At 65.0% G+C, this 55765-nt stretch carries 55 protein-coding genes and 1 riboswitch (2 of these 56 only partly in view); of the genes, 16 read left to right on the plus strand and 39 right to left on the minus strand.

Going from position 1 to position 55765, the window contains the following annotated elements:
* Window positions 1–1973 carry the 3' portion of a xanthine dehydrogenase family protein molybdopterin-binding subunit gene (locus tag ACTXGA_RS00290; RefSeq protein WP_443391087.1) on the plus strand. Its footprint begins 265 nt before the window's first position, so only the last 1973 of its 2238 coding nucleotides appear in the window; its start codon lies off the left edge, out of view; it ends in the stop codon at window positions 1971–1973.
* A 231-nt stretch (window positions 1974–2204) separates the two neighbouring features.
* Here ACTXGA_RS00290 and ACTXGA_RS00295 read toward each other — a convergent pair whose 3' ends face one another.
* Together ACTXGA_RS00295 and ACTXGA_RS00300 are read right to left on the minus strand one after the other, a co-directional pair.
* Window positions 2205–2981: a gamma-glutamyl-gamma-aminobutyrate hydrolase family protein gene (locus tag ACTXGA_RS00295; protein WP_443391088.1), complete on the minus strand. Its 777-nt coding sequence runs from the start codon at window positions 2979–2981 to the stop codon at window positions 2205–2207.
* Window positions 2982–3171: 190 nt separating this feature from the next.
* Window positions 3172–5319, minus strand: a complete 2148-nt coding sequence (locus ACTXGA_RS00300; RefSeq protein ID WP_443391089.1) for a malate synthase G — start codon at window positions 5317–5319, stop codon at window positions 3172–3174.
* A 130-nt stretch (window positions 5320–5449) separates the two neighbouring features.
* Here ACTXGA_RS00300 and ACTXGA_RS00305 point away from each other — a divergent pair, with 130 nt between their 5' ends.
* On the plus strand, window positions 5450–6094 hold the full coding sequence (locus ACTXGA_RS00305) for a CatA-like O-acetyltransferase (RefSeq protein WP_443391090.1): 645 nt from the start codon (window positions 5450–5452) through the stop codon (window positions 6092–6094).
* A gap of 8 nt (window positions 6095–6102) precedes the next feature.
* Here the strand turns inward: ACTXGA_RS00305 and ACTXGA_RS00310 are convergent, their stop codons facing one another.
* Window positions 6103–7920, minus strand: a complete 1818-nt coding sequence (locus ACTXGA_RS00310; RefSeq protein WP_443391091.1) for an ABCB family ABC transporter ATP-binding protein/permease — start codon at window positions 7918–7920, stop codon at window positions 6103–6105.
* A gap of 152 nt (window positions 7921–8072) precedes the next feature.
* Window positions 8073–10286: a LysM peptidoglycan-binding domain-containing protein gene (locus ACTXGA_RS00315; protein WP_443391092.1), complete on the minus strand. Its 2214-nt coding sequence runs from the start codon at window positions 10284–10286 to the stop codon at window positions 8073–8075.
* A gap of 129 nt (window positions 10287–10415) precedes the next feature.
* Here ACTXGA_RS00315 and ACTXGA_RS00320 point away from each other — a divergent pair, with 129 nt between their 5' ends.
* Window positions 10416–10967, plus strand: coding sequence for an LOG family protein (locus ACTXGA_RS00320; RefSeq protein ID WP_443391093.1), 552 nt, complete (start codon window positions 10416–10418; stop codon window positions 10965–10967).
* Here ACTXGA_RS00320 and rarD read toward each other — a convergent pair.
* Entirely contained in the window at window positions 10910–11824 is a 915-nt protein-coding gene (rarD, locus tag ACTXGA_RS00325; RefSeq protein ID WP_443391094.1) for an EamA family transporter RarD, read from the minus strand. The two genes, ACTXGA_RS00320 and rarD, sit on opposite strands and share 58 nt — an antisense overlap.
* Before the next feature lie 223 nt (window positions 11825–12047).
* Here rarD and ACTXGA_RS00330 point away from each other — a divergent pair, with 223 nt between their 5' ends.
* A complete protein-coding gene (locus ACTXGA_RS00330; RefSeq protein WP_443391095.1) occupies window positions 12048–12437 on the plus strand; it encodes a hypothetical protein in 390 nt (129 codons plus the stop codon).
* 124 nt (window positions 12438–12561) lie between these two features.
* A complete protein-coding gene (locus tag ACTXGA_RS00335; RefSeq protein ID WP_443391096.1) occupies window positions 12562–13611 on the plus strand; it encodes a Gfo/Idh/MocA family protein in 1050 nt (349 codons plus the stop codon).
* A gap of 123 nt (window positions 13612–13734) precedes the next feature.
* On the opposite strand, the gene ACTXGA_RS00340 is transcribed toward ACTXGA_RS00335, so the two are convergent.
* From ACTXGA_RS00340 to ACTXGA_RS00375, 8 genes are all read right to left on the minus strand, one after another.
* Entirely contained in the window at window positions 13735–14334 is a 600-nt protein-coding gene (locus ACTXGA_RS00340; RefSeq protein ID WP_443391097.1) for a superoxide dismutase, read from the minus strand.
* A gap of 98 nt (window positions 14335–14432) precedes the next feature.
* Window positions 14433–14843 (minus strand): hypothetical protein, encoded by a 411-nt coding sequence (locus tag ACTXGA_RS00345; protein WP_443391098.1) that lies wholly within the window; start codon window positions 14841–14843, stop codon window positions 14433–14435.
* Between the two features lie 71 nt (window positions 14844–14914).
* Window positions 14915–15487 (minus strand): sarcosine oxidase subunit gamma, encoded by a 573-nt coding sequence (locus ACTXGA_RS00350; protein ID WP_443391099.1) that lies wholly within the window; start codon window positions 15485–15487, stop codon window positions 14915–14917.
* The gene (locus ACTXGA_RS00355; protein WP_443391100.1) at window positions 15480–18500 is read right to left on the minus strand and encodes a sarcosine oxidase subunit alpha family protein; all 3021 of its coding nucleotides are present in this window, start codon (window positions 18498–18500) and stop codon (window positions 15480–15482) included. The genes ACTXGA_RS00350 and ACTXGA_RS00355 overlap by 8 nt, the downstream gene beginning before the upstream one ends.
* Window positions 18501–18562: 62 nt before the next feature.
* Window positions 18563–18892 (minus strand): sarcosine oxidase subunit delta, encoded by a 330-nt coding sequence (locus ACTXGA_RS00360; RefSeq protein ID WP_443391101.1) that lies wholly within the window; start codon window positions 18890–18892, stop codon window positions 18563–18565.
* A 39-nt stretch (window positions 18893–18931) separates the two neighbouring features.
* Window positions 18932–19327: a hypothetical protein gene (locus ACTXGA_RS00365; RefSeq protein ID WP_443391102.1), complete on the minus strand. Its 396-nt coding sequence runs from the start codon at window positions 19325–19327 to the stop codon at window positions 18932–18934.
* 114 nt (window positions 19328–19441) lie between these two features.
* Complete coding sequence (locus tag ACTXGA_RS00370) at window positions 19442–19684, minus strand: hypothetical protein (protein ID WP_443391103.1); 243 nt, start codon at window positions 19682–19684, stop codon at window positions 19442–19444.
* A 118-nt stretch (window positions 19685–19802) separates the two neighbouring features.
* On the minus strand, window positions 19803–21047 hold the full coding sequence (locus tag ACTXGA_RS00375) for a sarcosine oxidase subunit beta family protein (protein ID WP_443391105.1): 1245 nt from the start codon (window positions 21045–21047) through the stop codon (window positions 19803–19805).
* A 172-nt stretch (window positions 21048–21219) separates the two neighbouring features.
* Between ACTXGA_RS00375 and ccmI the strand changes: the two genes are divergently transcribed.
* The 3 genes from ccmI (at window position 21220) to ACTXGA_RS00390 (ending at window position 23348) form a co-directional block, all read left to right on the plus strand.
* Window positions 21220–22458 carry a c-type cytochrome biogenesis protein CcmI gene (ccmI, locus tag ACTXGA_RS00380; RefSeq protein ID WP_443391106.1) on the plus strand — a complete coding sequence of 413 codons (1239 nt, stop codon included), beginning with the start codon at window positions 21220–21222 and terminating at the stop codon, window positions 22456–22458.
* 153 nt (window positions 22459–22611) lie between these two features.
* Window positions 22612–23109 carry a Holliday junction resolvase RuvX gene (ruvX, locus tag ACTXGA_RS00385; protein WP_443391107.1) on the plus strand — a complete coding sequence of 166 codons (498 nt, stop codon included), beginning with the start codon at window positions 22612–22614 and terminating at the stop codon, window positions 23107–23109.
* Between the two features lie 5 nt (window positions 23110–23114).
* The gene (locus ACTXGA_RS00390; RefSeq protein ID WP_443391108.1) at window positions 23115–23348 is read left to right on the plus strand and encodes a DUF1289 domain-containing protein; all 234 of its coding nucleotides are present in this window, start codon (window positions 23115–23117) and stop codon (window positions 23346–23348) included.
* A 7-nt stretch (window positions 23349–23355) separates the two neighbouring features.
* Here the strand turns inward: ACTXGA_RS00390 and ACTXGA_RS00395 are convergent, their stop codons facing one another.
* The 14 genes from ACTXGA_RS00395 to ACTXGA_RS00460 form a co-directional block, all read right to left on the minus strand.
* The gene (locus ACTXGA_RS00395; RefSeq protein ID WP_443391109.1) at window positions 23356–24804 is read right to left on the minus strand and encodes a calcium-binding protein; all 1449 of its coding nucleotides are present in this window, start codon (window positions 24802–24804) and stop codon (window positions 23356–23358) included.
* Between the two features lie 150 nt (window positions 24805–24954).
* Entirely contained in the window at window positions 24955–25677 is a 723-nt protein-coding gene (locus ACTXGA_RS00400) for a phytanoyl-CoA dioxygenase family protein (RefSeq protein ID WP_443391110.1), read from the minus strand.
* A gap of 50 nt (window positions 25678–25727) precedes the next feature.
* A complete protein-coding gene (locus ACTXGA_RS00405; protein ID WP_443391111.1) occupies window positions 25728–26543 on the minus strand; it encodes a sulfite exporter TauE/SafE family protein in 816 nt (271 codons plus the stop codon).
* A gap of 4 nt (window positions 26544–26547) precedes the next feature.
* Window positions 26548–27537, minus strand: coding sequence for a tRNA dihydrouridine(20/20a) synthase DusA (dusA, locus tag ACTXGA_RS00410; protein ID WP_443391113.1), 990 nt, complete (start codon window positions 27535–27537; stop codon window positions 26548–26550).
* Window positions 27538–27764: 227 nt separating this feature from the next.
* Window positions 27765–28802, minus strand: a complete 1038-nt coding sequence (locus ACTXGA_RS00415) for an extracellular solute-binding protein (RefSeq protein ID WP_443391114.1) — start codon at window positions 28800–28802, stop codon at window positions 27765–27767.
* Window positions 28803–28839: 37 nt separating this feature from the next.
* Window positions 28840–29649, minus strand: a complete 810-nt coding sequence (locus ACTXGA_RS00420) for an ABC transporter permease (RefSeq protein ID WP_443391115.1) — start codon at window positions 29647–29649, stop codon at window positions 28840–28842.
* Window positions 29649–30569 (minus strand): ABC transporter permease, encoded by a 921-nt coding sequence (locus ACTXGA_RS00425; RefSeq protein ID WP_443391116.1) that lies wholly within the window; start codon window positions 30567–30569, stop codon window positions 29649–29651. Before ACTXGA_RS00425 ends, ACTXGA_RS00420 begins: the two co-directional genes overlap by 1 nt.
* Window positions 30569–31660, minus strand: coding sequence for an ABC transporter ATP-binding protein (locus ACTXGA_RS00430; protein ID WP_443391117.1), 1092 nt, complete (start codon window positions 31658–31660; stop codon window positions 30569–30571). Before ACTXGA_RS00430 ends, ACTXGA_RS00425 begins: the two co-directional genes overlap by 1 nt.
* Before the next feature lie 143 nt (window positions 31661–31803).
* Window positions 31804–32688 carry an N-carbamoylputrescine amidase gene (gene aguB / locus ACTXGA_RS00435; RefSeq protein ID WP_443391118.1) on the minus strand — a complete coding sequence of 295 codons (885 nt, stop codon included), beginning with the start codon at window positions 32686–32688 and terminating at the stop codon, window positions 31804–31806.
* Between the two features lie 24 nt (window positions 32689–32712).
* Window positions 32713–34782, minus strand: coding sequence for an oxidoreductase (locus ACTXGA_RS00440; protein WP_443391119.1), 2070 nt, complete (start codon window positions 34780–34782; stop codon window positions 32713–32715).
* 106 nt (window positions 34783–34888) lie between these two features.
* Window positions 34889–35824 carry a LysR family transcriptional regulator gene (locus ACTXGA_RS00445; RefSeq protein ID WP_443391120.1) on the minus strand — a complete coding sequence of 312 codons (936 nt, stop codon included), beginning with the start codon at window positions 35822–35824 and terminating at the stop codon, window positions 34889–34891.
* A gap of 132 nt (window positions 35825–35956) precedes the next feature.
* On the minus strand, window positions 35957–36631 hold the full coding sequence (locus tag ACTXGA_RS00450) for a DUF1028 domain-containing protein (RefSeq protein ID WP_443391121.1): 675 nt from the start codon (window positions 36629–36631) through the stop codon (window positions 35957–35959).
* 49 nt (window positions 36632–36680) lie between these two features.
* Entirely contained in the window at window positions 36681–37097 is a 417-nt protein-coding gene (locus ACTXGA_RS00455) for a RidA family protein (protein WP_443391122.1), read from the minus strand.
* A 1-nt stretch (window position 37098) separates the two neighbouring features.
* Entirely contained in the window at window positions 37099–38244 is a 1146-nt protein-coding gene (locus tag ACTXGA_RS00460) for an aromatic ring-hydroxylating oxygenase subunit alpha (protein ID WP_443391123.1), read from the minus strand.
* A gap of 217 nt (window positions 38245–38461) precedes the next feature.
* Between ACTXGA_RS00460 and ACTXGA_RS00465 the strand changes: the two genes are divergently transcribed.
* Window positions 38462–39730, plus strand: a complete 1269-nt coding sequence (locus ACTXGA_RS00465; protein ID WP_443391124.1) for a flavin-containing monooxygenase — start codon at window positions 38462–38464, stop codon at window positions 39728–39730.
* A gap of 3 nt (window positions 39731–39733) precedes the next feature.
* A complete protein-coding gene (locus tag ACTXGA_RS00470; protein ID WP_443391125.1) occupies window positions 39734–40510 on the plus strand; it encodes a carbon-nitrogen hydrolase family protein in 777 nt (258 codons plus the stop codon).
* Here the strand turns inward: ACTXGA_RS00470 and ACTXGA_RS00475 are convergent.
* Complete coding sequence (locus ACTXGA_RS00475; RefSeq protein ID WP_443391126.1) at window positions 40501–41505, minus strand: aldo/keto reductase; 1005 nt, start codon at window positions 41503–41505, stop codon at window positions 40501–40503. The two genes, ACTXGA_RS00470 and ACTXGA_RS00475, sit on opposite strands and share 10 nt — an antisense overlap.
* A gap of 132 nt (window positions 41506–41637) precedes the next feature.
* Window positions 41638–41841: riboswitch (cobalamin riboswitch) on the plus strand.
* Window positions 41842–41999: 158 nt separating this feature from the next.
* On the opposite strand from ACTXGA_RS00475, the gene ACTXGA_RS00480 reads away from it, so the two are divergent.
* From ACTXGA_RS00480 to ACTXGA_RS00500, 5 genes are read left to right on the plus strand one after another with little or no spacing between them, the layout of a single operon-like run.
* The gene (locus tag ACTXGA_RS00480; protein WP_443391573.1) at window positions 42000–42794 is read left to right on the plus strand and encodes a DUF4198 domain-containing protein; all 795 of its coding nucleotides are present in this window, start codon (window positions 42000–42002) and stop codon (window positions 42792–42794) included.
* Window positions 42795–42803: 9 nt separating this feature from the next.
* Window positions 42804–43421, plus strand: coding sequence for a cobalt transporter CbiM (gene cbiM, locus ACTXGA_RS00485; RefSeq protein ID WP_443391127.1), 618 nt, complete (start codon window positions 42804–42806; stop codon window positions 43419–43421).
* Window positions 43418–43990, plus strand: coding sequence for a NikL family nickel/cobalt ECF transporter subunit (locus tag ACTXGA_RS00490; RefSeq protein WP_443391128.1), 573 nt, complete (start codon window positions 43418–43420; stop codon window positions 43988–43990). Before cbiM ends, ACTXGA_RS00490 begins: the two co-directional genes overlap by 4 nt.
* Before the next feature lie 7 nt (window positions 43991–43997).
* Entirely contained in the window at window positions 43998–44786 is a 789-nt protein-coding gene (gene cbiQ / locus ACTXGA_RS00495) for a cobalt ECF transporter T component CbiQ (protein WP_443391129.1), read from the plus strand.
* Window positions 44783–45427: an energy-coupling factor ABC transporter ATP-binding protein gene (locus ACTXGA_RS00500; RefSeq protein WP_443391131.1), complete on the plus strand. Its 645-nt coding sequence runs from the start codon at window positions 44783–44785 to the stop codon at window positions 45425–45427. Before cbiQ ends, ACTXGA_RS00500 begins: the two co-directional genes overlap by 4 nt.
* A gap of 20 nt (window positions 45428–45447) precedes the next feature.
* Here ACTXGA_RS00500 and ACTXGA_RS00505 read toward each other — a convergent pair whose 3' ends face one another.
* The 7 genes from ACTXGA_RS00505 to cbiE form a co-directional block, all read right to left on the minus strand.
* On the minus strand, window positions 45448–47013 hold the full coding sequence (locus ACTXGA_RS00505) for a trypsin-like peptidase domain-containing protein (protein WP_443391132.1): 1566 nt from the start codon (window positions 47011–47013) through the stop codon (window positions 45448–45450).
* 175 nt (window positions 47014–47188) lie between these two features.
* Window positions 47189–47917: a precorrin-6A synthase (deacetylating) gene (gene cobF / locus ACTXGA_RS00510; protein ID WP_443391134.1), complete on the minus strand. Its 729-nt coding sequence runs from the start codon at window positions 47915–47917 to the stop codon at window positions 47189–47191.
* Complete coding sequence (gene cobA, locus ACTXGA_RS00515; RefSeq protein WP_443391135.1) at window positions 47910–48644, minus strand: uroporphyrinogen-III C-methyltransferase; 735 nt, start codon at window positions 48642–48644, stop codon at window positions 47910–47912. The genes cobF and cobA overlap by 8 nt, the downstream gene beginning before the upstream one ends.
* Entirely contained in the window at window positions 48641–49954 is a 1314-nt protein-coding gene (locus tag ACTXGA_RS00520; RefSeq protein ID WP_443391574.1) for a cobyrinic acid a,c-diamide synthase CobB, read from the minus strand. The genes cobA and ACTXGA_RS00520 overlap by 4 nt, the downstream gene beginning before the upstream one ends.
* On the minus strand, window positions 49947–50741 hold the full coding sequence (gene cobM / locus ACTXGA_RS00525; protein ID WP_443391136.1) for a precorrin-4 C(11)-methyltransferase: 795 nt from the start codon (window positions 50739–50741) through the stop codon (window positions 49947–49949). The genes ACTXGA_RS00520 and cobM overlap by 8 nt, the downstream gene beginning before the upstream one ends.
* Window positions 50738–51106, minus strand: coding sequence for a cobalamin biosynthesis protein (locus ACTXGA_RS00530; RefSeq protein WP_443391137.1), 369 nt, complete (start codon window positions 51104–51106; stop codon window positions 50738–50740). Before ACTXGA_RS00530 ends, cobM begins: the two co-directional genes overlap by 4 nt.
* Complete coding sequence (cbiE, locus tag ACTXGA_RS00535; RefSeq protein WP_443391138.1) at window positions 51103–52302, minus strand: precorrin-6y C5,15-methyltransferase (decarboxylating) subunit CbiE; 1200 nt, start codon at window positions 52300–52302, stop codon at window positions 51103–51105. Before cbiE ends, ACTXGA_RS00530 begins: the two co-directional genes overlap by 4 nt.
* On the opposite strand from cbiE, the gene ACTXGA_RS00540 reads away from it, so the two are divergent.
* Window positions 52301–53056, plus strand: a complete 756-nt coding sequence (locus ACTXGA_RS00540) for a cobalt-precorrin-6A reductase (RefSeq protein ID WP_443391139.1) — start codon at window positions 52301–52303, stop codon at window positions 53054–53056. The two genes, cbiE and ACTXGA_RS00540, sit on opposite strands and share 2 nt — an antisense overlap.
* Here ACTXGA_RS00540 and cobJ read toward each other — a convergent pair.
* The 4 genes in view from cobJ to ACTXGA_RS00560 are tightly spaced (at most 6 nt apart) and all read right to left on the minus strand, a layout consistent with a single transcriptional unit that may run on beyond the window.
* Window positions 53029–53784: a precorrin-3B C(17)-methyltransferase gene (gene cobJ, locus ACTXGA_RS00545; RefSeq protein WP_443391140.1), complete on the minus strand. Its 756-nt coding sequence runs from the start codon at window positions 53782–53784 to the stop codon at window positions 53029–53031. The genes ACTXGA_RS00540 and cobJ overlap by 28 nt on opposite strands.
* Window positions 53781–54512, minus strand: coding sequence for a precorrin-2 C(20)-methyltransferase (locus ACTXGA_RS00550; RefSeq protein WP_443391141.1), 732 nt, complete (start codon window positions 54510–54512; stop codon window positions 53781–53783). The genes cobJ and ACTXGA_RS00550 overlap by 4 nt, the downstream gene beginning before the upstream one ends.
* On the minus strand, window positions 54509–55138 hold the full coding sequence (locus tag ACTXGA_RS00555) for a precorrin-8X methylmutase (protein WP_443391142.1): 630 nt from the start codon (window positions 55136–55138) through the stop codon (window positions 54509–54511). The genes ACTXGA_RS00550 and ACTXGA_RS00555 overlap by 4 nt, the downstream gene beginning before the upstream one ends.
* Before the next feature lie 6 nt (window positions 55139–55144).
* Window positions 55145–55765 carry the 3' portion of a ferredoxin-like domain-containing protein gene (locus ACTXGA_RS00560; protein WP_443391143.1) on the minus strand. Its footprint extends 528 nt past the window's final position, so the window shows 621 of its 1149 coding nt (coding positions 529–1149); its start codon lies off the right edge, out of view; the stop codon is at window positions 55145–55147.

Below are 55765 nucleotides of genomic sequence, written 5' to 3' on the forward strand. Positions count from 1 at the left end.
ACGTGCGGATCATCCACGGCCCGCCCGCGCAGGCCTATTACAATAGCGCGCTGATGGGCGAAGGTCAGGCGCACAAGGGCTATGACGCCTCGTCGTTCCAGCATTCGCTGGGTGAAATGATGGGCGTACTGGGCAAGGTCCTGTCGATGCAGGTCACCGGCGGCTCGACCGCAATGAAGGACGGCTATGAGCGGATGCGCGTCACCGGTGCCGCCGCGCGCGAGATGCTGAAGGCCGCGGCGGCAGAGCGTCTGGGCGTCGATGCGAAGGATCTGAAGACCGAGAACGGCGCCGTGATCGCCCCCGATGGCACGGCCCTGCCCTATACGGAGCTGGCCGAGGCCGCCGCGCAGATGGAGGTCCCCAAGGTCGAATTGCGCGACCGCCGCGACTGGAAACTGCTGGGCACCTCGCTGCCGCGTCCGGATGTTCCGGGCAAATCCACCGGCACCGCGCAGTTCAGCATCGACACGCGCCTGCCGGGGATGCGGTTTGCCGCTGTCCGCATGTCGCCCTACCGCGCCGGCATGACCTCTTACGATGCATTTGATGCAAGCCGCATGCCCGGTGTCGAAAAGGTCGTGGACCTTGGCGACGGGCTGGCGGTGATCGCCACCAATACGTGGCTGGCGCAACAGGCCGTGGACGCCATCGAGGTGGACTGGGCCCCGGCCACGCATCCCGCCACCACGGCGGAGATGTTCACGGCGCTGGAACAGGCCTTTGACGCCGAGCCGGACTCGGTCCTACGCGACGACGGCAAGGCCGACCGCCTGCCGCGCGGGGCTCAGGCCATCGAAGCTGAGTATCGCGTGCCGATGCTGGCCCATGCCACGATGGAGCCGATGAACGCCACCGCGTGGTTCGACGGCACGCACCTGCGGCTGTGGTGCGGCAACCAGGGGCCGACCTTCCTGCGCGACGCCTGCGCCGATGTGGCTGGAATCGCGCCCGAGGAGGTCGAGGTCAATGTCACGCTCATGGGCGGCGGCTTTGGCCGGCGCGGAGAATTCGACTACGCGGTGATCGCCACCAAAGTTGCCAAGGCGATGCCCGGAACGCCGGTCAATGTCACATGGTCCCGCGAAGAGGACATGACGCATGACTTCTACCGCCCCCCCGCCATCGCGCGGGTCAAGGGCGCGGTGGCAAAGGGGACGGCGGTCCAGATGGATGCGCAGGTCTCTTCGCCTGCCATCGCCGAGCAAGCCCTGAACCGCTGGGTCGGCTTTGCGCCGGGCGGTCCTGCCAAGGAAATCGTCGACGGGCTCTATAATCAGCCCTACGGGATCCGGAACTACCGCGTGCGTGGCTACAAGGCGCCGATCGCCCCGCCGCTGGGCTTCTGGCGCTCTGTCGGGGCGAGCTTCAACGGCTTCTTCCACGAAAGCTTTGTCGATGAGATGGCCCATGCGGCCGGGACCGATCCGCTGGAATTTCGCCTGCAATTGACGCGCGACGAATGGCTGCCCGCCTTCTACGCGCTGGAGGCGGTGCGCGACATGTCCGGCTGGACCGGCAAGACCGAGGATGGCGTCGGGCGTGGTGTCGCGCTGGTCTACAGTTTCGGCACGCCGACCGCGATGGTCATCGAGGTGCGCGAAACCGATGGCATGGTGCGCCTGACCGAGGCTTGGATCGCCGCGGACCCCGGCGTGGCGCTGGATCCGTCGATCATCGAGGCGCAGCTGAGCGGGGCCATGGTCTATGGCCTCTCTGCCGCGATTGGTGAGGAAATCACCTTTGCCGAGGGCCGTGTGGAACAGATGAATTTCCCCGACTACGACCCCCTGCGCATGCCGCAGATGCCAAAGGTTTCTGTCACCGTTCTGGAGAATCAGGAGCGCCTGAACGGTATCGGAGAGGTCGGCACGCCGCCCGCCGCCCCGGCGCTGGCCAACGCGCTGTTCGACCTGACGGGCAAGCGGGCGCGGGAGTTGCCGTTGCGAAAGTCCTTTGACTTTTTCGTCTGACCGGCGGTCAATCGCCTTGGCGCTGCGCGGCCCGGCAAGAAAAATCGCCGGGCCCCGCATCAATCCGCAGGAAGATGTTGCTTAATTGCCCGCGATACACGAAAGTATAAATATGACCCCTTACGGGGGTGTTCCTTGGCACGCTGTTCGCAGCTTCGGCCCCTGCTTTCCCGGCAGGGGCCGTTTGCATTTGCACTGAAGTGATTTTTGGCGCGCCAACCGCGAGGCTGGTCAGCCCGCCGCGCGCAGGCGCCCCGCGCCGGTCTGCGCCCAGTCATGCACTGCCTTGCCAAAAGCGCGGAACAGCGGGCGCGACACCGGGTCATTGGCGGCATTCCATTCGGGATGCCATTGGACGGACAGGGTGAAACCGGGCGCGTCCTTGACGTGGATCGCCTCTGGCGTGCCGTCGGGCGCGTGCCCCTCAACCACCACACCCGCGCCGGGGGTCTTGATCCCCTGCCCGTGCAGCGTATTGGTCAGCACCTCGGTCGCGCCGAACAGCCGGTGAAAGACACCGCCCTCAGTCAGCGTCACCTTGTGGCGCAGTTCGAATTTCTCTTCCAGCGTGCCGTCGGGCGGCATCCGGTGATTCATCCGCCCCGGCAGGTCGCGAATCTCCGGGTAGAGCGATCCGCCCATGGCGACATTGACCTCCTGGAACCCGCGGCAGATGCCCAGAAAGGGCTGCCCCCGCGCCACGCAGGCGCGCACCAGCGGCAGGGTGATCGCATCGCGCGCCCGGTCATGATCGCCATGCGCCTCGGTCCAGTCCTCGCCGTATTCCTCGGGATGGACATTGGGGCGCCCGCCGGTGAGCAGGAAACCGTCGCAAACCTCCAACAGTTCCTCGACCGAGACAAACCGCGGATCGGCCGGGATCACCATGGGAATGCAGTCCGAGACATCGGCGACCGCCTCGGAATTCATCTGCCCGCCCGCATGGGTCGGATACTGATCGTTGATCAGGTAGGAATTGCCGATGATGCCAACGATGGGGCGCGCCATGTGCCAATGCTCCTTTGAACATCGCATATGTAGACCACGGACGCCTTGACGAAAAGTGTCCGCCCGCACAGCGCGCTCTGCGGTCGCACACAGCCCGGGGTTTTGCCTGTCTGGCAGGCGTCGGCGCGGTGATGCGCCTCTGCCCCCTTTTGTCAGTGCCGCGCCGCCCGCGCCCCGGTCAGGACGTGTCTCAGCCCGCCGCCTTCAGTTCCAGCCGCCGACGGTGCAGCACCGGTTCGGTATAGCCCGAGGGCTGCACCCGGCCGTCGAAAACCAGATCGCAGGCCGCCTGAAAGGCGATGCCGTCAAAGCCGGGCGCCATCGGCACATAGGACGGGTCGCCCGCGTTCTGACGGTCCACCACCTCGGCCATGCGTTTCATGATCTCCATCACCTCATCCTTGCCGATCACCCCGTGATGCAGCCAGTTGGCGATGTGCTGCGAGGAGATGCGGCAGGTGGCGCGGTCTTCCATCAGGCCCACGTCGTTGATGTCCGGCACCTTGGAACAGCCGACCCCGGCATCGATCCAGCGCACAACGTAGCCAAGGATGCCCTGCGCGTTGTTTTCGACCTCGCGGGTGACCTGTTCGGGCCGCCACTTGCGGAACGAGGCCAGCGGAATGTCCAGCACCGCGTCCACATGGGCGCGACGCCCGCCCTTGCGCAGCTTGTCCTGTACGGCCATCACATCGACCTTGTGATAATGCAGCGCGTGCAGGGTGGCGGCGGTCGGCGATGGCACCCAGGCGGTGTTCGCCCCGGATTTCGGGTGTTCGATCTTGGCCTCCAGCATGGCGGCCATCTGGTCGGGCATGGCCCACATGCCCTTGCCGATCTGCGCCTTGCCGGACAGCCCGCATTCCAGACCGATGTCGACGTTGCGCGCCTCATAGGCGCCGATCCAGCCCTTGCGCTTGATGAAATCCTTGCGGCTGAACGGACCCGCCTCCATCGAGGTGTGGATCTCGTCCCCGGTCCGGTCGAGGAAGCCGGTGTTGATGAAGGCGACGCGATGTTTGGCGGCGCGGATGCATTCCTTGAGGTTGACCGATGTGCGGCGTTCCTCGTCCATGATGCCCAGCTTGACGGTATATTGCGGCAGGTCCAGCGCCTGTTCGACAAAGGAAAAGACCTCATCGGCGAAGGCGACTTCCTCCGGTCCGTGCATCTTGGGTTTGACCACATAGACGGAGCCCGCGTGACTGTTGCGCAGGCCATTGGTCTTGGTCAGGTCATGGCGGGCAATCAGGACCGTCGCCATGGCGTCCATCAGCCCCTCATAGATTTCCGACCCGTCGCGCAGCAGGATTGCCGGGTTGGTCATCAGATGGCCGACATTGCGCACCAGCATCAGCGCGCGGCCCTTGATCCGGAAGGCGGTGCCGTCGGGCCCCAGGAATTCGGGATCCGGGTTCAGCTTGCGGGTGACCTCTTGGCCGCCCTTTTCAAACGTGTCGGTGAGGTCGCCACGCATCAGGCCCAGCCAGTTGGCATAGGCCAGCGCCTTGTCCTCGCCATCGACGCAGGCCACCGAATCCTCGCAATCCATGATGGCCGAGACGGCGCTTTCCAGACGCACATCTGCCAGCCCGGCCTGATCGCGCGCGCCGATGTAATGCGTGCGGTCAAAGACCAGTTCCACATGCAGGCCGTGGTTGCACAGCAGCACGGCATCGGGCGCCTTGGGATGACCGCGATAGCCGCGGAATTTCGACGGATCCACCAAGGGCTGATCGTCCACCAAGAGCGTGCCGCTCTTGATATGGTAGCGGCGGGCGTCAGCATGGCTGACACCTTCAACTGGGAAGGCCTCATCCAGAAACACCCGCGCGCGGGCGATCACGCGTGCGCCGCGCCCCTTGTCATAGCCGCCTTTCGGCGGGACCGAGCCCATGGCATCGGTGCCGTAAAGGCTGTCGTACAGGCTGCCCCAGCGGGCATTGGCCGCGTTCAGCGCGTAGCGGGCATTGGTGATCGGCACCACCAGCTGCGGGCCCGGCACGCTGCTGAATTCCGGGTCGGTGTTGGCGGTGTCGATCTCGAAATCATCACCCTCGGGCAGAAGGTAGCCGATCTCTGTCAGGAACGCCTTGTAGGCCTCGTGGTCGTGGGGCTGGTTGGCGCGGGCCTTGTGCCAGTCATCAATCCGGGCCTGCAGGTCTTCGCGTTTCTCCAGCAGCGCCTTGTTGCGCGGCCCGAAGTCATGTGCCAGCGTCGAGAGCGCCGCCCAGAAATCATCCGCGGCGATGCCGGACCCCGGGATTGCCTGCCCTTCGAGAAAGGCCGCAAGACGTGTGTCCACCTGCAGCCCTGCGCGTTCAACCCGGTCGACCATGGTATACCTCCCCATTTGAGTTGAGCCGGAGGGTAGCATCAAGTTTCCGATAGGCAACAAGGGGGAGTGATATTATTCCCGGTGAAAGCCGGAATGCAGTTTCAGGTGGAATTTGAAAGCGGAGGGCCACATGGCCGAGCATCTTGTGGATCTGGAGACATGGCCGAGAACGCAGCAATTCCGCTGGTTTCGCGGATTCCAGCGGCCGCATTACGCGGTCACGACCCGGATGGATGCGACCGTATTGATGGCCCGGCGCAAGCCGCGTGGCGTGTCCCCGTTCCGGGCCTGCCTGCATGCCATCGGCTGCGGTCTGCACGCGGTGCCGGAATTGAACATGCGGTTTCGGGGCGACACGGTGGTGCGCCATGACCGGGTCACCATGTCGATGCCGGTGCCGTCCGACAAGGGCGGGTTCAATTTCGGCTATGTGGATTTCGACCCGGATTTCGCGGTCTTCGAACCACGCGCCAAGGCGCAGATCGATGAGGCGCGGCGACGGGACAGCCTTGCCCCCAATGAAAGTGCCACCGACGCGGTGGCCTATATGTCCTGCCTGCCCTGGCTGGATTTCACCTCGATCGACAATGCGATGCCCAATGCAGAGGACTGCATTCCCCGCGTCGCATGGGGCAAGATCGTGCCCGAGGGCGAGCGCTGGCGCATGGCGATGAGCATTCAGGTGCATCACGCGCTGGTCGATGGTGTCCATCTGGGCGGCTATTTCGCCGCCGTGCAAGAGGCGTTGGATGCCGATGGAGGCGCGGCGGGGTAAACCCCGCCCTACGCGGCCTCCTCCTCGTCCGCCTGCTGGCGCGCCCAGAGGGCCGCGTAACGGCCCTGACGGGCCAGCAGCGCGTCATGCGTGCCTTGCTCGACCACCTCACCGTCCTGCAGGACAACGATCCGGTCCGCATCGGCGATGGTCGACAGGCGGTGTGCGATGGTGATGACGGTGCGTCCCTCACCGGCGCGGCGCAGTGCCTCCTGGATGGAGGCCTCTGTCTCGGTGTCCAGCGCGCTGGTCGCCTCGTCCAGCAGCAGGATCGGCGGATCCTTGAGCAGGGTGCGGGCGATGCCGACACGCTGCTTTTCGCCGCCCGACAGTTTCAACCCGCGTTCGCCGACCTGCGTTTCGTAACCTTCGGGCAGGCTGGAGATGAATTCATGGATCTGGGCGGCGCGGGCGGCGGCGACGATATCCGCTTCGGTCGCGCCGTCGCGGCCATAGGCGATGTTGTAGCGGATGGTGTCGTTGAACAGTACGGTGTCCTGCGGCACGACTCCGATGGCGGCGTGCAGGCTGTCTTGTGTCACGTCGCGAATATCCTGCCCGTCAATGCGCACGGCGCCGCCGTCCACGTCATAGAACCGGAACAGCAGCCGCCCGATGGTGGATTTGCCGGACCCGGAGGGGCCGACCAGCGCCACGCTTTCGCCCGCACCCACGGTCACGTCGATGCCCTTGAGGATCGGGCGGGTGGGATCGTAGCCGAACTTGACCCCGTCGAAGCTGACAGTCCCGCCGTTGACGGCCAGCCCGGGCGCACCGGGTTTGTCCGAAACCTCGCGGGGTTGTTCGAGCAGGTCGAACATCTCTCCCATGTCGACCAGCGCCTGCCGGATTTCGCGGTAGACCGTGCCGAGAAAGTTCAGTGGCATGGTGATCTGGATCATGTAGGCGTTGACCATGACGAAATCGCCCACGGTCAGTGCGCCGTTCTGCACCCCCACGGCGGCCATGACCATGACCGCAACCAAACCGGAGGTGATGATCAGTGACTGTCCGGCGTTCAGCATCGCCAGAGAGGTTGCCGTCTTGATCGCGGCCTTTTCATAGCCCTGCATGGCCACGTCATAGCGCGCAGCCTCACGCGCCTCGGCCCCGAAATACTTGACCGTTTCGAAGTTCAGCAGGCTGTCGATCGCTTTCTGGTTGGCGTCGGTGTCCTGCTTGTTCATCTCGCGCCGCAGTTTCACCCGCCATTCGGTGACCTTGAAGGTGAAGGCGACGTAAAGCGCGATGACCCCAACGACGACGACCAGATACCAGACGTCGAAGAGGAAAAAGAGGACCGCCGCGACAAGGATCAGTTCCAGCATCAGGGGCCCGATGCTGAACAGAAGGAAGCGCAGCAGGAATTCGACGCCTTTCACCCCGCGTTCGATGATCCGGCTGAGGCCGCCGGTCTTGCGCGTGATGTGGTATCGCATCGACAGGCGGTGAATATGGGTAAAGGTCTGCAGCGCGAGGGTCCGCAGGGCGCGCTGGCCGACCTTGGCAAAGATCGCGTCGCGCAACTGCTGAAAGCCCACGGTCATCAGGCGCGCCATGCCATAGGCGATGGTCAGCCCCACGGCGCCCAGCATCAGGTCCGATACCTCTCCGGACAGGCTGTCGACCGCGCCCTTGTAGAGGATCGGGGTGCCAACGGCGATAAGCTTGGCCAGCACGAGGAACCCGAGCGCAATCACCACGCGGCGTTTTGCCCATGTCTGCCCCTCGGGCCAGAGATAGGGGCCGACACGGCGAATGGTGCGCCAGCCGGAGCGGCGTTCTTCGGCAGCGATTTGGGCGTCGGAAGAGGATGCGGGGGGCATGAAGGGCCTTTCGTTGACCCGCTTCACCTAGGCCGACTGTCCCCGGCCTGCAAGCCGCGTGCGGCGGAAAGCCTGCAAGGGGGCGCTGCCCCCTCGGCCTGCGGCCTCAGCCCCGGCGGTATTTTCAAAGAGAAGAAACCGCAGGCGGCCTTTCAGTTCGAGGCGGCGTCAGGGATGTCGAAAATCTGGCCGGGGTAGATCAGGTCGGGATCGCGGATGCGATCGCGGTTGGCCTCGAAGATGCGGACATATTGCATGCCGTCGCCGTAGCGTTTGGTCGAGATGCCCCAGAGTGTATTCCCCGGCTGGATCGTGACCGAGCGCACCGGACCGCTGCCACCCTGCCCCACGGCGCGTTCCAGGACCGCCGCGCTTTCGCGCAGGAACGGGCTCTCGACGCGGGCAATCACCTGTCCCGCCGCGTCGATCTGGTCGACACGCAGCGTGTAGGTTCCGGTATCGATTTCCGGCAGTTGCACGCGCCAGCGACCGTCCTCCTGAATGCGCGAGGTGGTGATGGGCGCGTTGTCGAGATAGATTCGTACCGAGGCGGTGGTCCTGCCCCGCCCCGAGATCAGGACGTCCCCGGCATCGTCATAGCTGATGGAATCGAGCGCCACGTCACCGGGCGCGATGGGCGCGGTTGACAGCGCCTCGACCCCGCGCGGTGTCGCCAGAAGGACGGTGGGCAGACGCGGCGACGCGGGCGGCGTGGTCACGTCCGGTTCCGCCCGCGCGGTGATGACGGGATCCGCCGGCGCCGCCGGTGCGGTGGTCTTCAGGTCGCCGGGTGCCGGGACCGCCAGCTGGGTGGCGGGGGCCGCCGTCCCTGCCCCGACCGTCGCGTCGGGGTCCTTGGTGTCAAAGGGCGCCTGTGTTCCGGCCACGCCGCCAAGGCGCTGCGGGTTGGCGGCCGGGGCCGGTGCGGGCTGGACGCCGGGGATCGGGCCGCGATGCGGCGCGCCGCTCCATTTAGGATTGCCAAGCGGCGCCGGGCCATCGCCCGGCCCGGTGCCGGGATCGGGATCCGCGCTGGAGATCACATCCGGTTCTGGGCCGGTTTCCGGCGGTTCCGTCGTGACCTGCGTCGCGTCAGCTGTTCCGTCCGGGCCGGTGGACGGGCCGGGCACCGGGGTTACGGTCATGCCGCCGGGCGCGGGTGTCACGCCGGGCACGGCCAATGCGACCTCATCGCCGCTGAGCGGCTTGGCTCCCGGAAGGGGATCGACCTCAGGGCGCGGTTTGGCCTGCGTGTCGGGCTGGGTTTCCAGCAGCGGGCCGGACGCTGCGGTCTGGCCGGGCTGTCGAGCGGGCGGCGGGGTGACAGCGGCCAATTGTTCGGTCGGCGCGACGATCACGTCCCCTTCGGAGGCTACGATGGTTTCGTCGATCGTTTGGCGCAGGCTGATCACCGACGCCTGATCCGGCGCGAGATTGAGGAAGACGGTGAACTTGCCATCCGTGCCGATTTCCAGCGACTCGACCGGTTCTCCATTCACGATCACGTCCAGTTGCGCGCCCGGCTCCCCCCCACCGGCGACCAGTGAAAAACCATCCTGTTCCGCGCGCACCACGTCAAAGCTGGGCCGGATGACGGTGGTGTCACCATCAAGCAGCGGTTCCGCGATGGTGGTGCCGGCATTCGGATCCAGCAGCGGCAAGAGGGGCGCGATGCCGGGGGCCGGTTCCGTCGGTTCCGGGGCGGTTGCGGTCTGGTCGGGATCGGGGGCCACCTCTGCCGGTTCGCCCGTACCCGGAACGGGCCGCGCGACGGTTTCGACAGGCGCGGGAGCCACGGGCTGCGGTGCGGCGGGTGTCAGCCCCGGTTTGGGCTGCACGGTGGCGACGCCAGTGGCAGAGGGCGTCCGGGCGGTTTCCACTGGCGGGGTGATCGGTTCGGGCGCTTTTGCGGTTTCGACTGGGGTTGTCGGTTCGGGGGATTTGGCCGTCTTGACTGGCTCTGCCGGAACAACCGGATCAGCAGTTATGGCCGTTTCCGCTGGGCTGGCCGGATCGGGCGACTTCGCTGTCTTAATGGGTTCAGGAGCCTTGGCGGTTTCGACCGGGTCCGGCACCTTTGCCGGTGCGACCGGGTCCGCCGGTTCAGGGCTTTGTGCGGGTTCGATTGGCGCGACAGGATCAGGCGTCTTGGCAATCTCCACCGGCTCGACAGCCACAAGCGGCGCATCGGGGTCCGTGTTGTCGGGCGCGACGGGCGCCTTGGGGGCATTGGCCGTCACCTGTGGACCCGGCGCATCCGGTGCCTTGCGGCCCGGCATGTCGATCATGCCGGTCATGACCATGACGGTCACCGCCCCCGCTGTGCCCGCCGAGGCGAGGGCCAAATAGGTTACGATCTTGCTCATGGCAGCCTTTCGAATTCCAGCGTCCGAGGCCACAGTCCCCCACCAAGGCCATCAGGACGGTTGAGAGAATATAAACCACAGGCTACCAAGCGTCAAAAGTCGTTTTTTCCAGAGGCCTTGAGGCGCGCGATGTCGAAACTGTCCATCTGTGTCTACTGTGGTTCCCGCGTTGGCGGCGATCCGGAATACGCCGCCCAGGCGACGGCTCTTGGCCGTGCCATCGCCGCCGAGGGCTGGCGGCTGGTCTATGGTGCGGGGGATGTAGGCCTGATGGGCACGGTCGCGCGGGCGGCGCAGGATGGCGGCGGAGAGACCTTTGGCGTGATCCCCACCCACCTGTTGCAGATGGAGGTGGGCAAGACCGATCTGACCAGTTTCGTCATCACCGAGACTATGCATGAGCGCAAGAAGGTCATGCTGATGAACGCGGACGCGGTGGTGGTCATGCCCGGCGGAGCGGGGTCACTGGACGAGTTCTTTGAAGTGCTGACATGGCGCCAGCTTGGCCTGCATACCAAGCCGGTCCTGCTGATGGATGTGAACGGCTACTGGGGGCCGCTGAAGGCCCTGTTGCACCATGTGGTCGACAGCGGGTTTGCCGATGCGTCCCTGCTGGATTTCGTTCAGAGCGGCGCTTCGGCGGATGAGGTCATGGCGCTTTTGCGGCGCGCCCTTTCCTGAGCGAGGCTGGACCCGGAATATAGCGCCAGCGCGATCCAGATCAGCACGAAGGCCGTGATGTGCCAAGGTGTCAGCGGCTCGCCAAAGAGTACCACGGCGCAGAAGAACTGCAGCGTCGGGTTGACGTATTGCAGCAGGCCCAGCGTGCTCATGCTGACCCGCTGCGCGGCGGCGGAAAACAGGATCAGCGGCAGCGCGGTGAGAAAGCCGGAAAAGATCAAGAGTGCGGATGTGTAGAGGTCATCGCCAAAGACCGCCTTGTCCTGCGCCTCCAGGGTGACCAGCCAGAGCAGGCCCAGGGGCGCAAGCAGCAGAACCTCGGCCGTGACTGTCACCACCGCCCCGGCGGAAAGGCGTTTTTTGACAAGGCCGTAGATCCCGAAGGTCACCGCAAGGATCAGGGCGATCCACGGGGCAGTGCCCAGCCCCCAGGTCAGTTGCGCCACCGCCAGTGCCGCCAGCCCGACGGCGACCCATTGCAAAGCCGACAGCCGTTCGCGCAACACGACCACGCCCAAGAGAACCGCGACCAGCGGGACAGTGTAGTAGCCCAGAGAGGTCTCACGCACCTGTCCGATCTGCACCGAGAGGATGAACAGAAACCAGTTTGCGGTGACCATCAGTGCGGCAATTGCGGTGATGACAAGAGGCCGGATGCGCCCCACCACGCCCCGCAACTGCCCCAGCCTGCCCTGCACTGCCAGAAGCCCTGCGAAGACCACGAAAGACCACACCGTGCGATGCGCCAGCAGTTCCAGCGGCGGCACGTGGACGAGCAGCTTGTAATAGATCGGCGACAAGCCCCAGATCGTGCAGGCGCCGATCATCAGCAGGATGCCTTTGGTGGTCGGGGACATGGATGGCTCCGTCAGACGTCTCTGCCCTACAGAGCGGCGCGTCGGGCTGCAAGCGGCGGGCGTCCGGGAGACTTGACAGGGCGAAAGGCTCTGGTCACAAATTCCGGTATTCAATCACAGACAAATCGCGTGTGATCGTTTGCCGGACGGCGCTTTTTGCCCCGGCGTGAAATTCGTAGATTCATTGGCGCGCTCGGAAACGGTGTGCGCGGAAACGGGAAAAATGAAATATTCAATTATTGCGGGCGTGGCCTCGATCACGCTTGCTCTGTCCGCGCCGGTCGTGTCGGCGCAGGAGATGCTGGTTGCGGAATACCTAATGCAGGCCGACACCCACGACATGTACAATTCCAATGGCGTTCGGTTGAACAGCTTCTGCCAGATCGTTCAGCAGGACCGCGCGAACTTTCACCGTTTCGGCAAGCCCGGGCCGATGGATCAGTACGATTCGGTGTTTCACGATGCCAACAACCGCATGCGCATTCCGCAGACCTGCGTCGTCGTCGGACAGGGCCAAAGAGGCGTGAACAACGTCATGAGCGGTCAGCCTGACGTCTTCAGCGTCAAGGTCTATGTGCAGGGCGGGGTCATCTCGACCGTTCTGATTGAATGAACCTGCAGGACCGTGCGGGTGCCGGGGCGCCCGCGCTGCCCGCCAGCGACCAAATGCAATGGCCCGGCACGTCCAACGACGGCGCGTTTCTTGATTGCTTGCAACACATCAGCGGGAGCGGAAGATGAGCCAATCGGCCCGGCCACAGCCTCTCGGCGTCGCATTGATCGGTGCCGGGATGATCGCCAAGACCCATGTGGCGGCGCTCTCTGCGGCGCGCCGCTCTGTGCGGCTCGGGGCGGTGGTCTCTCGTCGTCCCGAGCGCGCCGAATATCTGGCTGAGCACTACCTCGGCGACGCGCCCCTCTTTACCTCAGACCTGAGCCGGGTCACGGACGATCCGTCGATCCAGATGGCCATCGTTGCCACCCCGCCAAGCGTGCGGTCGGACCTGATCGGCGCACTTGCCCGGGCAGGCAAGCACATCCTTCTGGAAAAGCCGGTGGGGCGCAGCGTGGCCGAGGCACAGGAGGTTGTTGATATCTGTGATCGCGCGGGTGTGACGCTTGGCGTGGTGTTTCAGCATCGGACCCGCGCGCCGTCGATCGCGGCAGCAAGGCTTGTTGCCGAAGGTAACCTTGGCAAGCTGGGTCTTGTCGAAATCGCCATACCACTCTGGCGGCCGCAGTCCTATTACGATGAGCTGGGGCGCGGCACCTATGCCCGCGACGGCGGCGGTGTGATGATCACCAATGCGATCCACTCCATCGACCTTGCGTTGAGCCTGACCGGCCCGGTGACATCCGTTCAGGCGATGACCGCGACGACGCCCCTGCACCAGATGGAGGCCGAGGATTTCGCCGTTGCGGGCCTGCGCTTTGCCTGCGGGGCGGTGGGGTCCTTCGTGGCCAGCACGGCGATGTTCCCCCATCGAACCGAAAGCATCACGCTGCACTTCGAGAACGCCTCTCTGCGGATCGACAAGGATGCCCTGATCGTCAATTGGCGCGACGGGCGCTGCGAAACCAACGGTCAGACCGCCACGGCACCGGCGGTCCCGCTGTCGGGCGGCAAGCATGAATGGCATCAAGCCGTGATCGAGGATTTTGCCGATGCCATCCGCGCCAAACGCCCGCCGATGGTCACGGGTCGGCAGGCGCTGACCTCTCAACGCCTGATCGAGGCGATTGAAACCTCTTCGAGGACAGGCCGCCCGGTCGACGTTACGCCCTGATCGAGCGGCAGGATCGGACGCCCCGGTCCTGCCACGCAACAAAAAACGCCCCCGCAATCGTTTGCGGGGGCGTCTGGATTTCAAAGGCAAGGCTTTTGGCCCGCCCACAGACGAATCCGGGACTTACAGGCGCGAGGCCACGTTTTCCCAGTTCACGAGGTTGTCGAGGAAGTTGGCGAGATACGCCGGACGCTTGTTGCGGAAGTCGATGTAGTAGGAATGCTCCCACACGTCGCAGCCCAGAAGCGCAGTCTGACCAAAGCACAGCGGGTTCACGCCGTTTTCGGTCTTGGTGACCTTCAGGCCGCCGTCGGCGTCCTTGACCAGCCACGCCCAGCCCGAACCGAACTGGCCGGCACCGGCTGCGGAGAACTGCGACTTGAACTCATCGATGGTGCCAAAGCTGTCCTTGAGCGCCGCCTCAAGCTCGGACGGCATGGCGTTCGGGCCGGGGCCCATCATTTCCCAGAACTGGGTGTGGTTCCAGTGCTGCGAAGCGTTGTTGAAGATACCCGACTGCGCAACCGCATTCGCGTCATAGGTACCCTTGACGATATCCTCGACGGATTTGCCTTCCCACTCGGTCCCGGCAATCAGCTTGTTGCCGTTGTCGACATAGGCCTTGTGGTGGATGTCGTGGTGGTATTCCATCGTCTCCTGGCTCATGCCCTGGCTGGCCAGTGCATCGTGCGCATAGGGAAGATCGGGAAGTTCGAAAGCCATGGGTCACCCCTCCGTGATGTGGCGGTTATTCTCGCAATAGGTGTCTCTGCCGCGCTGGAAGGTCAACCCTGCCGCAGCAGCTAATGTTCCATTTGCCACTAAAGTTTGCTGACCTTGCAAGTGCCCATCCGGTTGAACATGCCCTCATAGCCGCGTGGCTGGGCGGTGATGTTCATCTTGCCCGAGGATTTGAGGTAGGTCGCCCGATAGGACATTTTCACACGCTGGTTCGCCGCAGATCGCATCTCGACGATCCACGAAAAGGTCGTGCGTGCAGCGTTGTCCTTGACCAGCTTGCCTTCGACCGGCACGCCGCCATTGAATCCAAGGATCGCCGCATCGGACACGACGACGCGATCCGTTTCGCTGTCCCGCGCGATGAAGATCACCGGCTGGATCCATTCGCGCTCGGACGCGCCCTTGACCGTGCAGTGATAGCCCGTCTTCTGGGCAAAGGCCGCGCCGCTCAGGGCGGCCCAGCTCAACAGGGTCAGGATCGCAAGGCGCATGACGGCTCCGGTTCTGTCTGGTGACCGGGCCAGTATCGGGACTGCGCGCCGGGATGGCAACCGCGCAACGATCATTTGGCGTGATAGCCCACCGCGCTGTTGGGATGCGCCACCGTCTTGAGCAGGCTGAACATGTATTCCGCCACCGAGCGAAAGCAGAAAACCTGCGCGGTGCCCGGATCGGTCAGCCAGACGCCAGCTGCGGCCTGCGCGAAACGGGTGCGGCGCAATTCGCCGACCGGCAGCGCCTCTGTCGAGGCGTCGATGGGCGCAACCTTGGCCAGCACGTCGCGCAGCTGCGAACCGCGCAGGCGAAACAGCGCGCGGGCGTCCGACACGTTGACCGCCATCATGTGCTGCCCCGCCAGCGCCTTTTCCAGCCGCGACACCGCCTGCCCGGCCTGCCGGTACGGCGTCAGGATCAGCAGTTCATCCGGCGACATCCACAGCAAACCGCTGTCGCCCAACGTGTTCGCGCCGCGCTGCCCCGGCATCGCAACACCGGTCAGATCGGTCACCGCAGCCTGCAGATCGGGTGAGGACAGGTCACCGCGCAGGGTCACCATGCCCTGCGGGCCGATCTCCTGAATGTCGATCAACCCTTCGAAATGGGCGCCGCCAAGCGGCTGAACCGGTTCAGACATTCTGCTTTTCTCCTTCCGGATCAAAGAACACGGGGCTGACGATCCGCGCGGTCATCGTGGTTTCGCCGTCTTCCATCACAAAGGTGATCTCTTCGCCCATGCGGTCCGGCCCGTGTTTCACAAGCCCCATGGCGATCCCCTTGCCCAACGTGGGCGAGTGGTAGGACGAGGTCACGCGCCCCTGCGTGTTGCCCTGACCGTTGGAGTTGCTGCCCGGCGCCACCGCATAGGCGCCATCGGGCAACACGCCGCCATCGACGGTTTCCAGCCCGACAAGCTGCCAGCGATCCGGGTCCGTCATGTAGCTGCGCTGTTGCGCACGCTTGCCCAGATAGTCCTCTTTCTTTTTCGAAATCGCCCAGTTCAGGCCAAGGTCCTGCGGGATGATCGTACCGTCGGTTTCATCGCCGATCATGATAAAGCCCTTCTCGGCCCGCATGATGTGCAGCGCCTCGGTGCCGTAGGGCGTGGCGTTCCATTCCCTGCCGGCCTCCAGCAACCGGTCCCAAAAAGCGCGGCCCAGATGCGCGGGCACTGCGATCTCATAGCTGAGTTCACCAGAGAAGGAGATGCGATAGGCGCGCACCGGGAACCCGCCCAGCGTGCCGTCCTTCCATTCCATGAAAGCCAGCGCCTCTTTCGAAACATCCATGCCGCCGAGTTTTTCCAGCAGGTTCCGGGCGTTGGGGCCGACAACGGCGATCTGCGCGTATTGCTCGGTCACGTTGGCAGTGAAGACTTTCCAGTCCCACCATTCGGTCTGCAGCCATTCCTCCATGTGGGCGTGAATGCGATCCGCCCCGCCGGTGGTGGTGTGGCAGAGGAAAGTCTCCTCATCGATGCGCGCCACGACCCCGTCGTCGGTGAGGAACCCGTTTTCCGTGCACATCAGGCCATAACGGCATTTGCCGACCTTCAGCGTGCTCATCATGTTGGTATAGAGCATGTCGAGGAATTTGCCCGCATCCGGTCCCTTGACGATGATCTTGCCGAGGGTCGAGGCATCCAGCAGGCCAAGGCTGTTTCGCGTCGCCAGCACCTCACGGGTGACGGCGTCATGCACGCTTTCACCGTCCTGACGATAGCAATAGGGCCGCCGCCACGCGCCGACCGGCTCCCAATGGGCACCGTTGTCCTCATGCCATTGGTGGATGGGCGTCTTGCGCAGCGGTTGGAACACTTCGCCACGCGCCTCGCCGCCGATGGCGCCCATGCTGATGGGGGTGTAGGGCGGACGGAAGGTGGTGGTGCCGACCTGCGGGATATTCTCACCCAGGCTGTCAGCAAGTGTCGCCAGACCGTTGATATTGCTCAGCTTCCCCTGATCCGTCGCCATGCCCAGCGTGGTATAGCGCTTGGTATGCTCGACGGACTCGTAGCCCTCGCGCGCGGCCAGTTGCACATCGGAGACCTTGACGTCGTTCTGGAAGTCCAGCCAGGACTTCATGCGCAGGTCGTCCCAGGCCTTCGACGGCATCAGCCAGACCGGCTGGATTGGCGTTTCGACCTCTTCGGCCACCTTTGGCGCGGCAAAGCGGCGGGGGTTTCCGCCCGTGGCCTTGGAGGCGGATTTTGCCCCCTTGTCAGAATCTTCCAGCGCGTCCTTCAGGTGCAAATGCCCATTGGCGGACCCGACGCAGGTAACAAAAGCCGCGCCGTCTGCTCCGGTCGGTGGGCGCGCCGTATCGGGGCGGAAGAACGCCTGTTCCTCATCCCATGTCAGCTTGCCGCCGCAATGCGACCACAGATGCACCACCGGGGACCAACCGCCCGACATGGCGACCGCATCGCATTTGATCTCTTCCAGCATCGCGCCGCCACCGGCCATCGAGCATAGATGCACGCCGGTCACGCGCTTGCCGCCCTTGACCTTGGCGATGGCCTTGCCGGTTTCGACGCGGATCCCCAGCGCCTTGGCCTCTTTCATCAGGGCACCGCCGCCGAATTCGCGTGCGTCGATGACCACCGGCACCTGCAACCCGGCCTTCTTCAACGCGATGGCTGTGCGATAGGCGTCGTCGTTGTTGGTCACGACCACGGTCTTTTCGCCCACGGCGACACCGTAATTCACAAGGTAATCGCGCAGGGCCGAGGCCAGCATGACGCCGGGAATATCGTTTCCGGCGAAATTGAGCGGGCGTTCGATGGCGCCAGTCGCCGTGATCACCTGTTTTGCACGAATGCGCCACAGGCGGTGGCGCGGGCCGCGATCCCAAGGCATGTGATCGCGCAGACGCTCATAGCCCAGCACATAGCCATGGTCATAGACCCCTGCCCCCATCGTCCGATCACGGATGGTGACATTTTCCATCTTCTCAAGGGCTTGAAGCGTTGCCTTCACCCAATCTTCGGGGGACATGCCGTCGATCTCACCGCCATCGACCGGCGCGCGCCCGCCCCAAAAAGCGTTCTGTTCGATCAACAACACCTTGGCCCCGGACTCGCCCGCCGCCTTGGCCGCCTGCAGGCCCGCGACGCCGCCGCCGATCACCAGAACGTCCACATGGGCATAGAAATGCTCATAGGTGTCGGGATCGCGGTTTTCCGGGTCCGGAGCCTTTCCAAGACCTGCTGACTGGCGAATGAAGGGTTCGTAAATGTGCTTCCAGAACGGGCGCGGATGGATGAAGGTCTTGTAATAGAACCCCGCCGTCAGAAACCGACCGAAGAACCCGTTCAGCGCGCCCACATCATAGTCCAGCGAGGGCCAATGGTTCTGCGACGTGGCGCTGAGACCGTGAAACAGTTCCGTCGTGGTGGCGCGCTGGTTCGGTTCGTGCCGGTTGTCTTCACCGAGGTTCACCAGCGCGTTCGGCTCTTCGGCGCCTGAGGCGACGACGCCACGCGGGCGGTGATACTTGAAGCTGCGGCCCACCAGCATCTGGTCATTGGCCAGCAACGCCGAGGCGAGCGTATCGCCCTCATGCCCCTTCATCCGCTTGCCGTTGAAGGCGAATGCAACATCCGAGGTGCGGTCGACCAGACGGCCGAGGGTGGCGATACGGGTGCTCATGTGTCAGGCCTCCATGCCCTTGGGACGGCAGGAAAATTGCGTATTTTCAAAGAGAAGAAACATCAGGCGAAATCTCTCCACCGCCAGCCGGGGCGCTTGGCCGAGATCTGGTCCAGAAGGTCCTGCGGCGGTGCGGTGACCTGCGCCGGATAGGTGCCGAAAACCTCGTTGCTCATGGTGCAGCGCGCGGCGTGGAACCACTTGCCGCAGCCGTTGACATGGCGCCAGCGTTCGAAATGCACACCCTTGGGGTTTTCACGCAAGAAGAGGTAGCCCTCAAAGCTGTCGTCGTCCGAACCGGGGCCGAAGCGTTTCAGGTGCGCCTCTCCGCCTGCGTGCAATTCGGTTTCGTCGGCCATGACGCCGCAATAGGGGCATTCAAGGATCAGCACGGCGTCCGCTCCTTTGTTGTGGTGGAATGAATGGGAAACTCAGACAGCAAGATCGCCGAACCCCCAGATGAGTGTGCCGAAACACAGGATGAAGATTTCGGCGGTAATCAGTCGCCCGACCCGTTCGATGCGCGAGGCACGGAAGTCCGCAAGGTTCGTCGCCAGGCGGCTGAACGCATCTTCTGTCGACTGCCGTTCGCCGGATTTCACCGCGTCGAGATAGGCCGCTTCGATCTTGTCGACGCGGGTTTCGTGACGCGCAATGGACTTTTCCAGACTGTAGATCTCGCGCCCGGCCAGCAAGGCACCGAAAATCACGATCAATGCACCGGATCGCGCGAAGGCATTGCCGCCCACCACACGGTCCGCCCAATAGCCGACAGCGGCGATCGCGCCAGCGCCGGCGTACAGCAGATATTCGCGCCCGATCTTCACAAGCGGTCCCCGGTCATCAGCCGGGGGTGTCCGGCCGCAACGTCGGCAAAGTCAAAGGGGCCGGGACGCAGACACGCCCCGACCCCTGTCCTGCAGTGGATCTTGTCGGTCAGGTCATTTGTCGCCGCCGCCCGAGACCTCGGCTGCGGGCGCGCCGCCGCCATCGCCCTGAACAGTGATGTTGAGGTCCGCACCGCCATCTCCCGTGGCGACGGGCACGCCGCCCGCGAAGATGACGTAGCCGAGCACGGCGACAACAACGACGAGCACGCCGACAATGAATGCCAGCCCGCCGTTGCCACCCCGGTCGCGGGTCGTGGTTGTGGTCGTGGTATTGTTATGCGTGGCGTCCGACATGGCATAGCCTCCTTGGATGTCATCTCATTAATTCGATCTGACATCACAACGGCTTGACCCGTGCTCCGGTTCCCTATCCGGACAGCCTCCCGCCTGTTTATCCACTGGCGGATCATCATCAGTGCGCTACCCCCGCAGCCACGCTCTCGTCGATGAACCGACCTTCGCGGAACCGCCACATGCTGAACTCCTCGGTCAGGGGCGACTGCCCCCGCGCCATCAGTTCGGCAAAGCCCCAGCCCGATCCCGGGATCGCCTTGAAGCCACCCGTGCCCCAGCCGCAGTTGATGAAACAGCCCTCAAGCGGGGTTTTCGACAGGATGGGAGAGCGGTCGCCCGTCACGTCCACGATCCCGCCCCATTGGCGCAGCATCTTCAGGCGCGAGACCATCGGGAAGGTTTCGATCAGCGCGCGCACGGTTTCCTCGATATGGTGGAAGCTGCCGCGCTGGGTATAGCCGTTGTGCCCGTCGGTGCCGCCGCCGATGACCATCTCGCCCTTGTCGGACTGGCTCATGTAGCCGTGCACGGTATTGGCCATGACGACGCAATCCATGACCGGTTTGATCGGCTCCGACACCAATGCCTGCAGCGGGACGGATTCGATCGGCAGGCGGAATCCGGCCTTGGCCGCCAGATCGCCGGAGTGGCCGGCCACGACCATGCCCAGTTTCTCGCAGCCGATGTCGCCCTTGGTGGTGCGGACGCCGGTGACACGCCCGGCCTCCTGCATCACGCCGGTGACCTCACATTGCTGGATGATATCCATGCCCATGGCCGAACAGGCCCGCGCATAGCCCCATGCCACGGCATCATGCCGCGCGGTCCCGGCGCGTTCCTGCCATAGCGCACCCAGAACGGGATAGCGCGGACCGTCAAGGTTGATGATCGGCACGATCTCCTTGACCTCTTTGGGAGAGATGAACCGTGTCTCGACCCCCTGCAGCGCGTTGGCATGGGCAGTGCGGCGGTATCCACGCACCTCATGTTCGGTCTGGGCCAGCATCATGACGCCGCGCGGGCTGAACATGACGTTGTAGTTCAGATCCTGACTCATGGTCTCGTACAGGCTGCGCGCCTTTTCGTAGATCGCAGCCGAGGAATCCTGCAGGTAGTTCGAGCGGATGATCGTCGTGTTCCGCCCCGTGTTGCCGCCGCCCAGCCAGCCTTTTTCGATCACCGCGACATTGGTGATGCCAAAGTTCTTGCCAAGGTAATAGGCTGTGGCAAGGCCGTGCCCACCCGCCCCCACGATCACCACGTCATAGCGGGCCTTGGGCTGGGCCTTGCGCCAGGCGCGTTCCCAGTTCTTGTGACCGTTGAAGGCTTCTCTGGCGATGGCAAAGGCGGAGTAACGTTTCATGGGCTCGAATCCGACGCAATCGTTTCGGGTGTTAATGGACCCAAACGGCATTTGACCACAGTGTGCAACCGTCACAATACCGTGCAGTTGCGACATGGCGCGGCATCGCGTCCTTTTGCCCTTTTTTCCAACCGTCTCGCGGCTTAGATCAGGACGCAGGAGAGGGAGTGGCATGACGACATTCTGGATCGTGACGGGCGCAGTGGCGCTGATACTGACAGCGGCGCTGGTGCTGGCCCTGTTGCGCGGGCGGCGCGCGACCGGCCCGGCCGAGGCTTATGACCTGCAGGTCTATCGCGACCAGTTGCAAGAGATCGAGGCCGATGCCGCGCGCGGCAAGATCGCCACCGAAGAGGCAGAGCGCCTGCGGGTCGAGATTTCGCGCCGCCTGCTGGCTGCGGACGCCAAGGTCCGCGAGACCGGCGACAGCAGCGGTCAGCCGCCCGCCTTGGGCTACGGCGTCGCCGCAGTCATCGCGCTGCTCGTGATAGGCGGCGCCTTCGCCACCTACCGCGCGATCGGCGCCCCCGGCTTTGGCGACCTTCCGTTGCAGGCTCGTCTGGATCGGGCCGAAACCGCGCTCAAGGCCCGGCCAAGCCAGGCCGAGATTGAGGCGCAGGTGCCCGCACAACCCGCACCTGGGGCCTCTGAGGAATACCTGGCACTGGTGCAGCGTCTGCGCGGTGCGGTGGCCGAACGCCCCTTGGACCTCCAGGGGCACGTGCTGCTGGCCCGCTCCGAGGCCGCGCTCGGGAATTACAAGGCCGCCTACCTGGCGCAGGCGCAGATCATCAAGATCAAGGGCGCACAGGCGACCCCGAAGGATTTCACCGATCTGGCGGACATGATGGTGCTGGCGGCGGGCGGCTATGTTTCCCCCGAGGCGCAGAAGGTTCTGGAACAGGCCCTGTCGCGTGATCCCGACAATGGCGTCGCGCGTTATTACGGCGGGCTGATGATGGCGCAGATTGGCCGCCCGGACGTCGCCTTCGGCATGTGGAACAAGCTGCTGCGCGAAAGCCGCCCCGATGACCCCTGGGTCGCCCCGATCCGTGACCAGATCGAGGATCTGGCCTGGCTGGCCGGTGCGCGCAATTTCGAGATGCCGAAACTCGGTGACACGACACGCGGTCCCGGTCCGTCAGAGGCGGACATCGCCGCCGCCGCGGACCTAACCCCCGAAGAGCGGCAGGCCATGATCGATGGCATGATCGACCGGCTCTCCTCGCGGCTGGCCGAACAGGGCGGCCCGCCCGAAGACTGGGCCCGCCTGATCTTTGTCCTCGGCCAGCGCGGCGATACAGAGCAGGCCGGCGCCATCTATGCCGAGGCGCAGACCGTCTTCGCCGCCAGCCCCGACGCCCTCGACACCCTTCGCGAAGCGGCCGAACAGGCCGGCGTGGCGGACTGACCTCATGCTTCCTTGGTTTCGAAAAACCTTGGGGGTGACTGTGCAGCACGCGCAGAGGGGGCAACGCCCCCTGCCCCGAGGCACTGGCCGCAGGCCGGGGCCGAGACAACCTGCGCGCCGCACGGCGCTCAATCGGATCGCGCGGTGGCAGACATGATACATGACAGCGTCGAAGACTTCGCCGCCGCGCTGACACCGATGCAGGCGCTTGCCGGGCTGGACCTTGGCACCCGCACCATCGGTGTGGCCGTCAGCGACAGCCTGCGCTCGGTCGCCTCGCCGCTGGAAACCATCAAGCGCAAGAAATTCGGCGTCGATGCCGCCCGGCTGAAAGAGATCCTAGAGGCGCGCCGCATCGGCGGTCTGATCCTCGGTCTGCCGCGCAACATGGATGGCAGCGAAGGCCCCCGCTGCCAGTCGACCCGCGCTTTCGCACGCAACTTTTCCGCGCTATGGGAGGGGCCGATAACCTTTTGGGATGAAAGACTCTCCACGGTTGCGGCAGAAAAGGCACTTCTTGAGGCGGATACGACCCGAAAACGTCGCGCAGAGGTCATCGATCATGTGGCCGCTGCCTATATCCTCCAAGGTGCGCTGGACCGGATGCGGCATTTGCCCGGGCCTTCCGGTGACGACAGCGAGGTGGAGTAGCGGGTATGAAGGACGAGGTCTGGGTGCGGGACGAAATCGAAAGCCCCTGCGTGAAGATCTGTGTGATTCACCCGCAGGAACGCCTGTGCACGGGCTGCCTGCGCTCGGCGCGCGAAATCTCTTTGTGGTCGAACATGTCGCCCGAGGAACGGCGCGAGGTGATGGATGAATTGCCGGATCGCGCGGGCCGCTTGCGCAAGCGGCGCGGCGGGCGCGAGGCCCGCCTCAAAAGACGCTGACCCGGTCTCAGGTCAGCGCTTCGGACTGAACCACCACATCCGTGATCGCCACCGGGCCGCCTGCCCCCACTTCCTCGATCAGGAACCCGTTGATGCGCAATTCGACCGTGGTCGGATAGGCCGCCCCCGGCGGATTGTCGACAATCGTGACCTCTGACACCGCAAGATCGCTTTCGGAGACGTCGAACACGATCAGGTCCTCTCCGGATACGAAATCCACGAAGACGGGATTGTATTCAGAGGCCAGCGCATCAAGCGTATCCTCACCCTCGCCGCCATAGACCGTCGTTCCTGCCAACAGGTCGTTCCCGGCGTCACCATGCACCTCGACATCGCCCAAAGCGTAGATCTCGTCGTTTCCGGACCCGCCGTGCAAGACGCCGCTAAAGCCGGCGACGATGGAATTGAAGCCGGGCGCGCCGATAGTGTCGTTGCCCTCCCCGGCGTCCACATCGACGGAATAATCCCCCGTCGAGAATAATTCGAACCGGTCGTCACCCGCCCCGCCCTCGACCGTCACATTGGCCGAGTCCACATTGAGAAGGTCGTTGCCCTCGCCCAGATCGACGGTGTTCTGATCCGTCAGCGGTGAGGAGAAGAAGGGCCGGTCGATAAAGACAAGGTCGTTGCCCTCCCCAGCGTCGATATCGTCAGAGCCGAAGCCCGAGGTGATGGTATCGTTTCCAAGGCCGCCGGTCAGGGTGTCGTCCCCGCTGCCACCTTCCAGGACGTCGTCGCCGCTGCCGCCGTCCACAACATCGTCGCCAACATCGCCAAAGGCCGTATCGTCGCCCACGCCCCCCGAAAGCGTGTCGTCTCCTTCGCCCCCGATCAGGACGTCATCGCCGTCGCCGCCATCCAGACTGTCATCGCCGACACCACCGTCCAGATCGTCATCATCGAGCCCGCCCACCAGAAGGTCCAGCCCATCGTCGCCGCGCAGGCTGTCCGCGCCCGCGTCGCCGTTCAGAGTGTCGTTGTCTGCGCCGCCAAACGCGAGGTCGTCTCCCTCCCCGCCGTTGACCAAATCCGCGCCGTTGCCTGCGTCCAAGGTGTCGTTGCCCCGATCTCCATTCAGAAGGTCATCACCTGATCGGCCCAGCAGGACGTCATCATTGCCGCCACCGGACAGGCTGTCGTCACCGTCCCCGCCGTCAAGACTGTCTTCGCCAAGACTGCCGTTCAGGCTGTCGTCGCCGGCTTCGCCCAGCAGGGTGTCGTTCCCGGCATTGCCCCGCAGATGGTCGTTCCCGGCGCCCCCCGATACAAGGTCATTCCCCGCCAGCGCCGCGATGAAATCGTCGTCCCCGCCAAGTGTGATCTCGTCATCGCCAGACGTGGGCCCATCGGGGCCCGAGCCCCCGCCAGAGCCGCCTCCATCGTCGTCGCCGTCACCGGAATCGACAAAAACCAAACCCAAAAGCAACAAAGGCAAGAGCGTCAAAAGTGCGATCATTTCAGTCCCCCCAGACCAGTTCGACACACTCAATCGGAAAAATGTCATGAAAAATAGACATTTATCAGTTTATCCACTGTCGGGAAACAAACCCGCCAGAAGTTCAGGATTGTTCGTGAATCTGCCGCTATGCGCCCCTGTCGCGGCAACTCAGGGCTGTAACCACGCCGCGACGCTCCCCTTGATCTGCGGACGGAAATAGGCGGTCATGCGGCCTTCGCCGGGTGCCTTGGCCCCCTCTGCCCACGGCGCAATGCCGTGCAGGGTCAAGCGATGCAACAGCAGCGCCTCCCCCGGCCGCGCGGGCAGCGGCACGCGTTTGCAGGTCTCGAAACACTGGCGGCGTGCCTGCTGATAGGCCTCGGTCACATCGACATTGTGCCAGTTTCGCCTGCGTGTTCCGGACCCCGCCACCGCCTCACGCAGGGCCGCGCGCATGATCGTGTGGCTGCCCTCCCAGACCACCAGCGGACTCGCCCCGGCATCCGCCTCTGTCAGGGGCAGCCCAAGGATCCAGGCGTGCGGTTCGCGGATGAAACGGCGACGTTCGGGGCCAATGGCAAGGATACCGTCCACATGGGCGGCGTCCCGGTTCCGGCGATAGCGAAACCCCGCCTCGCTTTCGCCGTCGCGCGGACGCGGGTAGCCGGGAAAGACCACGGACAATTGCGCCGGGTGCAGCGCGGGCATCGGGGCCAGCGCCTCCGGTGCGATGCCCGCCAACGGCACCCCGTCAAGACTGCCATCCCGGGCGCTGCGCAACGCGTCCACCCCGACAAACCAGGTGCCCTGGCATTGCAGCCATTTGTCCCGCTGGCGCGGATTGTCCAGCACCGCGCGGCCCGCCGTCCGGGCGGCCCGGGCCCATGTCAATGTGCGTACGTCAAAGGAAAATCGGGTCCACCCGTTTTGCGCCAGCGCGTTCAGGGCCACAGCGCCTCGCGCAGCATGTTCACCGCCACCAGCAGGATGAACCCGGCAAAGATGCGGCGCAGCAACAGCGCGGGCAAGGCATGGGCAAGACGCGCGCCCAGCGGCGCGGTGATGAAGGTCATGCAGACCGTGGCCAGAAAGGCCGGACCGTTCACCGCACCCAGGGTCCAGGGCGGTTCGTCAGGTATGTCGACAAACAGGAAGGCCGCGACCGAGGGCAAGGCGATCAACAGGCCAAAGCCCGCCGCCGTCGCCACCGCCCGGTGCATCGGCACCGAATAGAGCGTCATCAGCGGCACACCAAAGCTGCCGCCGCCGATCCCCATCAGCACGGACAGAAACCCCATTGTGGGCGACAGACCCGCTCGCGTGATCCCGCCGGGCATCTGCGGCGCGATCCGCCAGTGCGGACGGCCCAGCAGCAGGTAGAACCCGACGATGAAGGCAAGCACCGAAAAGATCAGCGCCAATGTGTCCGACCGCAGCCGCGCCGCCACCAGAACCCCCACCAGCGCCCCAAGCGCGATCCCCGGAGCCCATGTCCTGAGGATCTCCCAATCCACCGCCCCGCGCTTGTTATGCGCCAGCACCGACCGCGTCGAGGTGACGATGATCGAGGCCAGCGAGGTCGCCAGACAGACCTGCATCAACTGCGTCTCGTCCTGCCCCATGGTGGTAAAGACGTAGTAATAGGCCGGGACAAGGATGATCCCCCCGCCCACTCCGAAAAGCCCTGCCAGCACCCCAGCAAAGGCCGCTGCGGCCAGAAGCACCCCGAGAAGGGGCAAAAGTTCGGCTGTCATCATGTTTTCAGGCTGCCTTTGCGGGTCCGATATGGGCCAGCGCCTCTTCGACCAGTTCCGGCCCGGCGCCCGCGCGGGTGGCCCCGGTCGACAGGATCTGCCGCCAGCGCCGCGCCCCCGGCCGCCCGGCGAAGAGCCCCAGCATGTGACGCGTGACCTGATGCAACCGGCCGCCCGCGCTCAGATGGGATTCGATATAGGGCAACATGGCGCGCGCCACATCTTCGGGTGTCTTGTCTTCGCCCACGCCCCAGACCCGGCGATCCGCCTCTCCAAGAATGTCCCAGGGCTGGTGATAGGCCGCGCGCCCGACCATCACACCGTCGAACCCTGCGTCAAGGAACCCCAGCGCCTGATCAAGGCTGGTGATGCCGCCGTTGATGCTGAGGTGCAGATTGGGAAACAGGCCCCGCATCCGCTGCACCAGATCGTATTGCAGCGGCGGCACCTCGCGGTTTTCCTTGGGGCTGAGGCCCTGCAGCCAAGCCTTGCGGGCGTGTATGGCGATGCGCGAACACTGGATCGCGCCCAGCCGGGACAGGAATTCCGGCAGCACCTCCTCGGGGTCCTGATCGTCGACACCGATGCGGCATTTCACCGTGATTTCCACATCCGTGGCGTCCTGCATGGCGCTGACGCAATCCACCACGGTTTGCGGGTGTTTCATCAGCACCGCGCCAAAGGTGCCCGATTGCACCCGGTCCGAGGGACAGCCGCAGTTCAGGTTGATCTCATCATAGCCTGCCGCCGCTCCCAACCGCGCCGCCTGCGCCAGTTCCGCCGGGTCCGCCCCGCCCAGCTGCAGCGCCACGGGATGCTCCTCGGGCGCATGGTCCAGCAAATGCAGCGCCCCGCCCCGCACCAGAGCGGGCGCAGTCACCATTTCCGTATACAACAGCGCCTGCCCCGAAATCAGCCGGTGCAGATACCGGCAATGCCGGTCGGTCCAGTCCATCATCGGGGCCACGCTCAGGCGGGCGTTGCGGGATACTTGCATCTTTGACATCAAACAGTTGGCAGTCGCGGTTTCGGGCTCCGCGCTGGCATACGCCGCGCTGGTGCCGGAGTCGACCTCTTGAGGCGTATTCTGACACAGATAGGCCAACGCCGGACATGGGCCAAGGCCCCCCGTCCCGCCCGGCCACAGCACGCCCCGTGAACGCAAAAGGAGGCGACATGCCGTCGCCTCCTGCAAGACCTTCGCGGTGGTACCCGCGGCGAAGGTCACTTTTTCAGATTGGTCCAGATCTGGTCATAGACCTCTTGCGTGGCCTGATCGCAGACTTGGATGAACACGCCCTCGCCTGCGGTCGACGGCGGATTGCTTTCCGGCTGCGTGGCCAGCGCGGGATCAAGGAACTCTCCCGCCCCATTCACACCCGGATTGTAGCGGGCATAGTTGGTGACGGCGGCGATGTTCTCGGGATCCAGAAGGAAATCCATAAACTTCAGTGCGTTGTCGCGGTTCGGCGCGTCCTTCAGCAAGACGACGTTGTCCATCCAGACCACGTAGCCCTCTTTCGGAAAGGCGTATTCGATGCTGTCCTTCTCGGCCCGCGCCTTGGCGGCAAAGCCGTCATAGATCTGCCCCACGGCGGCATCGCCCGAAACCAGCACCTCTTTGGCGGTGTCCGAGTTGAAAGAGGCCCAATGCCCCTTGGCTTCCTGCAGCATGGCGTTCAGCGCCTTCAGCTGCTCGCGGTCGGTGGAACACTGCGGAATGCCCAGATGCAGCGCCGCCATGGCCAGAACCTCGCCCTGACTGTCCAGCATGTTGATCTTGCCAGACAGTTCGGCCGGTGGGTTGAACAGGATGTCGGTGGTGCCGATCTCGCCGTCATAGACCGCCCGATCCACCGCGAAGGAGGTCGAGCCCCACTGGTAGGGGATCGAATGCTTGCGGCCCGGATCAAACGACGGATCTGCCCATTCGGCCATGATGCTGCCCTTGTTGGCAAGCTCTCCGTCCTTGATCTCGTCCAGCAGGCCCTCTTGCGCCATGATCTGCACCATGTAGTCGCCCGGCACCGCCACGTCATAGGTGCCGATGGCCCCGGCTTTCAGAGAGGCAAGCAGCGCCTCGTTGCTGTCGTAGGTGTCCATGACAACCTCGACGTCATTTTCTGCGGCGAACTTGTCCAATAGCTCCTGCGGGATGTATTCGAACCAGTGATAGATCACCAGTTTGCCCTCGGCCATCGCGGCCCCGGCGGTCAGCGCCAGCGTGGCGGCCAGTGCGGTTGTCTTCAGCAGTGTTTTCATTGTCTTTCCCCTCTGTTGGTTCGGTTTTTTTGTTTGTTCAGGCCGCCCGGTCCTTGCGGCCCACCAGCCATGACAGCGTGACCATGACCACCGAAACCGCAAGCAGCATCGTGGAAATCGCCATGATATTGGGCTTGATCCCCTGTTTCACCGCCCCAAAAATTGCCGTCGGCAGGGTCTCGACCCCGGCGCCCTTGACGAAGTTCGTGATGATGAAATCATCGAGCGAGATGATGAAGGCCAGCAGAAAGCCGGAGATGATCCCCGGCATCATCAGCGGCAACAGGATGCGGGTAAAGGCCTGCCGCCGGGTGGCATAAAGGTCCATCGCCGCCTGTTCATAGGTCGACTCGATCCCCTGCATCCGCGCGGCAATCGGCATGTAGGCAAAGGGGATGCAAAACGCGACATGGGCTAGCAGGATCGTCAACAGCCCGCGTTCGAATGCAATGGCGTTGAAGAAGATCAGGGTCGCCACGGCGGTCACGATTTCCGGCACCATCAGCGGCAGGGAAATCAGGCCAAAGGACAGCCCGCGCAGACGGAACCGGCCGCCGCGCAGGATCGCCGTGGCCGCCAGCGTGGCGATCATGGTCGCCAAGGTGGCCGCCGTCAGCGCGATGATGAAACTGTTGCGCGCGGCCAGCTTGAACTTGGCGCTTTCCGGGCCGGTAAAGACATCCGCGTACCAGCGCAGCGAAAACCCTTCCCATTGCGTGATCGAGGGCGAGGCATTGAAGCTGTAGACCGCCACCACCACCAAGGGCGCATAGAGCACAATCAGGCACAGCACGGTGACGGCGCGAAAGCCGGGATAGACTCGCAGATCATACTTGCGTCCCGCCATCAGCGCGCCCCGTCCCGGCTGCTTCGGGCAGAAATGATGAGGATGATCAGCACCAGCGTCAGCAGGATCATCGAGGCCGCCGCGCCAAAGGGCCAGTTGCCGGCGTTGCCCTTGAACTGTTCCTCGATCAGCGATCCGATCATGAAATTCTTGGCCCCACCCAAGAGATCCGGCGCAAGGAAAGACCCCAGCGAGGGCACAAAGACAAGGATGCAGCCCGCGATGATCCCCGGACGCACGGCAGGCAGCAGGATGCGCCGCAGCACCACCCAGCGCGTCGCGTACAGATCCGCCGCCGCCTCGGACAAGGTGAAATTGTAGCGTTCCACCGCCGCGTAAATCGGCAGGACCATGAACGGCAGGTAGGAATAGAACAGGCCCAGTTGCACCGCGAGGTTGGTGTTCACGATCGCCAAGGGCTCGGAAATCAACCCGATCCCCATCAGCCCCTCATTCAGCGGGCCCTGGTCACGCAGCAGGAACTTCATCGACACGGTGCGGATCAGCAGATTGACCCAATAGGGTATTGTCACGAGGAAGACCCAAAAAGCGCGCTGCTTTTCAGGCCGCGTAGCGATGAAATAGGCGGTTGGAAAGCCGATCAGCAGGCTGAGGATCGTGGCCGCCCCCGCCTGCCAGATCGAGCGCCAGAAGATGTTGATATAGGTCCACTCGATCGAACAGGGCTCATCCCCGAACAGCCCGCGATTGCAGAAAAACTGGTCATAGGCGCCAAGGCTGAACTCCCAGATCACGCCGCCGCGGAACTCTTTGGTCAGAAAGGAATAGACCAGCATGATCGCCAGCGGCGCCAGCGTCAGCGCGCCCAGTGTCACCCATGCGGGCAACAACAGCCATGTGCGCGCCTCTGCGTAGGTATCCCCTTGCGAAGATCCGCCCGATGCCGCCCCGCCCGCCATCAGTCCACAAGGAGGCGCGCGGCCCCCGGCTCCATGTTGACGAAAACCTCTGTGCCCGGCTCGAACACCCGCGCATTGCCGCGCGTGGAGTTGGAGGCGCGGACGGTAAAGCGCGGCCCGTTTTCGAGGTCGATCAGGGTCGAGGTGTCGGTACCGATATAGATCGTCTCGCGCACCCTGCCCTTCAGGCTTTCGCCCGCTGCCGGTTCCGCCGACAGGAACAGCCGTTCAGGCCGCAGGGACAGGTGTACCTTGGCCCCCGCATCCACCCCCGCGACACCCGCGCAGGTCAGCCGGTGCCCGCCGCCCAGATGGCATTGCGCCTGCCCGGCCTCGACCCGGTCCACCGTCACGTCCAAGAGGTTCGTCTCACCGATGAAATCGGCCACGAAGACGTTGCGCGGGCTTTCATAGATCTCGCGCGCATCGCCCAACTGCTGCAATTCGCCTGACGACATCACGGCGATGCGGTCGGACATGGTCAACGCCTCTTCCTGATCATGGGTGACAAAGATGAAGGTGATCCCGGTCTCCCGTTGCAGGTGCTTCAGCTCGACCTGCATTGCCTTGCGCAGCTTCAGGTCCAGCGCCGACAACGGCTCATCCAGCAACAGCACCTTGGGCTGCGGCGCCAATGCCCGGGCCAGCGCCACCCGCTGCTGCTGTCCACCGGACAGCTGTGATGGCTTGCGCGCCGCGAATTGGCTTAGCTGCACCATCTCCAGCACCTCGCCCGCCCGCCTGCGCGCCTCCGCCTTGGATTTTCCAAGCATTTCAAGGCCAAAGCCCACGTTATCCAAAACGGACATATGCGGAAAAAGCGCGTAATTCTGAAAGACGGTGTTCACCGGACGCTTGTGCGGCGGCAGGCTCTCGATCTCATCCCCGTAGAGAAAAATCGCCCCTTCGGTCACATCCTCGAACCCGGCGATCATCCGCAACAGCGTGGTCTTGCCACAGCCCGAAGGCCCCAGAAGGGTAAAGAACTCATTGTCGCGGATCGACAGCGAGATGGTCTTGAGTGCGGTGAAATCGTCATAGCGTTTCACGGCCCCGCGCACGTCCACGGCGATATTGGGTTCTGACGGCAAGGGCGGTCTCCGCTGTCTTTCAGGTCGGACTATAAAAACCGGTCCCAATCTTCAGAAGAACCGGTTGCCTCAGCAAACGTTAGGCAGAGGCTAATTTGCAGGCAAGATGTGCGGGATTTTTGGGCACTTGGCTTTGGCCCTGCCTAAGCATTCGACGCGCCGCCATCATCCAGCCGCATCAGCGGGCCGTAATGTTCGGGCCTGCGGTCACGGAAGATGCCCCAATAGGCCCGATGCCGCCCCGTGGCCTCCAGGTCAAAGGTATGGGTCAGCACCGTTTCGCTTTCCCGGTCAGCCTCGGCGACCTTGGCCCCGAACTCATCGGCGATGAAAGACGAGCCATAAAATGTCATCTGGGTCCCGTTCCGCCCCTTCTCTGTCCCGATCCGGTTGGAGGCGATCAGCGGCACAAGGTTCGCGCCCGCATGCCCCTGTTGCACCCGCTGCCAATGGCCAGAGGAATCCCAATCCTCGGCCCCGATCTCTGACCCGATGGCCGTGGGGTAGAACAACAGTTCCGCGCCCTTCAAAGCCATCGCCCGGGCGCTTTCGGGAAACCACTGGTCCCAGCAGATGCCGACGCCGATCCGGCCAAAGGCCGTGTCCCAGACGCGAAACCCGGTATCGCCGGGAGAGAAATGGAATTTCTCCTGATAGCCCGCGCCATGCGGGATATGCGTCTTGCGGTACAGGCCCAGCGCCCGCCCATCCGCATCCAGCACAACAACAGAATTGAACCGCGCCTGCCCCGCCAGTTCGTAAAATGAAATCGGCAGCACGACGTTCAGCTCTGTCGCCAGCGCGGCAAAGCGGGCCACGGTCGCATTCCCCTCCAGCGGGCGCGCCCGTTCCAGATCCCCGGCCCATTCGTCCTGACAGAAATACGGGCCTTCGAACAATTCCTGCAGCAGGATGATATTCGCCCCCTGCGCGGCGGCCTGCCGGACCAGCGCCTCGGCCCGGTCAAGGTTCGTGGCCGTATCCGGCGAACAGGCCATCTGCGTGGCGGCGACGGTCACGTTGCGCATTGTCTTTGCCTTTCCTGCGGCCGCTCAGTCCGCGGCCAGTTCGGTGATCTCGCGCCGGAACGGCAGCGCATCACCAATGTCCTCCGCGTCCAGCTCCCGTGCGTAACGATGCCCGGCATAGGTGGCCCATGCAATCGGTCCCGGCGCCTCGGCATCGCCGATGATCTTGACGGTCTTGATGCCCGCATCCGCCCAGTCCGCTTGTCGCGCCGTCAGATCCCGGTACAGACCGTCATTGGGCAGCTTCGACGCCACCACAACAACTCCATCACAGCCGATTTCCGTCTGTCGCTCTGTATAGGTGCAATTGGTCACCACATGGCCCGCGCCAATGGCCACAACGCCCCGGTTCAGCACGATCTCCACGCCCATTTCGGCCAGCCGTTTGTGGATCGTATGCTGTTCCAGCGTGTTCACCGTCCAGTCGGACAGATAGGCAGAAGGCGTGACGATCGTGACCTCACAGCCCTCTTGCCGCAACAGTTCGGCCAGAACGCCGCCCATGTAATAGTGATCGTCGTCATAGATCACCATGCGGCCCGTGGGACGTTTCCCCGCCATGATGTCATCGGGCGTGTAAACCGGCATCTTTGCATCCATCGGCATCGGCACAACGTGCTGACGGCCAACCCCGTCGCGCCGCCACTTGGCCCCGGTGGCGATGCAGATGTTTTCAAACCCGAACTCAAGGATGCTGTCCGCATCCAGCGCGCTGTCGAAATAGGTTTCAACGTTGGGTTTCTGGCTGATCTGGTATTCCCGGTAATCCGCCACCCGGCCCCATGCCGAAAGCCCCGGCAACAGCCGTTCCCGCGCAACGCGCCCCCCCAGTGATGTCCCCGCCTCGGCAAGCGCCACGTCATAGCCGCGTTCGGCCAACGCCCGCGTAGCCTCCAGCCCCGCGGGCCCCGCGCCAACGACCAACACCGACCTGCTATCACCCTTGGTGTTCATCCGTTCCGGATGCCAGCCCTTGCGCCATTCCTCCATGAATGTCGGGTTCTGGGTACAGCGGCTGATCGACATGGTCATGTCGCCGGTGATGCAGATATTGCAGCCGATGCATTCGCGGATATCCTCAATCCGGCCTTCCTCGATCTTTTTCGGCAGGAAGGGATCGGCAATGGACGGCCGCGCACAGCCGATGGCATCCAACGTGGCAGATCGCAACATCCGCGCCATCACATCCGGAGAGGTGAACCGACCCACACCCACCACCGGCTTGGACGACAATTCGCGGATGCCGCGCACCAGCACCTCCTGCGCGGCCTCTTCCTTGAACCGCGACGGCCCGGAACAATCCTCCCACGTCCCATGCGCCAGATCCCAGAGGTCCGGCAGGTCCTTGTTCATGTCGATGAACTCGCGCACCTCGGCATTGGAAAAACCCAGATCGCCGATGGTCTCATCCAGACTGACCCGCATGGTCAGCCCCATCGTATCCCCCACAGCCTCGCGCATATCGGCCAGCACCTCCCGCGCGAAACGAGAGCGGTTCTCCAGCGAGCCACCGTATTCATCGTCGCGCATATTGGTCACGCGGCTCAGGAAATGCTGAAAGATGCCAAAGCCATGCGCGCCATAAAGGCAGATCAGGTCGAACCCCGCCGCCTTGGCCCGCTTGGCCGCGTTCACGAACCAGCGGCGCAGGTCGCGGATTTCCGCCTTGGACAGCGCCCGCGCCTGCACCGGGTCATTGGTAAAGGTCCGGATCGGCCCCGGCGATACCGCCAGCGGCACTTCCTTGGTATAAAGGTTCGGCCCGTTGATCCCGGAATAGGCCAGCTGAATCCCCGCCAGCGCGCCGTGCTCCTTCATCTTGCCCGCCATCTTGGCCAGCATGGGAATGTCCTTGTCCTCCCACAGCCGCAGCTCGATGAACGGCGTGATCTCCGAGGTGTGGTGCATCTCGCACTGCTCGGTAAAGATCACGCCCCAGCCGCCCTCGCTCTTGATGCCGCGCATGGCCGCAGCGGCAGAGGGATCGCGATAGCCGCCCCCATTGCAATGCGGCACCTGGTAAAAGCGGTTCTTCGCCGTCACCGGCCCGATGGTCAGCGGCTCGAAAAGGATGTCATAGCGGGGATCGCGCACGTCAGGCTCCTGTCATTTTGCGGCCAAGGATACAGTCCCGCTGCCGCGCAGAAAGTCCCCCCTGCGGAATCATTGGTTAGCCTGATGCTAAGTCAGTCACGCGCCGTCAGACCACCGCCGCGCCGCCGATCCGGTTCAGCCGCCCGCTGCGCACCATCTCTGTCCCGAACTCGATAAAGGCGCGCACCGCGTTCGACCGGTCCGCATCCTGCGCCGTCAGAAACCCCATCCGCAACGCCCGCACCCGGCCCGCGATGGGCACACAGCGCACCGCGTTGCCGTCCGGCGCGGTATCGCTCAGCGGGCGCACATTGGCGATGGAATAGCCAAAGCCATTGCCCACCATCGACCGCATCACCGCCATGTCGCGGGTCCGCTCCGCGACCACCGGCTTGCCCCCGACCTCGTCAAACAGCGACAGGAAGTAATCCGAACTCAGCGGCAGATCGAGCAGCACCATCGGATGATCCTTGAGCTGCGCCACCGTCACCTCGGGCTGATCCACCAGCGGATGCTCCGCCCCCATCAGCGCAATCGGCGGCAGACGGACCAATCCGGTGAACTGCAGGTCGGCGGGCAGGTCGATGTCATAGGTCAGCGCCACGTCGATCTCGGACCGGCGCAGCGCGCTGAACAGCTCTACCTGGTTCATCTCGTGCTGGCGCAGGCGCACCTCGGGGTGCTCCGCCTCGAACCCGCGCCGCAGCGTCGGCAGCACAAGTTGTGCAAAGGTCAGCAGACACCCCACAGACAGCGGCCCCCGCACAAGCCCGGAAATATCGCCCGCGATATCCATCAATGCGCCCGCCTCGCGCAGCACCAGCCGCGCCTGGTCCAGCATTTGCCGCCCCGCCTGCGTCAGCGACAGGCCCTGCGCGTGCTGGCGCACAAACAGAGGCAGGCCGAACTCCTGCTCCAGCTGCGAAATCGCCGAGGAAATCGACGGAGAGGACACGTTGATCCGCTCCGAGGCGCGCGCAATGCTGCCCGTCTCGCCCACGGCGACAAAATATTCCAGCTGCCGAAGCGTGTAGCGCAGCACGGTCTTTCCCTGATGGTTTGGCCCGGATGGTATGAGCGTGTCAGACCTTGACCCCGTTCCACCCCACCTTCAAGGCCGTGCAGCACCGCCGCCCGTCCCCAAGCCGGGCAAAGCCCAATCCCAAGGCAGCCCTCACTCGTCCCCCGGCACGCCGTAAGATGGCGCTTGGGTCGGATCCAGCGCGCGCTGAACATAGGCCTCTAGTTGCGGCTTGTAGACCGCCCAGGCCGCCGCCACCGCCTCCACGGGGCAGTCCTCGGTCCAGTCGCAGCGCAGGTCCGCCACCCGCCAAGGCACCTTGTCCACCAGCATCATGCCCGCCGAATGCACCGGCCCGGCCTCGCCGCCCGCCGCCAGCCCGGCGAGCAGGGCCGCGATCAAACGATCGCCCAGATGGCCCTCCGCCGCCTCGAATCCTGCCACGATGGCCGCCGGCACACCGTCATTTGCCAGAAGATTCCCGCCCGAGGCCACGTCCCGCCCCTGCGCCTGCGTCCAGATGCCCAGCGAATTCGGCCCCGAATGGATCGCCGTCCCGCCCTGCCCGTCCACCGCCAGCACCTGCCGGTACTCGATGAATTTCCCGCGCCGCTGCACCTCGGCCACCGCCTGCGCCGCTGTCATGCCCCCCGCCATCAGGTCCAGCGCCAGGGGCCCCAGAGTCGGATCGGTCACATTCTGAGAGGCCACCGCCCCCACCCCCGCCCGCGCATAGGCGCAGCGCGCCGCCACCGCCGGCGAAGACGAAGAAATCGCCACCCCAAACATCCCTGTCTGGGCACATCGCGCCACCAGTGAAAAGGTCATCGGCTACGCCCCCCGTGTTTCTTCTCTTTGAAAATACGCAACAAAGCCTTCAATCGGGAATGACGGCCGTGGCGTCGATCTCGACCAGCCATTCGGGCCGCGCCAGCGCCTGCACCACCAGCCCGGTGCAGACCGGGTGCACCCCCTTTATGTAGGTGCCCATGACCCGATAGATCGCCTCGCGGTGGCGCACATCGGTGATATAGACAACCAGCTTGACGATATGGGCCATTTCACCGCCCGCCTCGCCCAGAACCTGCTGGATATTCTGCATGACCTTATGGGTCTGATCCGCCGGATCATGGCTGTCGAGGTTCACCGAGGTGTCCAGATCCTGCGGACAGGCCCCGCGCATCCAGACCGTCCGGCCACCCCGCGTCACCACGGCGTGGCAGACGTCATTGTCCAGGTTTTGTTCCGGATAGGTGTCGGAGGTATTGAAAGGGCGGATACGCTCATGCGTCATGTCAGGCTCCTGTCTGGCCAGCGTCGATGCAGGCCATGAGATATTGGGCGAAATCGTAATTCGGACGTTCCAGATGGCTCAGGTGGCCGGGCGTCGCCAGATCAGAACAAAGCCCGCGATAGACCTTCTCGGTACAGCCCCGATCCTCGACGTTGACCTCGTCCAGCAGGGTCTTCAGCGCGACGAAGTTCTCATGCGCGTCGGCGTCATCGGCATAATCATCCGACATGCCCCCGCCAAAGCGGATATGCACCTGCCCCGGCCCCTTGGGATGCAGCGACAGATACCAGAAATAGCCGGGCGTCAGGGTGATCATCAGGCTGGGGTAGATCGCCAGCAGGAAGGTCGTGCGGCGCTCATCCCCCTTCAGACGGTCATTCGACGGATGCGCCATGGCGATCCGCAGCGCGTCGTCCTTGAGGATCGTGTGATAGTTGAAACCCGCGTGCCCCGGCGGGCAGACCATGTCCTCCAGCCGGGACAGCCCGCCGATGGTGCCCGCATGGCAGACCGGCAGGTGATAGCTTTCCATGAAGTTCTCGGCCAGCACCTTCCAGTTGGTGTCCCAGACGTGTTCTTCGTAAAAGGTCTCGGAGTAGTTGGTCATGTCGTAACCGGCGACCATCGCCTCCACCTCGGCCAGTTTCTCGGCCACCGGCGCGGTATCCGGGTCCAGACAGACAAACACCCAGCCCAGCCATTCCTCGCAGCGCACGGCGGGCAATTTGTAGGCGTCCTTGCAGAAATCCGCGTTCTGCGACATCGCCGGTGCCCCACGCAGACCACCATCAAGGTTGTAGGTCCAGGCATGATAGGGGCAGACGATGGCGCGGGTGTTGCCGCGCCCCTGCAACAGCGTCGACATGCGGTGCAGGCAAACATTGCTCATGGCGTGCAGGCTGCCGTTACGGTCCCGCACCACGGCAATGGGCTGCCCGGCAAGCTCGCAGGTCACGTAATCCCCGGCATTGGCAAGCGCATCGGCGCGTCCGACGCAGAACCATTCCTTGCGGAAGATATGCGTCAGTTCCTCTTCCACGAAGGCGTCAGAGGTATAGACCTCGACCGGCATCGCACGGGCACACTCGAACGGGACAGACGTGTTCTGTCTCAGGCTTTCGACGGGATCGACGGTATCCTTGGCCATGGGCGGGTCCTCTGGTCTGGCGGGGGCGCAGGTGGGCTAATGCCCGATCACGATGCCGCAGCCACGGGCGAATGAAAAGAAACCCTGTCGCAAATCGCGGATTAGCCTCACCCTAAGCGCGCTTAGCCTGCCCGAAAGCAAGGCTTTATCATTGCCTAGTATCCGCCCCTCGGCCCCCGCGCCTAAGCTGTGGGCAGTTTGAACCGGAGGGCGCAGGATGGAGAAAATCGATACGGTGGTCGTGGGCGCCGGACAGGCCGGCGTCGCCATGAGCGAGCATCTGGGCAATCTGGGTATCGACCATGTGGTGCTGGAACGCGACCGTATCGCCGAACGCTGGCGCACCGGGCGTTGGGATTCGCTGGTCGCCAATGGCCCGGCCTGGCATGACCGCTTTCCCAACATGGACTTCCCCTGCGATGGTGAGACCTTTGCCGACAAGGAAAGCGTCGCCGCCTATTTCGCCGCCTACGCGCAAAAAATCGGCGCCCCCATCCGCACCGGGGTCGAGGTCACGCAGGTCACCCCGCTGCAAGGGCGCAGCGGTTTTCGGGTCGAGACCTCGGACGGCGTGATCGAGGCGCAGCACGTTGTCGCCGCCACCGGCCCCTTTCAGCGCCCCGCCATCCCGCCCGTGGTGCCGCAGGACGCAGGCGTCCACCAGATGCACTCTGCCGCCTACCGCAACCCCGACCAACTGCCCGAGGGCGCGGTTCTGGTCGTCGGTGGCGGATCGTCGGGCGTGCAGATCGCCGATGAGCTGATGAAAGCCGGCCGCCGCACCTACCTGTCGCTTGGACCTCATGACCGCCCGCCGCGCCGCTATCGCGGGCGCGACAATGTCTGGTGGCTGGGCGTGCTGGGCAAGTGGAACGCCGACAGCCCCGGCCCCGGCACCGAACATGTCACCATCGCCGTCAGCGGGGCCGAGGGCGGCCGCACCGTGGATTTCCGCCGCCTTGCCCATCGCGGCATGACCCTTTTGGGCATGACCTCGGGCTATGCGGACGGCACGATCAGCTTTGCCGACGACCTGAAACAGAACCTCGACCGCGGGGACGCCAACTACCTCTCGCTGCTGGATGAGGCTGACGCCTATATCACCCGCCACGGACTGGACCTGCCAGAGGAACCGCAGGCCCGCACCCTGCCCGCCGATCCGCCCTGCGTCACCGATCCGATCCGGAAACTGGACCTGGCCGAGGCCGGGATCACCACGATCCTCTGGGCCACCGGCTACACCTTCGATTTCGGCTGGCTGCAGGCCGACACCTTCGACGAACAGGGCCGCCCGCTGCACCAGCGCGGCGTCAGCCGTCAGCCGGGGCTCTATTTCGTGGGCCTTCCGTGGCAGACCCGCCGGGGATCGTCCTTCATCTGGGGCGTCTGGCACGATGCCAAGTTCATCGCCGACCAGATCGCGATCCAGCACAGCTACATGGACTACCATGCCGCCGCACAGGCGCCCGTGCCAGAAAACGTCTAGCGCATGAAACTCGCCCTGTACCAAGGCCTGCCCACCGACGGCGACGAAGACCACGCCTTTGCCCGCATCACGCAGATACTGACGGCCGCCGCGGCCGCGGGCGCGGAAATGGCCGTCTTCCCCGAACTGTTCCTGCCCGGCTACAACCGCCCGGATCTGCACGCCCGGCTTGCCCAGCCGCAGGGCGGCGCATGGGAAACGCGTCTGGCCGACGTCTGCCGCGAAACCGGCTGCGGGCTGACAATCGGCTGGGCCGAGCGCGCAGGCGAAACCGTCTACAACGTCGCAACCACTTACGACCGGTCAGGCCGCAAACTGGCCCATCACCGCAAGCTGCAACTCTTTGGCCCGATGGAACGCGACAGCTTTTTCCCCGGCGACAGCCTGACCCCCTTTGACCTGAACGGTCGCCGCGCGGCGCTGCTGATCTGCTATGACGTGGAATTCGCCGAACACGTGCGCGCCCTGTCAGAGCGGGATGTCAGCCTGCTGCTTGTCCCCACGGCCAATCCGGCGGGTTTTGACATCGTCGCGGACACGCTTGTCCCCGGCCGCGCGGCAGAGACCGCCATGACCATCGCCTATGCCAATTACTGCGGCACAGAGCGCGGTCTGGCGTTTGGCGGCAAATCCGTCATCGCAGGCCCCGACGGCCATCCGCTTGCCAAGGCGGGGCGCGGCGAATGCCTGCTGATCGCGGACCTCTCACAGGTGGACCACATCGACCGCGACCAGCTGAGCACGCAAAACCGGGACCGCCGCCCCCTGCCTCAGCAGTAATCCTCTGGCCCAAAGGCCTGTTCATAGGAATAGCGCGGGCCATGCGCCCAGCCCAGCGGCAGGCGCCGCTCGATCTCGGCCTTCAGGTCGTCGCTCAGCATCATCGACGCCCCGCGCACCAGTTCCTGCAAATGGCCGGTGCTGCGCGTTCCGGGGATGGTGTGATTGGTTTTGCCCTGCGACAGAACCCAGGCAATGGCCAGCGTCGCGGTCGGATAGCCCGCCTCTGCAGCCAGTTCCCGCAACGGCTGGCTGGCGGCGATGTTGCGTTCCAGATTGCCGCCGGTAAAGCGCGGGTTCACCTTCAGAAAGGTGGCATTCTCCACCCGGCCCGGCGTCGGCGGCGTGTCCGACAGCATCCCCCGCCCGGCCGAGGAAAAGGCGACAAAGGCGGTGCCCAACTCCTCACAGGTCTGGATCATCCCCATCTCGGGCAGCCGCGTCTGCAGCGAATACTCCGACTGAACGGCCGCCACCGGATGCACCGCATTGGCCCGCCGCAGCGTGGTCGGCGCGATTTCGGACAGGCCATAGGCGCCGATCTTGCCCTTGGCGATCAGCCCCTTGAGCGATTCCACCACCACCTCGATCTCGATCCTCGGGTCGCGGCGGTGAATGTAGAACAGGTCCACCCGTTCCAGCCCCAGCCGTTTCAGGCTCTTGTCCAGTTCCACCTCCAGATGTTCGGCGGAATTGTCGAAACAGCGTTCGCCGGTTTCCGGGTCGCGTGTGATCGACGCCTTGGTGGCAATGCGGAACGGGATCCCGCCCTTGCCCGCATAGCGTTTCAGGAAACTGCCGATGATCTCTTCGGATTTGCCCATGCCATAGACATTGGCGGTGTCGATGTGATCGACCCCCATGTCCAGCGCGGCATCCAGAACCGCATGGCTCTGCGCCTCTGTGACAGGTCCGTAAAACCCGGCAAAGGACATCGCCCCGATTCCAAGGGCCGACACCTCCGGCCCGCCCCGCCCCAACGGTCTGCGCAACATCGTCTGTCCTCCTGTGGTGATGGGCGCAGAGTGACCGCCCCAAAGCGCCTTGGCAAGCCCCACGACACCCGCCCGCGTCGTTGCCGTCCCGCCCGTGTCGCTTTGTCCATTGCTCCGCCGCCTGCCATCTGCCAAACCAAGGGCGTGACCGGTCCCGGCGTGGACACGCGCCGGGGGAAAGAGGGAATGCCGTGCGGCGCACCATGCGTCCAGTCGGCAGCTGCCCCCGCAACTGTAAGCGGAGAGCCGGGCCAATACGCCACTGGAGCAATCCGGGAAGGCAGGCCCAGGCACTGACCCGCGAGCCAGGAGACCTGCCGGACACCCGTCGCGCCCGCGCGGCGGTTCCACCGGACGACGGGGTGTGCGTCTGGCCCTTTTGCGGTTGGCCCGTGGCTGCCGTGACCGGGCCTGTCCTGCCTCTCGTCCCGTCTGCCTTGCGCCGGGGATGGCGCGAACTGGAAAGGACATACGGCGTGAGATTTCTCACCGGAATGAAACAGGCCCTTTGGGCCGCCGCGCTGGCGCTGCCCGCCTCGGCACTGCCCACGACTGGACAGGCGCATTTCCTGCTGGAATACACCGTCGATACGATGATCGACCGCCCCGGTGATGTCCCGGTCAAGCTGATCTTCTGGCACCCCTACGCCAATGGCTACGTGATGGAGATGGCGCGCCCGCGCGAATTCTACATGATCCACCGGGGCCAGCGCACCGACCTGCTGGACACCCTGACCGCGGTGCCCTTCACCGGCGCGGAAAACACCGCCACCGCGTGGCGCGGCACCGTGCCGGTCAAACGCGCGGGCGATTACATCCTTGTCACGGTCCCCGAACCCTATTTCGAGGAAAGCGAGGACAAGTACATCCAGCAGTTCACCAAGGCCTTTCTCAACCGCGCCACCCTGCCCACCGACTGGGCCGACCCGGTGGGCCTGCCGGTGGAAATCCTGCCGCTGACCAAACCCTATAACGTGCTGGCAGGCGGCAGCTTTACGGGCCGCGTCATGATCGGCGATCAGCCCGTCGCAGGGGCCGAGATCGAAATCGAATACATGGCCGCCCTGCCCGACATGGAGGCCGCCCGCGCCTCTGCCCCCACCGTGGCACCGCCGCCCGGCGGCGCGCTGGTGCTGCACACCGATGCGCAGGGCTATTTCACCTTCACCGTGCCGCGCGCGGGCTACTGGGGCTTTGCCGCCCTCGCCGCCGGACCCGTCACCGAACATGAGGGCAAGGAGCTCAGTCAGGACGCCGTCCTCTGGATTCGCGCCTGGGACATGGAGTAAGCCCCGCAGATGCATATCGTGGATGGAGCCCTCTCAACCCCGGTCCTGATCGGCGGCGCAGTCGCCGCCGCAGGGGGCATTGCCCTTGGCCTGCGCGCCCTGCCGCTGGAACGCATTCCGGCGGCGGGTGTGCTGTCGGCGGCGTTTTTCGTGGCCTCGCTGATCCATGTGCCCATCGGCCCGTCCTCAGTGCACCTGATTCTGAACGGGCTGGCCGGGCTGATCCTTGGCTGGGCGGCCTTTCCGGCGCTGTTTGTGGGTCTGATCCTGCAGGCGGTGTTCTTCGGTTTCGGCGGCTTGTCGGTGCTGGGCGTCAACGCGGTCAACATCGCCCTGCCCGCCGTCCTCATCGGGGTGCTGCTGCGCCCCTTCCTGACCCGCGTCCGCCCGCCCGTGGCGGCGGTTCTGGGCGGCATCGGCGGCGCGCTCTCCATCGCGCTGACCACGCTGTTCGTTGCCCTGTCGCTGATGTTCAGCGGCGATGAGTTTCTGGCCGTCGCCCATCTGGTCTTTGTCGCCCACCTGCCCATCATGGCGATCGAGGGGCTGCTGACAGGTTTCGCCGTCCTGCTGGCCGCCAAGGTCAAGCCGGACCTCTTCACCGCGCTCGAAGAGACCCACGCATGACCCGGCTGATCTTCCTGCTGACACTCTTTGCCCTGCCGGTCCCCGCCCTGGCGCACAAGGTCATCGCCGCCGTCTTCCCCTCGGGCAGCGCCATCGAGGGCGAGATTGGCCTCTCCAATGGCGAAATGGCGCCCGACCTGCCCGTGCAGGTCTACGGCCCCGACGGCACCCTGCTGGGCGAAACTGTCACCGATGCCGAGGGCTTTTTCACCTTCACCCCCAGCGACCCCGTCGCCCACAGCTTCCGCGCCAACCTTGGCGCGGGCCACGTCGCCGATGTCACCATGTCCGCCGAAGACGTGGCCCGGATCCTCGGCGTCGCGCCCGCCGCCCCCGTCATCGCACAACCCGCACCAACCGTCCCCACAGGGCCCGGCCTGACCGACACCGACCGCAGCGAAATCGCCCGTATCATGCGGGACGAACTGCGCCCCCTGCGCCGCGAAATCGCCGCCTACCGCGAAAAGAACGACCTGCAGACGATCCTTGGCGGCATGGGCTATATCTTCGGCCTCTTCGGCCTTGGCTTCTACCTCGCCGCGCGCCGCCGCCTGAAAGACCCGGAATGAGCCCCGAATGAGTCACGTCCTCTCCAACACGCAGGCTACGCTGACCCCCACCGGGGCCGAGCAGAGCCCCGGCCCCATCGGCCTTCTGGACCCGCGCACCCGCATCCTTGCCGCGCTGGCCTTTGGCCTCTGCGCCGTCTCGCTGCATTCGCTGACCGCGCTCAGCGCCGCGCTGGCGGTGTCCCTGCTGCTGCTCACCCTCTCGCGCCTGCCGGTCAAGCGCACGCTGAAACGCGTCGCCATGGTCGACAGCTTCGTCATCGTCATGCTGGTGCTCTTGCCTTTCACCGTGCCCGGCGACCCGATCTTTACGCTCTGGGGCTACCCCGCCTCGTGGCAGGGCCTTGCCCGCGCCGCGCAGATCGGCCTGACCGCCAATGCCGTCCTGCTGACCCTCATGTCGCTGGTCGGCACGATGGAGCCTGTCACATTGGGCCACGCCCTGCACCGCCTCCGCGTTCCCGAAACCCTTGTGCAACTGATGCTGTTCACCATCCGCTACGTCGAGGTCTTGCGGCAGGAATACCTGCGCCTGCGCGCCGCCATGAAGGTGCGCGGCTTTCGCCCGGCCACCAACTGGCACAGCTACCGCAGCTTCGGCTACCTCGTCGGCATGATGATGGTGCGCGCCATCGAACGCTCCGAACGCCTGCTGGGCGCGATGAAATGCCGGGGCTTCTCGGGGCGCATCGTGCTGCTGGACGATTTCCGCACCAGCCGCGCCGACGCGCTCTTTGCCCTTGGTCTTGCGGTCACGCTGCTGGCCCTGCTGACGCTGGACAGGACCGTCCGATGATCGAACTGGACGACCTGCACTTTGCCTATCCCGGCCAACCGCCCGTTCTGGCGGGCGCTTCCATGCGCCTTGGACCGGGGGAACGCCTGTCCATCACCGGCGCCAATGGCGCGGGCAAATCCACACTCCTGCGCATGATCCTCGGGCTGCAACGCCCGACGCGTGGCACGGTCACGATCTTTGACAAGCCGCGCGCCCGCGAAAAGGACTTTCACGAGGTCCGCCGACGCATCGGGCTGGTGTTTCAGGACCCCGACGATCAGCTCTTCTGCCCCACCGTGGCCGAGGACGTGGCCTTTGGCCCGCTCAACCTCGGCAAGCAAAGGGACGAGGCGCTGGCCATCGTCGAACAGACCCTGACGGTGCTCGACCTGCTGCACCTGCGCGACCGCGTCACGCACAAACTCTCAGGCGGCGAAAAACGCCTTGTGACACTGGCCACGGTGCTGGCCATGTCGCCAGAGGTGCTGCTGCTGGACGAGCCGACCAACGCGCTGGACCCCAAGAACGCGGCACGCCTGACAGAGATCATCGACGCCCTGCCACTGCCGATCCTGCTGGTCAGCCACGATCCCGCCTTCCGCAATGCGATTGCGCCCTGTGCCTTGGAACTGACCGAAGGGCGGCTGGTGCCGGTCTGACCCCCGCCGCGCCATTCGCCTCAGTTCTTTCGCGCCGTGACGCGGCATCCGTTCGACACAGTCAGGGTCAGCGTCCGCCCGTTGGACGACAGGGTGCCGTTGGCGCTGTTGGTGATCCAGCCAAAGGTCTCGGTGGCCGAATACTGCCGCCCGTTCAGGGTGCCCCGCGCGGTGCCGGGGCCCGCGGTGCTGCTCAAGGTCGCGGTAAAGGCGTTGCCCCCGGCGGACCGATAGACGCTGCTGCCTGTAACCCTCCCGGCAGGGCAAGTGGCCGACCACGACCATGATCCGACCATCGAATAGGTCTTGGGCGCTGGCGCCGGCGCGGGTTTGGGTGCGACTTGCCCCTGTTCCTTCTGCGGCAATAAGGGTTTGGGCGCGGCCACCACCTGTTTGCAGACTGTGCCGGACCGCGCCGCGATCACCTCCAACGCCCGGGCCGTGCCCAGATCACCCGCGTCAAGCGCCGCCTCCGTGGCCTCCAGAAACCGGCGGAATGCGTCGCGGGTGCGCGGCCCCATGATCCCGTCCGGCGTGCCTGCGTTGCATCCCAGCGCATTCAGACGCGTTTGCGACTGGCGCAGGATGTCCCGGCTGTTCTCCGGCTCCGCAACCGGGGTCACCACATCCCTCTGAACAGGCACCGCGCGCTGCGCTTCTGCCCGTTCGGCCCGCAGCCTTTCCAGTTCCGCCAGCGCTTCGGCCAGGGCCTGTTCCGCGTCCTGTTCGCCGCGAACCGGGGCCAGCGGCGCGGGGGCTGCCGCCTTCAACACCTTGGATTTCGCCAAAATCTCCGCCATGGGCACGGCAAAATTCACCTGTCCCGCGCGGCTGCCTGCGTGATGCAGGGCAATCACCTTCTGGCTGCCCGCATCGATCACCGGAGAGCCGGAATTCCCCGGCAGCGTGTCGCAGGTATGGCGCAACCGGTTTTGCGCCAGTGCCGGGGTATCCGCCTGGCATTTCTCGCGGCTGATGCGCTGAGCCTCGCCCATCGGATGGCCGATCACCCAGAACGGGTCACGGTCCTGCGGCACAGCCGCCGACAGTTCCAGCGCGCCGAACTCGGCATTGGCATCGCCCAGCACCTGCAAGACAGTGTAATCCAGCGCCTCGTTGGTCTCCAGCGGCACGGGATTGACGTGGAATGTCTTCACCCCGTCGTCCAGACCGTCGCGGACAAAACCCACATGAAACTGCACCGCCGCGATGCTGTTGGCCCCCTTCGCCTTCATCTGCGGATGATCCAGCACACCCGGCACGCAATGGTGGTTCGTGATGATCCTGTTGCCCTCGACCAGAAAGCCGGTGCAGGGCGCATGGCCCGCGTTGGTCAGGATCTGCAACATGCCCACGGACCGGCCCGTGCGCGCAAAGATCGAATTGGCCCCGTAGTTGGAAATGAACTCGTTGTTGTAGGCCCCCGCCTGCACCTCAAGTTGCACATCGCCCAAAAGCGACTCATTGCGCGGGGCCACCACCTGACCAAAGGTCTCGGCCGGGAACAGCATCAGGTCCTGCGCGTGGGCGGCGACACTGGACAGGGCAATCAGGGAAACAGCGGCGGCAAGACGGGCAAAGGGCATCAGGAATTGGGCTCCGGGCGCAGGGATTCGCGCGGCAGTCTAACAGGTCAGGAGGCGCTTCCGAGTCCGGAATTCCACGCAATCGAAAGGCGCCTTTTCCTAAAAAAGCGTAAATTCGCGCCTGTAACCCCTTGATCCTGCATTCCCCCTAAGCTGTCCACGCGTGGACACCCCCTCAGCGCCGCATCAGGTAGGTGTCCATGATCCAGCCATGTCTGGCCCGCGCCTCGGCCCGTTTCGCCACGATCCTCGGTCCCGCCTCAGCCAGCGGCCCGGCCTCCAGAACCTGCTCGGCCATGCCCAGAAATCCGCCCCACCAGATCGAAATGCCCTTGGGGTCCAGCCCCTGAAAGGAACACTCCCCATCCAGCATGACCACCACCGTATCCGCCCCCTCGGGCCAGCCAAAATCGCGCAGCCGCCGCCCCGTCGTGACCACCACCGCGCCGTTCACCGAATTGAACGGAATCGCATGCGCCGCCGTCAGCGCCTGCAAGGCCGTGACGCCCGGATAGACCCGAACGGTGACGTCCTCGCCCAACCGCTCGGCAATCCTCAGCGTGCTATCATACAGCCCCGGATCGCCCCAGACCAACAGCGCCACCGGCCCCTCCGGCGCGCCCTCCAGCGCGGCCAGCCACCGCGCCGCGATCTCATCATGCCAGCGCGCCACCCGCTCCTGATAGGGCAGGCTTTCGTCCCGGACCGGCATCTCGAACGGCACCACCTGCGCCTCTGCCCCGGCCTGCCGCAGGATCTCACGGCGGATCTCTGCCAGATCCTCCTTGGCCGCGCCCTTGGTCGGGATCAACACCACCGCCGCCTCGCGCAGCGCCCGCTGGCCCTGCAGAGTGACATGCTCAGGGTTGCCCGTCCCGATGCCCACCAGCCACAGGTCAGTCAAAGCCGACCCCCAGTTCCGCCATCGGCCCGTAAAGGATCAGCGCCGGTTTGGTCCCGATCTCCCCCGCCAGCCGCGCCGACAGGCCCGCCACAGTGTCGCGCTGCAGGGATTGCTCTGCCGTTCCCACAGCCTCGGCCAGGATCGCCGGGGTAGTCTCTGGCAGCCCATGCGCGACCAGCGCCGCCGCCAGTTTCGGAAAGGTCCGCTTGCCCATGAAGACCACGGTCATCGCGCCGGGATCGGCCAGCGCGCGCAGGTCCAGATCGGGGGGCAGTTCGCCGCTGGCATCATGGCCGGTCACGAATTGCACCCGCCGCGCGGTCAGCCGCCGCGTCAGGGGAATACCGCATGCCGCCGCCGCCGCCACGGCCGAAGGCACACCGGGAATGATCTCATATTCGATCCCGGCGGCACGCAGGGCCACCTGCTCTTCTTCCAACCGCCCGAACAACCCGGAGTCGCCGGATTTCAGCCGCACGATCCGCCCGCCGCCCTGCGCGTAGTCCACCAGCAACTGGCTGACGTGATGCTGCTTGGGTGAGGCGCGGCCAGCGCGTTTGCCGACACCGATCAGGTCCGCGCCCGGACGCGCATGGCTGAGGATCGGACCAGAAGACAGATCGTCGAACAACACCGCATCAGCGCGTTTCAGACGGTCAACCGCCTTCAGCGTCAGCAGTTCCGGATCCCCGGGGCCGCTGCCGACGAAACTGACGAAACCGCTCATGAGACCTCCGCCGTGATGAGGTGAAAGAAGGTGCCCGAGACATGCCCGCGACGCGAGCCGGTTTCCGGCACCGGATTGCCATCGGCGTCGAAGACCTGCGCCAAAGGCGCGTCGGGCTGGTCGAGGATGGTCGAATAATGGAACTCGTGCCCGCGCAGGGCGGTGCCCGGGGCGTGGCCAGGCAGAGCCGCGTCAAGGACCGCGCGCCGGTAACCAAGATGGAACTTGCGCTTCTCATAAGAGGTGACCAGCCCCAAAAGGCCCGCCATCTGATGCGAAACGCCCTCTTTGTCGATCAACCGTTCACCAAGCGCCATGTATCCACCGCATTCGCCATGCACGGGGCGCGTTTCGGCAAAGCGGCGCAGGCCGGTGCGAAAACTCTCTGCCGCGGCAAGGCGCCCGGCATGCAGCTCTGGATAGCCACCGGGCAGCCAGACCAGATCGGCGCTGTCGTCAGGGGCCTGATCTGCCAGTGGCGAAAACGGCAGGATCTCGGCCCCCGCCGCACGCCAACCCTCGACCAGATGCGGATAGGTAAAGGAAAAGGCCGCATCGCGGGCCAGAGCGATACGTTGCGCCGGGGGCTGTGGCAGCGCCCCGCCCGCCGAACCGCCTACCGCCGCCGCCGCGCGGATCGCATCCAGATCCACATGCGCGCGCAGGAAGTCGGCATAGCCGGAAATCGCAGCCTCTAGGTGCGGATGTTCGACCGCCTGAATCAGACCAAGGTGCCGTTCCGGCAGGGTCAGGTCGCCGCGCCGGGGCAGAACACCCAGCACCTTCAACCCCGCCTTTTCCATCCCCAGCCGCGTCAACCTCTCATGCCGAGGAGAGGCGACGCGGTTCAGGATCACGCCTGCAAATAGCAACTCCGGCATGTAACGGGAAAATCCCAGCGCCGTGGCCGCCGCCGATTGCGCCTGCCCGCCCACGTCGATCACCAGCACAACCGGCCAGCCCATGCGCATTGCCGTCTCGGCGGAGGTGCCAAAGCCGCTTTGGCCCCGCGTGGCGACGCCGTCATACAGCCCCATCGACCCTTCGCCGATGCAGATATCCGCCCCCGCCGCCTGAGCGCTGATGGCACCCAGCAACCCCTCATCCATCGCCCAGCTGTCGATGTTGAAAGAGGCGCGCCCGCTGGCGGCAAGGTGAAAGGCCGGGTCGATATAGTCCGGGCCGGATTTGAACGGCTGCACCTGCAGGCCGTCATCGCGCAACGCCCGGAGCAGTCCCAGCATCACTGTGGTCTTGCCGGTGCCAGAGGCCGGGGCCGAGATCATCAGCCCCTTTGGCAGGTCAGTCATCACCATGTTGCCACTCCGCCCAGGGGCTGTCCGCGGTCTGCGGACGGTATCGCCGGTCATAATCGGCCGCATACAGGCGGCTTTCGGTAAAGGCGCCCTCGCCCATTGCAGGTCCGACAAGGATCAGCGCGGTACGGCGAATGTCCTCTCCCACGGCCTCGTGGATGTCGCCAAGGGTGGCACGGATCACCGCCTCATCAGGCCAGCTGGCGCGGTAGACGACCGCCACCGGACAACTCTTGCCGTAATGCGGGATCAGTTCCTCTTGCACCCGCACCAGTTGCCCGATGGACAGATGCAGGGCCAGCGTCGCGCCGGTGGCAGCGAAATTGGCCAGCGTCTCACCCTTGGGCATGGCAGAGGCACGGCCCTCGGTCCGGGTCAGAATCACCGATTGCGCCACGCGCGGGACGGTCAGTTCCACCTGCAGGGCCGCAGCGGCGGCGGCAAAGGACGGCACACCGGGCGTGACCGTGTAGGGAATGCCAAGCGCGTCCAACCGGCGAAGCTGTTCGCCCATGGCCGACCAGACCGACAGATCCCCCGAATGCAGCCGCGCCACGTCCTGCCCGGCCACATGGGCCTGCGCGATCTCGTCGATGATGGCGTCAAGGTCCATCGGCGCCGTGTTGATGATCTTTGCGCCTTCGGGGCAATGGCCCAGCACGGCCTCTGGCACCAAAGACCCGGCGTAGAGACACACGGGACAGGCGGCGATCAGGTCGCGCCCGCGCAGGGTCAGCAGATCCGGCGCACCCGGTCCGGCACCGATGAAATGGACGGTCATATCCCCTCTCCTTCTGCCAGCGCGCAGGTGGCCTGACGATCGCCTGAAACCACGCGCGGGCCAAGCAGGCGCGCGCCGCGTCCGGCCGCCGCAAGGGCCGCGGCCTCGGCCACGCTGCCGGTGCCATGAGCGGCCATGCTGGCCGTTGAATTTGTTGCCGTCTCCTGCGCCGCCAGACGGGTGCTGTCAATCGCGATGACCGGCAGATCCTGCGTCTGTGCCAAAGCTTGGAAGACAGGCGATGCGGCCTTTTCGCTTGCCGTCGCCAACCCGCTGACCATTTGGTTCCGGGCCGCCTGCCGCAACGCGTCTGTCAGGCTGTCCTCCGTAGCAGAGGCGCGAAATCCGAAGCCCGCGAAAATCATAGCCTGACGCTCCATTGCACCACCGGATAGGCCGCTTTCCAGCCTCGGCGCGGCCCCAAGGGGGCGGCCTCTGACAGCTCGATACGCAGGAGCGCGCCGCCCTTGTCGTCCTGCCACCGCAGCAGCAGCGCCTCGGACTCCAGTGTCACAGCATTGGCCACCAGCCGCGTTCCGGCTTTCAATTGATCGAACAGCCATTGCAGAAGGTCTTCGCTGAGCCCGCCGCCGATGAACACGACGTCAGGATGTGGCAATGCGCCCAGCGCTTCGGGCGCGCGGCCTTCGACCACCTGCAACCGGTCGACGCCCAGCGCCGCGGCATTGGCGCGGATCAGGGCGATCCGGTCAGTGCGGGGCTCCAACGCCGTTGCCTCGGTCGTGGGATGGCTCAACAGCCATTCGATCCCGATGCTACCGGAGCCGCCGCCGATGTCCCAGAGATGCTTACCGGGACGCGGTGCAAGCGCCGATAGGGTCAACGCCCGCACAGGGCGTTTGGTCATAACCCCGTCACTGTCGAAAAAGCTGTCATCAAAGCCAGAGGCGCGGGGCAATACGGCCCCAGCGCCCGACACCTCGATGGCCACGCAGATCGGGTGCGTGAACTGTCCCGAAACCGCATTGGCGGAGATCCGGCAGACCTCTTCGCGCGGGCCACCCAGACCTTGCAGGATGTGCAGGTTGCTGTCTCCGAAACCCTGTCCCGTCAGGTAGTCGCCCAGGTCCGTGACCGCAGCGCCATCGCGCAATGTCACGATCAACCGCGAGCCGGGGGCCAGATGCGGTCGCAGCCGGGTCAGGGGCGCGGCGTGTTGACCAAGGCACAGCGTCTTTTCAAGGGGCCAGCCCAGATGCGCGGCGGCGAGCGAGAAACAGGATATCCCCGGCAGTGCACGCCAAGCGTCACGCGGGAACCTGCGCGCGATCACGCTACCCGCGCCGAACCAGAACGGATCGCCCGAGGCCAGCACGACCACCTGCCGCCCGGCGAACCCTTCCAACAGGTCAAGCCCTCCGGCAAAAGGCACGGGCCATTCCACGCGTTCCGCCGTCAGTTCCGGCAGAAGCGCAAGATGCCTTGGCGGCCCCATGATGATTTCCGCCGCGTCCAGGGCGGTGCGGCTTGCACCTGTTAGCCCGTCCGGTCCATCTTCGCCCAGACCGACAATCGTCAACCACGGAGTGCCCTCAGACATGACGCCGAACCTCCTGATCCTTGGCGGCACGACCGAAGCCACCGCGCTTGCCAATCTTGCCGCCGAGCGCGGATTGCAGGGCACCGTGTCTTTTGCCGGCCGGGTGGAGCGCCCGCGCCGCCAGCCGCTGCCGCAGCGTGTGGGCGGTTTTGGCGGGATTGCGGGGCTGGCCGATTACATCCGGGCCGAGGGCATCACGCATCTTGTGGACGCGACGCACCCCTTTGCCGCGCAAATGAGCGGTAACGCGGTTTACGCCGCACGGCAGGCCGGGATTCCCATGGTGGCCCTGACCCGCCCGGCATGGCAGCCGCAGGCCGGTGACCGCTGGACGCATGTGCCGGACATTGCCGGAGCGGTCGCTGCGCTGAGCGGCGACGCCCGGCGCGTCATGCTGGCCGTAGGCCGGATGCATCTGGCCGAATTCACGCCCAATCCCCAGCATTTCTATCTGTTGCGGCTGGTCGATCCGCCCAAGGACAGCCTGCCCTTTCCGCAGTATCACGTGGTGGTCGATCGCGGCCCCTTCACTGTCGAGGGTGACCGCAACCTGATGACGGAGCATGGCATCGACCTTGTGGTGTCCAAGAACGCGGGCGGCAGCGGCGCCGCGGCCAAGCTGGCGGCGGCGCGTGACCTTGGCCTGCCGGTGATCATGATCGACCGTCCCGCCCTGCCCGACCGGCGCGAACTGGCGACGCCAGCCGAGGTTCTGGACTGGGTCGCTCATGCCGGGACGGATCTGGGTGTATAGACCCAAGGCGCAGCGCCATCGCGGTCGATCACCCGTGTGAGAGACGACCCCACGAGAACAACGGTGCGCATATCCGCCATGTCCGCGGTCGCGTCTTTCAGGCGGACAACACGCAACACCTCTTCGCCGGTCGAAACGGCGCGGGCAAAGATCAGCACCCGCTCCGGCTCGCAGACCTCGCGCAGCACGTCCAGCGTGCGGCCGAAGCCCTCGGGCCGCGATTTGGACCGAGGGTTGTAGAACCCCATGGCAAAGTCCGCCTCTGCAGCCAGTCGCAGGCGTTTTTCGATCAACGCCCAGGGTTTGAGGTTGTCGCTGAGATTGATGGCACAGAAATCATGCCCCAAAGGTGCGCCCGCCTTGGCCGCCGCTGCCAGCATCGCCGTGATGCCCGGCATCACCCGCACATCCAGCGCGCGCCAGCCTGCGGGACCGGCCTCCACTGCCTCGAACAGGGCCGAGGCCATGGCGAAGACACCGGGATCGCCCGAAGAGACCACAACCACGCGCCGCCCCTCTGACGCCATCTGCAGCGCATGTTGGGCGCGATCCAGTTCCACGCGGTTGTCACTCTCGTGCAGGCGCAACCCCTCACGCGGGGTGATGCGCCGGACGTAGGGAATATAGCCGACGATATCGGTCGCTTCCTGCACGATGGCGCTGACTTCGGGAGTGATCAGGGCCTCATCTCCCGGACCCAGTCCCGCCACGACGACCCAGCCGCTCATGGTCGGCGCCCCTGTCCGTGCACGATCACGATGGAGAAATAGGGAGAGACGCGGTCCGTGGCCTGCGCCAACGGCATCACGGTTTGACCCTCCATGCTGGCGTATTCCACCAGCATGGCGCGGTCCAGCTTGCCCGCCGCCTGCAGGGCCTCGCGGATCTTGGGCAGATTGCGCCCAATCTTCATCACGACCAGCGCGTCGGCATCGAGCGCGCCGCGCGTCAGTTCGGCCAATGGCAGCGTGCCCATCAGGACCGTCAGAACGTCATCGCCCCATGTCACCGGTTCCCTGGTCGCGGTCCAGGCCGCCGACATGCCGGTGATGGCGGGAACCACCTTGACCGTCACCTCATCACGCAGGCGGGTGTAGAGGTGCATGAAGGACCCGTAGAAGAACGGATCGCCCTCACACAGCACCACGACATCCTCGCCGGTGGCCAACAGCGCCTTAAGATGGGCGCAGCAATCGGCGTAGAATTCCGACAGGATTTCGTTGTAGCGCGGATCGCTCAGCGGAATCTCGGTCGTGACCGGGTATTCCATCGCAAACTCGACGGCATCCTCGCGCAGCATCCCCTCAACGATCCCGCGCGCGCGGCCTGAACGACCGGCCTTGCGGAAGAACGCCACGTGTTTCGCTCCGCGCACCAGACGGTCCGCGCGGACGCTCATCAGGTCCGGATCGCCGGGGCCAAGCCCGACGCCATGCACTGTTCCTGTCCGGCTCATTCTGCGCGGCTCGCGATGGCGTTGATGGCCGCGACGGTGATGGCGCTGCCCCCCAGACGCCCCTCGACTATCAGCGAAGGGACAGGCTGCGCCGCCCATAGCGCGTCCTTGGATTCGCGCGCCCCGACAAAGCCGACAGGGCAGCCGATGATCGCCGCCGGGCGCGGGCAATCCGGATCCTCCAGCATTTCAAGCAGGTGAAACAGCGCCGTCGGCGCGTTCCCAATCGCCACAAGCGCGTCCTGCAGTCGGGGCCGCCACAGTTCCAGCGCCGCCGCCGACCGCGTGGTGCCCAGTTGCGCGGCCAGATCAGGCACAGATGGATCGCGCAGGGTGCAGATCACGTCGTTGTTCGCGGGCAGGCGTTTGCGCGTCACCCCTTCGGAGACCATGAAGGCATCGCAGAAGATCGGCGCGCCCGCCTCCAGCGCCGCGCGCGCGGCCGCGACCATCCCGTCAGAGACGCGTACATCCCGTTCCAGCCCCACGAGGCCCGCGGCGTGGATCATCCGCACCACAACCTGTTCCGCATCCGGGGCAAAGCGGTCCAGGTCCGCCTCTGCCCGGATGGTGGCAAAGCTTTCCTTGTAGATGGCCGCGCCGTCTTTTTCGTATGTATATGGCATGCGTATTCAGGGCCTGAATTTGTCGTTGAGGTCAGCAGGGGTCAGCCCGCAGCGGATCGGGGCATCCCACGGGGTCCCCCGCTTGACAAGGTCGAATGCGCCATCGCGACCTGTCATGGTCACATCGGCGGGACGCGGATAGGCACAGCCCTTGGCACAGCCGGAAACGTGCCAGACCTGCCCTTCTGGAACGCGGGCGGCAAGGCGACGGGCAAGGTCTCGGGTGACGACACTGGCCTGCGGGCAACCGGGCGCCCCGGTACAGGCCTGCATCCGGCGCAGCGGGTCCAGCGGATCAAGGATCAGGTCCGGATGTTCCGGCAGGATCAGCGCACCGGGAAGGAACAGCATCCGGAAAGGCGTGACGCGGATTGCGTTGCCGCAGGGGGCCAGCGCGCGAAGCGCCGGGGCCGAAAACTGCCCGAAGGCAGCTGCCACGTTCAGTCCCCTTTCCCGGGGGCCGGGCCGGGCGGGCGCAACAGGGTCAGCGGGGATGGCATTGCCGTTGAGCGCGTCGGGCAGGACTGCCCCGCTCTTCAGGTGGCGCGCCATGCGCCCGCGCCCGTCTGGCCCCACCCCACCGCTGGACAGGAACCAGCGGGTGAGATCGAGCGCGCGGCCTATGGC

The sequence above is a fragment of the Antarctobacter jejuensis genome, assembly GCF_052266595.1.
Taxonomy (GTDB): Bacteria; Pseudomonadota; Alphaproteobacteria; order Rhodobacterales; family Rhodobacteraceae; genus Antarctobacter; species Antarctobacter jejuensis.

What these genes read in the sequence shown, in the direction of transcription:
- ACTXGA_RS00340 (WP_443391097.1), bottom strand. Translation starts at nt 14,334, where the DNA reads ATGGCTTTCGAACTTCCCGATCTTCCCTATGCGCACGATGCACTGGCC.
- ACTXGA_RS00320 (WP_443391093.1), top strand. Translation starts at nt 10,416, where the DNA reads ATGTCGAAACTGTCCATCTGTGTCTACTGTGGTTCCCGCGTTGGCGGC.
- ACTXGA_RS00505 (WP_443391132.1), bottom strand. Translation starts at nt 47,013, where the DNA reads ATGCCCTTTGCCCGTCTTGCCGCCGCTGTTTCCCTGATTGCCCTGTCC.
- cbiM (WP_443391127.1), top strand. Translation starts at nt 42,804, where the DNA reads ATGCATATCGTGGATGGAGCCCTCTCAACCCCGGTCCTGATCGGCGGC.
- ACTXGA_RS00530 (WP_443391137.1), bottom strand. Translation starts at nt 51,106, where the DNA reads ATGATTTTCGCGGGCTTCGGATTTCGCGCCTCTGCTACGGAGGACAGC.
- ruvX (WP_443391107.1), top strand. Translation starts at nt 22,612, where the DNA reads ATGATACATGACAGCGTCGAAGACTTCGCCGCCGCGCTGACACCGATG.
- cbiQ (WP_443391129.1), top strand. Translation starts at nt 43,998, where the DNA reads ATGAGTCACGTCCTCTCCAACACGCAGGCTACGCTGACCCCCACCGGG.
- ACTXGA_RS00405 (WP_443391111.1), bottom strand. Translation starts at nt 26,543, where the DNA reads ATGATGACAGCCGAACTTTTGCCCCTTCTCGGGGTGCTTCTGGCCGCA.
- ACTXGA_RS00390 (WP_443391108.1), top strand. Translation starts at nt 23,115, where the DNA reads ATGAAGGACGAGGTCTGGGTGCGGGACGAAATCGAAAGCCCCTGCGTG.
- ACTXGA_RS00520 (WP_443391574.1), bottom strand. Translation starts at nt 49,954, where the DNA reads ATGACTGACCTGCCAAAGGGGCTGATGATCTCGGCCCCGGCCTCTGGC.
- rarD (WP_443391094.1), bottom strand. Translation starts at nt 11,824, where the DNA reads ATGTCCCCGACCACCAAAGGCATCCTGCTGATGATCGGCGCCTGCACG.
- ACTXGA_RS00470 (WP_443391125.1), top strand. Translation starts at nt 39,734, where the DNA reads ATGAAACTCGCCCTGTACCAAGGCCTGCCCACCGACGGCGACGAAGAC.
- ACTXGA_RS00295 (WP_443391088.1), bottom strand. Translation starts at nt 2,981, where the DNA reads ATGGCGCGCCCCATCGTTGGCATCATCGGCAATTCCTACCTGATCAAC.
- ACTXGA_RS00555 (WP_443391142.1), bottom strand. Translation starts at nt 55,138, where the DNA reads ATGCCATATACATACGAAAAAGACGGCGCGGCCATCTACAAGGAAAGC.
- ACTXGA_RS00415 (WP_443391114.1), bottom strand. Translation starts at nt 28,802, where the DNA reads ATGAAAACACTGCTGAAGACAACCGCACTGGCCGCCACGCTGGCGCTG.
- ACTXGA_RS00475 (WP_443391126.1), bottom strand. Translation starts at nt 41,505, where the DNA reads ATGTTGCGCAGACCGTTGGGGCGGGGCGGGCCGGAGGTGTCGGCCCTT.
- ACTXGA_RS00455 (WP_443391122.1), bottom strand. Translation starts at nt 37,097, where the DNA reads ATGACGCATGAGCGTATCCGCCCTTTCAATACCTCCGACACCTATCCG.
- aguB (WP_443391118.1), bottom strand. Translation starts at nt 32,688, where the DNA reads ATGCGCAACGTGACCGTCGCCGCCACGCAGATGGCCTGTTCGCCGGAT.
- ACTXGA_RS00335 (WP_443391096.1), top strand. Translation starts at nt 12,562, where the DNA reads ATGAGCCAATCGGCCCGGCCACAGCCTCTCGGCGTCGCATTGATCGGT.
- cbiE (WP_443391138.1), bottom strand. Translation starts at nt 52,302, where the DNA reads ATGTCTGAGGGCACTCCGTGGTTGACGATTGTCGGTCTGGGCGAAGAT.
- ACTXGA_RS00420 (WP_443391115.1), bottom strand. Translation starts at nt 29,649, where the DNA reads ATGGCGGGACGCAAGTATGATCTGCGAGTCTATCCCGGCTTTCGCGCC.
- ACTXGA_RS00310 (WP_443391091.1), bottom strand. Translation starts at nt 7,920, where the DNA reads ATGCCCCCCGCATCCTCTTCCGACGCCCAAATCGCTGCCGAAGAACGC.
- ACTXGA_RS00345 (WP_443391098.1), bottom strand. Translation starts at nt 14,843, where the DNA reads ATGCGCCTTGCGATCCTGACCCTGTTGAGCTGGGCCGCCCTGAGCGGC.
- ACTXGA_RS00465 (WP_443391124.1), top strand. Translation starts at nt 38,462, where the DNA reads ATGGAGAAAATCGATACGGTGGTCGTGGGCGCCGGACAGGCCGGCGTC.
- cobM (WP_443391136.1), bottom strand. Translation starts at nt 50,741, where the DNA reads ATGACCGTCCATTTCATCGGTGCCGGACCGGGTGCGCCGGATCTGCTG.
- ACTXGA_RS00480 (WP_443391573.1), top strand. Translation starts at nt 42,000, where the DNA reads ATGAAACAGGCCCTTTGGGCCGCCGCGCTGGCGCTGCCCGCCTCGGCA.
- ACTXGA_RS00395 (WP_443391109.1), bottom strand. Translation starts at nt 24,804, where the DNA reads ATGATCGCACTTTTGACGCTCTTGCCTTTGTTGCTTTTGGGTTTGGTT.
- ACTXGA_RS00330 (WP_443391095.1), top strand. Translation starts at nt 12,048, where the DNA reads ATGAAATATTCAATTATTGCGGGCGTGGCCTCGATCACGCTTGCTCTG.
- ACTXGA_RS00370 (WP_443391103.1), bottom strand. Translation starts at nt 19,684, where the DNA reads ATGTCGGACGCCACGCATAACAATACCACGACCACAACCACGACCCGC.
- ACTXGA_RS00305 (WP_443391090.1), top strand. Translation starts at nt 5,450, where the DNA reads ATGGCCGAGCATCTTGTGGATCTGGAGACATGGCCGAGAACGCAGCAA.
- ACTXGA_RS00315 (WP_443391092.1), bottom strand. Translation starts at nt 10,286, where the DNA reads ATGAGCAAGATCGTAACCTATTTGGCCCTCGCCTCGGCGGGCACAGCG.
- ACTXGA_RS00355 (WP_443391100.1), bottom strand. Translation starts at nt 18,500, where the DNA reads ATGAGCACCCGTATCGCCACCCTCGGCCGTCTGGTCGACCGCACCTCG.
- ACTXGA_RS00450 (WP_443391121.1), bottom strand. Translation starts at nt 36,631, where the DNA reads ATGACCTTTTCACTGGTGGCGCGATGTGCCCAGACAGGGATGTTTGGG.
- dusA (WP_443391113.1), bottom strand. Translation starts at nt 27,537, where the DNA reads ATGCAAGTATCCCGCAACGCCCGCCTGAGCGTGGCCCCGATGATGGAC.
- ACTXGA_RS00425 (WP_443391116.1), bottom strand. Translation starts at nt 30,569, where the DNA reads ATGGCGGGCGGGGCGGCATCGGGCGGATCTTCGCAAGGGGATACCTAC.
- ccmI (WP_443391106.1), top strand. Translation starts at nt 21,220, where the DNA reads ATGACGACATTCTGGATCGTGACGGGCGCAGTGGCGCTGATACTGACA.
- cobJ (WP_443391140.1), bottom strand. Translation starts at nt 53,784, where the DNA reads ATGAGCGGCTGGGTCGTCGTGGCGGGACTGGGTCCGGGAGATGAGGCC.
- ACTXGA_RS00350 (WP_443391099.1), bottom strand. Translation starts at nt 15,487, where the DNA reads ATGTCTGAACCGGTTCAGCCGCTTGGCGGCGCCCATTTCGAAGGGTTG.
- ACTXGA_RS00300 (WP_443391089.1), bottom strand. Translation starts at nt 5,319, where the DNA reads ATGGTCGACCGGGTTGAACGCGCAGGGCTGCAGGTGGACACACGTCTT.
- ACTXGA_RS00500 (WP_443391131.1), top strand. Translation starts at nt 44,783, where the DNA reads ATGATCGAACTGGACGACCTGCACTTTGCCTATCCCGGCCAACCGCCC.
- ACTXGA_RS00550 (WP_443391141.1), bottom strand. Translation starts at nt 54,512, where the DNA reads ATGAGCCGGACAGGAACAGTGCATGGCGTCGGGCTTGGCCCCGGCGAT.
- ACTXGA_RS00540 (WP_443391139.1), top strand. Translation starts at nt 52,301, where the DNA reads ATGACGCCGAACCTCCTGATCCTTGGCGGCACGACCGAAGCCACCGCG.
- ACTXGA_RS00375 (WP_443391105.1), bottom strand. Translation starts at nt 21,047, where the DNA reads ATGAAACGTTACTCCGCCTTTGCCATCGCCAGAGAAGCCTTCAACGGT.
- cobA (WP_443391135.1), bottom strand. Translation starts at nt 48,644, where the DNA reads ATGAGCGGTTTCGTCAGTTTCGTCGGCAGCGGCCCCGGGGATCCGGAA.
- ACTXGA_RS00490 (WP_443391128.1), top strand. Translation starts at nt 43,418, where the DNA reads ATGACCCGGCTGATCTTCCTGCTGACACTCTTTGCCCTGCCGGTCCCC.
- ACTXGA_RS00460 (WP_443391123.1), bottom strand. Translation starts at nt 38,244, where the DNA reads ATGGCCAAGGATACCGTCGATCCCGTCGAAAGCCTGAGACAGAACACG.